This window comes from Cellulophaga sp. 3_MG-2023, assembly GCF_030546975.1.
Taxonomy (GTDB): domain Bacteria; phylum Bacteroidota; class Bacteroidia; order Flavobacteriales; family Flavobacteriaceae; genus Cellulophaga.
The window spans coordinates 1-57,671 of record NZ_JAUOPS010000007.1 but is presented as its reverse complement, the minus strand read 5'-3'; the positions used below and the strand labels follow the sequence as shown (position 1 = coordinate 57,671).

The window sequence follows — 57,671 nt, the reverse complement described above, 5'->3', positions numbered from 1 at the left end:
AATCTAAATCAGATCGTTTTCCTAACGGATTAGGAAATGATTCTGACCAGGTAGGAAGAAACGTTATGGATCATCATTTAGGAACAGGAGCAAGTGGAACTATAGATGGTTTTGACGATAAATATTATAAAGGAAGACGTCCTGGTGGTATTTACATTCCTAGATTTAAAAATTTAGGAGGTACATCTAACAGTAAAGATTTTATAAGAGGTTACGGTTACCAAGGAAGTGCCAGTCGTAAAAACTGGAAAGATGCCGTGGCAGAACTTACAATGGGAGCACCATTAAAGGATGCTATTTTAAAGCCAGGAGGTTGGACAATGGGTGTTGGTGGTTTTGGAGAAATACTACCATACCAAGACAACCGTATGTTTTTAGATTATGATAAATTGGACCAATGGGGATTACCAACAGTAAATTTTGATGCAGAAATTAGAGATAACGAGCATAAAATGAGAGAAGATATGGTAAACCAAGCTACAGAAATGCTGAAAAAAGCAGGTTTTAAAGATATTAAAGCTAGAAATGGTAAATATAATATGGGACACGGTATACATGAAATGGGTACAGCTCGTATGGGTAAAGATCCAAAAACATCTGTAGTAAATGCACATAACCAAATACACGAAGTACCAAATGTATATATTACAGACGGGGCTTTTATGGCATCTGCAAGTTGTGTAAATCCGTCTTTAACATATATGGCTTTTACAGCAAGAGCAGCAAACCACGCAGCACAAGAACTTAAAAAAGGAAACTTATAATGGACAGAAGAAAAGCATTAATGCAAATAGGAATGTCTTTAGGCTATGTGGTAGCCGTGCCAACTTTTGTAAGCATATTACAGGGGTGCGCAGACAAAAAAGAAGAAGCTTGGAAACCAACGTTTTTTACAGCTGAGCAAGGTAGTACTTTGGTTCATGTGGTAGATTCTATTTTACCCAAAACCGATACTCCTTCTGCATCAGAGGCAAACGTGCATATATTTTTAGATGGCTTTGCTGGCAACGTTATGGATGCAAAGCAACAAGGCGATTTTAAAAATACCTTAGATGCAATGGCACAGAGTGCGCTAGCTAAGTCCAATAAAAAAGAAGTAGCAGAATTAACGCAGCAAGATGTGGAACCCGTTGTAAGACAGTTTTTAGAAGCAAAAGGAAAGGAAAATGCTTTTGCAAAAAAAATTAGAGAATTAACAATTTGGGGCTACAAATGCAATGAGTATGTAGGAGAAACAGTATTGGCCTATTTACCTGTTCCAGGAGAATATATAGCTTGTGAAAGTGTAGAAAAATTAACTAAAGGCAAGGCTTGGTCTATTTAACTAATGCTAATTAAACTTATATGAAAAGAAGAAACTTTATACAAAAGTCTGCCTTATCTGCTAGTGCACTAACATTAGGAGGTTCTGTAGCTTATGCCGCAAATAAACAGCAGAAGATTATAAAATCTACTTTTAATTTAAAATATGCCCCGCACTTAGGTATGTTTGAAAATAGTGCTGGTAAAGATCCAATAGACCAATTAAATTTTATGGCAGACCAAGGATTTACTGCTTTTGAAGATAATACAATGCGTAAAAGAGATGTTGCCTTGCAAGAGAAAATGGCAAGTACAATGCAGAAAAGAGGTTTAGAAATGGGTGTTTTTGTAGCTGTTTTTTTAAAAGAAGGAAATGTAGCTTCTGGAGATAAAAATGCACAAGAAGCTTTTTTAAAACATTGTAAAGAGTCTGTAGAAGTAGCAAAAAGAGTAAATGCCAAGTGGATGACAGTGGTTCCTGGTAACATTGCAAAAAAAATAAGAGGTGATTACCAAACGGCAAATGTGGTAGAGACCTTAAAACGTGCGTCTGCTATTTTTGAACCTCATAATTTAACAATGGTTTTAGAGCCATTAAATTTTTATAATCACCCAGGAGCGTTTTTAACAGATTCTCCGCAGGCATATAATATTTGTAAAGCTGTAGACTCACCGTCTTGTAAAATTTTGTTTGACATATATCATCAACAAATACAAGAAGGTAATTTAATACCTAATATGGAAGCCTGTTGGGATGAGATTGCATACATACAAATAGGAGATAATCCTGGGCGTAATGAGCCCACTACAGGAGAAATAAATTACACTAATGTGCTTAAGTTTATAAACGATAAAAAGTACAATGGCATTCTAGGTATGGAACACCGTAATTCTAAACCAGGAAAAGAAGGTGAAAAAGCGGTAATAGAAGCTTATAAAAAAGTAGATAGCTTTAAGTAAAAACAGAATAAAATGAAGAGAAGAAACTTTTTACAGAAATCTGCACAAACAGGAGCTTTGCTTACCTTGGGTAGTTTATTGCCTAATACTATGTTAGGAATGCCTTTTAACAAAACAGAATCTGACTTATTTTTTAAATTGTCTTTGGCAGAATGGTCTTTTCACCGAGCTATAAAATCTGGAGAAATGGATCATTTAGATTTTGCTGCTAAAGCGCAAAGTTTTGGTTGTACAGGTGTAGAGTACGTATCTAACTTATTTAAAACTAAAGCAAAAGATAAAGAGTACTTAAAGCAAATGAATTCTAGAGCAGCAGATGCTGGTGTAGAAAATGTTTTAATAATGATAGGTGGCGAAGGTGGTTTGGCTCATTTAGATACAAAAGAGCGATTAAAATCTATAGAAAAGCATTACAAATGGATTGATGCGGCTCATTTTTTAGGTTGTAAAACCGTACGAGTAGACTTAAGGGGCGGAACAGATAAAAGTGATGCTGCAAAAGCATCGGCAGCTTCATTAGCAACATTAGCAGGTTTTGCCAAAGGTTCTAATATAAATGTGGTTGTAGAAAATCACGGAGGTTTTTCATCAGACGGTGTATGGCTTTCTAATGTAATAAAGCAAGTAGGTTTGGCTAACTGCGGAACGTTACCAGATTTTGGTAATTTCTGTATAGAAAAAGATAAAGATAAAAATTGTTTATCGTCTTATGATATGTATAAAGGGATGAAAGAGTTATTGCCCTTTGCAAAAGGTGTAAGTGCTAAAAGTAGAAATTTTTCTGCTGATGGTGCAGAGGCTGATATAGATTTTTATAAAATAATGAAACTTGTTAAAGAGTCAGGATATACTGGTTTTGTTGGTATAGAATATGAGGGAACTTTACTATCTGAAGAAGAAGGTGTGCAAAAAACAAAAGATTTGCTGCTAAAAGTAGCAAAACAATTATAAGATTATTGTTTGTTTTAAGTTTAAAATGAAGGCTAGATACTTGTTATTTAGTCTTCTTTTTTGTTCCTTTTAATTTATGAGTAAAACTTAAAATAACATAACGACCTAGACTTTCAGATTCTGTTTCTTCAAAATAATTTATGGTACTTCTTCTTGCTATATTTATATTTTTATCTAATAAATCTATCAAAACCAATTTTAATAAATTACTTCTGTTTTTATTTAGTGCATAAGAAACTGTGGCATTCCATAACGGTAGTTTTTGGTTAGACTCAAATTTATCATCAACAAAAACAAGATAATCTAACTGTGTATTAAAGCTTAGTTTTTTAGTAAAGTCCTTATCAAACATTACAAAATATTGTTGTTTAGTATATTTACGGTCTAAGTTGTTTTCTATAGAAAAAGTGGTGTTGTTTGTACTGTATGTTGCACCTGCTTTAACGTCTAAAGTACTTTTATTACTATTTTCTAAAAGTAAGCTAAGCATAATATCTGTAGACTTTACTTTGTTGGTTTGTAAGTTAACAATAGAATTTACACTGGTGTAGGTGTTTTTGTTTTTAAAAGTATACCTAAGTCCAATATCTTTTAGTTTTTGACCAAAGCTTAAACTATTACTAAAACGTTCTTTTTTTCCACTATTTTGGTAACTAATAGTTTTTACATAATCATCATCTATAGTAACGCTTCTAATAATTGCATCTGTTGTATTTTGATAATCAAACCTGGTATTAAAACTTAAGTCAGATTTAAAGTTATGCACTACAGTATTTATGGTAAATGCATTTGTTTTTTCTGCATTTAAATCTGGGTTTCCTTTTCTAATATTATATGGGTTTATATCATTAATAACCGTAGAGCTTTGAAAACTATTAGGGTTGCGCACAAATTTTTTGTAATTAAGTCTATATTTTTGACCTCTAACAGGCTTGTAAACAATATTTGCCATAGGATTAACATACAGTTTGTTAGAGACAATGTTTGTTTCTGTTAATACGCCAAATGTTCTGCCAAGTTCTTGTAATTCTATAGCAGCATAGGTATTTAGTTTACCAGGACTGTAGCTATGTACAAGTCTTGTTTGTGCACTATTTTCTATATGCTTGTATTTGTAAGCAAGTAACTCATCTTTAGTGGTTGTACCTATTGTAGTTTTAGCCTGATGAACATCTTCATTGTTTGTTCTGTTTCTTAAATAAGTCTCTAGTTTTGCATAGTGGTTGTTGCCTAAGGGCTCTGTATATTTAAAGTTGAGGTTTACCGTAGTGGTTAAAAACTCTTCATCTCTAATTGCATTAATAGTACTAGAGGTAGGGTTATCTGTGTTTTGTCTTCTTGTAATTAGTGTTGTTTGGTTATTTAACCTGTTAGAGTTGTTTGCTGTTGTTTTTAAACCAACATTAAAACTACGTCCTAGTTTTGCTAAACGTTGGTAAAAATTAATAGTCACGTCTCCAATGCTTTTATCTCTTTTATTATTAGATGCTGCTATATTAGAGGTAGCCAATTCATTTAGCTCATTAAAATAAAAACCATCTCTATTGGTTATGTAATCAACATTATCCTTGGTAAACTTTCCTTTAATTAATAAGCTATTGTTTTTGTTAGACTTGTTTTTATAATCAAAATTTAGATTGTAATTATTAGAGCTGTTATTAAAAGTGTTCTCTGTTCTAAAATCAAAATTAGAGTTGTTAGAAAAATTTATTCGTTTAGTTTTAGAGACACCTTCATTGTCAGACAAATTGTAAAAAAAATCTATATTTAAAGATTCTTTATCTTTAAACTCGTGACCAATATTTATACCTGCAACACCTGTTTTTAAGTATCCGCTTAAGCTTTTGTTTTTTTGATTGGTTTGGTCATCATCATCAGAGTCGTCTGCAATACCATTTGCATTTTTTAAAAAGCCTTGTATATTAGAACCAGTAATGTTTATGTTGTTTAATTTTCCAATTACAGAAAACTGAGTTTTAGATGTAAACTTATTGTAGTTAAGGTTGCTAAAATACTTACTATCTAACCCCATACCTGCAGATACTTTGCCAAAACCATTATTCTTTTTTGTTTTTTTAAGAGTAAAGTTTATTACCATTTGTTTGTTGCCATCATCTACACCTGTAAGTTCAGACTCATCACTTTTTTTATCTATAATTTCTATATTGGCTATTGCATCTGCAGATAAATTTTTTAAAACAATAGATGGGTCACCACCAAAAAATTCTTTACCATCTACCATTATTTTAGCAACCTCATTACCTTGAGCGTTAATATTTCCGTCAGCATCAATTTCTAATCCAGGTAGTTTGGTTAGTAATTCTTCTAAATTATCATCAGGATTTGTTTTAAACGAGTTTGCGTTGTAAGCTATGGTGTCTTGCTTTATTTGTATTGGTACAACAGCAGTTAATGTTATTCCGTCTAAAGCAAATGAATCTTCCTTAAGTACAATTGTGTTAAGGTCTAACAAGTTAGTTTCAAAATTAATGTTTTTAGAAAAAGACTCAAACCCCATAAATGAAATTTGTAAAATGTAGTTTCCTTCCTTTGCTTTATCTAAATTAAAATAACCAGTACTATTTGTAATAGTATAATCTACATAAGTAGAATCTGTTGGGTTTAGTAGCGTAACTGTTGCAGCTTCTATAGGCTGGTTGTTTTCTTCTGTAACTTTACCTGTAATACCACTTTTAGATTGCGAAAAAGCAGTTGTAAAAGAATAAAAAAGAATAAAAATATAACTAATTGTGGTAAAAAATCCTCTTTTAGGCATAGACTGTTTGGTTGTAGTATCAATTAAAAAAATAGTATTGGTTATGTACTATGAGGTCAAATATAATAAGTTAATACTGCCTGTATGTAGCTAAAAATAAATTAGTTTTTTTATTGATAAGGACATGGACAAGGGTCTTTTTTGTTGATTTACTGGTAAATACATTTTATTTATTTGTAAGTACAATCTTACTAAATATTACAAATAGATTTGTAGTACAAATAAATAACAACTTTAATTTTTTTACTATGATGAAAAACAATTTAAACAGTTGGGTATACTACCAAGCTCCTAAATTTAATAATTTAAGGGTTAAAAGTATTTTTTTAGGGCTATTAGCAGCAGGTTTTATTTCTTGTTCAAATGATGATTTACAAGACCCTGTATCATTAGATAATTCTAGTGCTCTTTTAGATGAGGGCACTAGTGTAAAAGTTTTATTGCTTAAAGAAAAAGATTTTTACACACCACCAACTAGTTATGGAGTAACAAAAGATTTAGTTACAGATTACGGAGTAGACAAAATTTTTAGTACAGATGATAGTCAAAAATTTCAAAAAGCAATTGATGATGTTTCAGCTAAAGGAGGTGGCAAACTACTAATACCAAAAGGTAATTATTCTGTATCTAATGTAAAACTAAAATCTAATGTACATATTATTGTAAGTGACGAAGCTGTAATTAGACCATCTATTAGGCCTAATACAGATAAAAACTACGCAATGTTTACCTTTGGTAAAGAATCTGATGTAATTAAAAACGTTAGTTTTAGTAGTACATCTTCAAATAAATTTATTGTAGATTTAACCAAGGCTAACAATCCAAATGTTGCTGTGTTTAACTTTAATAATGTAGATAATTTTTCAATATCAGACTTTAAAATATTAGATAAGTTAACCAAGTTCTCCTCTGTTACTATGGGAATTACAAAGTTTAATGACAAATATTTTTGGCCTAGAAATGGTGTTGTTAAAAATGCCAATACATTAAACTCTGACTACGGTTATGGTCTAGTGCAAGTACAAGCAGCAAAAAATGTTTTATACAAAAAGCTTAAAGGTACTGGTGGTGTAACATTAAGGTTAGAAACTGGCTGGACATTTATGAACGACCTACAAAAAGGAGGAGTAGAAGATATGTTTGGAGAAAATATTTCTTGTACCAATGGTAATGCAGCAGTTATGGTTTCTCCGCATGCTATGCATAACGGTAAAGTATATGTAAATGGTATAACAGCTAATAGTTGTGGCTTTGCTGTACGTTTAGAGGGTGGCTTTGTTTCTAAAAAATACTCAACTCCAGGGTTAACAAAAGGTACTTTTAGCAACGTAACAATTAGTAATGTTAAGGCTGCTTACGGTAACAAAGAAGCTCAGTTAAAGCCTAAACATTATAAGTATATGCCATGTAATTTAAGAAGTTTAATAAATGAGAATCCTATTGTTGCCGAAGGAGAATCTTATAACGGACCATCTATAAGTGCAATAGTAAACACGCCAAATTATACAGTTAATTTAGATGAAAATAGTGTAGAAGGTATTGGCTTTGTAGAAGATTATGTAATAGTAACAGATAAACAAGCTAAAACAAGCGAACAATGTAATTAAGAATATGTTTTTAATAATGGCTCTTAAATGAGTATTTAGTTTTAATTAATTAAACCAGAACATTTATATGTTCTGGTTTTTTGTGTAAAAAGTATGTAGCTTTAACTAGTAATGTGCGTTTAATTTACTTATAAATACATATTGTAAACTACTAGACACATTTGCTCTAATGATATTAGAGATATTTACGCTAAACATTTTTATATTTTGAAAAGAGCAAACATTTACAAAAACACCTTACTACTTGCTACTGTCACCATCACGGGGTTAGTTTTTACATCTTGTAAAAATAAACCATCACAAACAGTAGAGGTAACAGTAAAAGAAGAAGTAATAAAAACTGAAAAGCCAAACATTGTACTATTATTTGTAGACGATTATGGTTGGTCTGACATTGGGTATAGAAACCAAACCTTTACTACACCTAACTTAGATAAATTTAAAAAAGAAAGTTTAGATTTTACTAGAGCATATATACCAACACCTACTTGTAGCCCAAGTAGGTTGTCTTTACTAACAGGTAAAGAAGCAATTAGATTAGGTATGCCAAGACATATTTCTTTAGATAAAGATAATCCTGACGCAGAGTATAATTTATGGCCCACAGACCCTGTGCAAATGCCTTCTAGAAACTACTTGCCTTTAAAAGAGGTAACTTATGCAGAGCGTTTACAAGAATTTGGGTATTATAATATGTTTATTGGTAAATGGCATTTGGGTCATCCAGGACGTTACCCAAAAGATCAAGGTTTTGATGCAGAATATGGTACAACAAACTCCGGACATCCAAAAAGTTACTATTATCCATTTTTTAAACCACAAGATGATCCAAGAGGTTTTTTAAAGTCGGGAGTTAAAAAAGGAGATTATTTAACAGATGTACTTACAGATGGAGCTGTTAATTTTATAAAAGATTATGATAATAAAAAACCATTTATGCTTTCGTTTTGGTATTACTCTGTTCATGGCCCGTCTATTGGTCGTAAAGATTTACTAAAAAAATACCAAGATGCAGGCTTAGAGGGTAAATATGCACACCACGCTGCTATGGTAGAAGCTATGGACGAGTCTGTTGGTCGTGTACGCAAAGCATTAGAAGAAAAAGGAATTGCAGATAACACAGTAATCATTGTACTATCAGACCAAGGTGGCGCGTATACAAATGCACCTTTAAGTGGTGGTAAAAAAGGAGGTAATACGTTAGGAGAAGGTGGTGCTCGTGTGCCATTACTTATAAATTATCCAGGAGTAACTAAAGCTAATACAGAGACCAATGTACCTGTGCAGTCTATAGATATTTATCCTACTTTAATTGAAATTGCCTCTGGTAAAAAATGTGAAGACAACCAGATTAACGGTGTTAGTTTACTACCAGTTTTAAAAGGTGAAACACTAGAAAAAAGAAATTTATACTTTTTTAGAAGTTATGAAGATCAGTATGCAGCTGTAATGGCAGGAGACTTTAAACTTATAAAATACCACAGTGGTACGTACCATTTATTTAATGTTGCTAAAGATATAAGCGAGCAAGATGATTTAATAGGTAAAGGTCTTCAAATAGAAGAAGAGCTTAAAAATGACCTTGCAAATTGGGAAAAGGAAGCTGTTCCTGTTTATACAAAATAGAAGATTAAATTTATGAAAAACCTTATTTTATCAATCTTTATACTTGCAATATGTATTTCATGCGGTTCTAAAGATAAAAAATACATTGCTTTAACAGATAAAGAACCTAAAGAAACCCCGCAGACTAAAAAACCAAACATTATATTTTTGTTGGCAGACGATATGGGCTATGGTGAGCTAGGTTCTTACGGACAAAAAGTAATTAAAACCCCGTTTTTAGATAGTTTAGCATCAGAAGGTATGCGTTTTACAGACTTTTATTCTGGTACATCTGTATGTTCACCATCTAGAGCTGTATTAATGACAGGCTTACACACAGGCCACGTTAGTATTCGTGGTAATAAAGGCGAATATCCTAATAAATACGATAGAGTACCTTTAAAAAAATCTGAAAAAACAATAGGAGAAATGTTACAGCAATCTGGCTACCAAACAGCTATGATTGGTAAATGGCATTTAGGAGTACCAGAAGATGTATCTACCTGGGCAAAAGGCAGAGGATTTAACTATGCAGTACAAGAACAGTGGGGAGAAGATGCTAAAGGCAATGAGATTGATGAACGTGTACACTGGGTAAACAACAACCAAGATTCTATTTTTTACAATTACAATAACTACAGTTGTTTAGATGAGTTTAGGACTAATTTTGCACTAGAATATTTAGATAAAAAGGAAGCTAGTAAGCCATTTTTCTTATATATGTCTTACAGAACGCCACACGCACACGAGTTCTTTTTAAGTAAAAATGATTTGTACAGTGATAAAATACAAGAGTGGCCAGAGATAGAGCGTAGACACGCAGCACGTATTACAATGTTAGATACACAAATAAAACGTTTGTTTACTAAACTAAAAGAAAGTGGCGAGTTAGAAAATACGTTAATTGTATTTTCTAGCGATAACGGACCAACCAATGAAAATCATCATGATTATACTTTTTTTAATAGTTCGGGAAACCTTAATGGCTATAAAAGAGATGTATACGAAGGTGGTGTAAGAGTACCAATGATTGCTTATTGGAAAGGAAAAATAAAAGGAGGAACAACAAGTAATCATCCTAGTACTTTTTATGATGTTATGCCAACTTTAGCAGAAGTAGCAAAGGCAAAAGTGCCAAATAAAACAGACGGAATTTCTTTTTTACCAGAACTTTTAGGTAAAGAACAAGAAAAACATAGTTTTTTATACTGGGAAATACACGAAGGTAGGTCTGTAAAAGGCTACAGACAAGCTACTAGGTTTGGTAATTGGAAAGCAGTACGTTATAAAGATAATTATCACACAGAATTATATAATTTAGAAACAGATTTGTTTGAGAAAGAAGATGTATCTGCTAAATACCCAGAAATAGTAGCCAAAGCAAACAAAATATTAAAAGAACAAAGTGTGCCAATAGCGCATTATCCATTTTCTGGAGGCGTATTTAAAAATTAAAAACTATGATTAAAGTAAAAGAAATTTTATGGTGTATAGCCTTAGCTTTATTGTTAATGGCTTGTGGTGGTAAAACCGATAAAAAAGTAGCAGCTGTAGAAGCACCTGTAGAAGCTAAAAAGCCAAATATTATTTGGATAATGGCAGAAGATATGAGCACAGATTTAGCGTGTTATGGTATGCCAGATGTTAAAACTCCGTTTTTAGATAAAATGGCAAAAGAAGGTGTACTTTTTACCAATGCCTTTGTTACAAACCCTATATGTTCTCCCAGTAGATCTGCTATGATGGTGGGTACACATCAACTAAAAACAAATACGCATAATCACCGTAGCAACAGGGAGGTTCCTTTAGATGCTCAGTTTACACCTTTTACTAAGTTACTAAGAGATGCTGGGTATACAACCATTTTAGGTAACCACGCTGTTTTAAATAAAGGTAGAAAAATAGATGTAAATTTTAAGCATGAAGCTATTGGTGAGTGGGACGGAAAAACTCAATTTGGTTTGTTTGATAAATATGATACTATAGAAAAATCTGATCAGCCATTTTTTGCTCAAATACAATTACAAGTTACGCACAGAGGAGATTGGTGGGACCAGATTAGAGAAGAATCTAAACACCCAGTAAACCCAGAAACACTTACACTGCCTCCTTATATGGCAGATCATCCTGCAGTAAGACTAGATTGGGCTAAATATCTAGACCAAATAGAATATATGGATAATGAAGTGGGAATGTTGTTTAAAGAATTAGAAGATAAAGGATTAGCAGATAATACTATTGTAATTTTTATAGGTGATAACGGTCGTTGCAATATTCGTGGTAAAGGGTATTTACAAGATCCTGGTTTACGTATTCCTTTACTAATACATTACCCAGCAAAGTTTAAAGGAAATAAGGTAAGAGAAGATGTAGTTAGTGCAACAGATATAACTGCAAGTATTGTAGATTTTGCAGGTATAAAAGTGCCAAGTTATATGACGGGTACACCTATTTTTAGTGAGGATTTTAATAGAGAATATAATTATGCGGCTAGGGATTTATGGGATGAAATAATGGAAAAATCTAGATCTGTAACCACAACAGAATGGTCTTACATACGTAATGATATGCCAGAGGTGCCTTATGATGCACACCAAGCATATTTAGAGTTTTATAGACCAGCTGTACACGTAATGCGTACGCTTTATAAAGAAGGAAAGTTAAACGAGAACCAAGCTCCATTTTTTGCGCCTACAAAGCCAAAAGAAGAACTATACCATTTAACAGAAGATCCTAATGAGTTGGTAAACTTAGCAGAAGATCCAAAATACAAAGATGTTTTAGATAAGCTTAGAGCACAAACAATTCTTTTTGATGAGCAAATGAAACCTGTTAGTGATATTTATAACCCTGTAATAACAAACGGACCAGAGTTAATTGCTTGGGTTAAAAAAGAGAGACCAGATGAGTATAAAAAAATGCTTGCTGGCGAAGAAATAGGGCATAAAAAAATGAATAAAGAGTATAAAGCTGCCTTAAAAAAGGCTGATAAAAAATAAGAATAATTAAAAATGAATCACCTAAAAATTAAAACTGCTTATACTTTTTTTATTTTATTATTAAGTTTAGCACTGCACTCTTGTGCCCAAGATGAGCCTACAACAATTAACCTTAATAAGGATTGGAAATTTAAAATAGTAGACGAGTCTAAAATATCTGATAAAGAATTGTTTACAGCAGATTTTAACGACAAGGATTGGCAAGACGTACAATTACCGCATACTGCAAATCTAGAACCATTAGTTGTTAACAACCAATGGCAAGGCATTTGTTGGTACAGAAGAACAATTACAATTGCTAAGGAAGATGCTAATAAAAAGGTGTTTTTTGAATTAGAAGCTGCAATGAATTTTTCAAAAATTTGGGTAAACGAAAAATTAGTTTCAGAACATCATGGCGGTTATTTACCAGTAATTTTAGATTTATCAAACTACATAAAAGCAGGAAAAAATTCTATTGCTATTAGGCTAGATAATACAGATAATGACATTACAGGTCCAAAGCCTTTAAAACGGTTAGACTTTAATATGTATGGTGGTCTGTATAGAAACGCAAAGTTATCTGTTAAAGAAAATATACATATTTCTAATGCTGTATTGGCTAACAAAGTTGCTGGTGGTGGTATTTTTATAACCTACCCTAAAGTTAGTAGATCTTCTTCTGTAGTAAAAATTAAAACAAATGTTGCTAATGATAGTAAACAGGAACAAAGTATTACTGTAGTACAAAATATACTTAAAAAAGGAAAAGTTGTAAAGGAATACACATCAAAAGAAATAGTAATTGCAGCTAATAAAAACACAGATCATATTGCAGATTTACATTTAGATAATCCTGATTTGTGGTCGCCAGACAGCCCTAATTTGTACGTATTAGAAACCAAAATACAAATAGATGGCAAAACAGTAGATTTACAAAAAACGAAGTTTGGTATTCGTGTTTTTGAATTTAAAGAAAACCGATTGTATGTTAATGGTGAAAAAACATTTTTACGAGGAGTAAATAGACACCAAGAATATCCCTTTATTGGTTATGCCCTGTCTGATAATGCACAGTACCGCGATGCTAAAAAAATAAAGGAAGCTGGTTTTAACTACATAAGATTATCACATTATCCGCAATCTCCAGCTTTTTTAGATGCTTGTGATGAGTTAGGTTTAGTAGTTATAGATGCTATTATGGGTTGGCAATATTATAATGATACAGATGAGTTTAGGGCATATTGTTACCGTTCTGCAACCCAATTAATACGTAGAGACAGGAACAGGCCATCTGTTTTAGCTTGGGAAGTATCTTTAAACGAAACTAAAATGCCTATCTTTTTTATGGAAAAGTTAAATGAAATTGTACATGCAGAATACCCTGGAGACAATGTATATTCTTGTGGTTGGATGGATGATGTGTATGATATTTATTTGCAAGCGCGCCAACACAGAATTTTACATCCGCATGAACTAAAAGATAAACCGTACTCTGTGTCTGAATACGGAGATTGGGAGTATTACTCTAACAACGCAGGCTTAAATCAGCATAAATTACCAAAAGATATTAGGTTAGAAAAGAGTAGTAGACAGTTAAGAGCAGATGGCGAAATTAGGCTGTTGCAACAAGCTTATAACGTACAAGAATCTCATAATGATAATTTAAATACTCCTGCATACTCAGATAGTTATTGGGTAATGTATGACTATAACCGTGGGTATCATAATGATATTGAAGCTTCAGGTATTATGGATATCTTTAGATTGCCAAAGTTTGCATATTACTTTTATCAAAGTCAACAAAACTTTAATCAGAAAAAGGTATTAAAAATAGCTACATACTGGAATAAAAGTTCGCTTACAGATGTAAAAATATTTTCTAATGTAGATGAAGTGAAGTTGTTTTTAAATGATGAGTTAATAGCTACTCAAAAACCAGAAGAAGATGCTATTTCAACAAAATTGACACATCCGCCATTTACTTTTAAATTAGGATCTTTTACAGCAGGCACTTTAGTAGCTAAAGGTTTTATTAACGGTAAACAAGTGGCAGAAGATAAAGTATCAACTCCGGAAAAAGCTACAAAATTAAAAATTTGGGTAGATGAAAGTGGCAAGCCTGCTACAGCAAATGTAAACGATGTTTTGTTTGTTTACATAGCAGCAGTAGATGCTAATGGTACTGTAATACCAGATTTTAATGATACAATAAATATTACACTTGGTAATGGATTAGAAGTTTTAAATGATGAAGCAATTAAGGCAGAAGCAGGTATTGCTACAGCAGTAGTTAAGGTTGGTAATGTATCTGGACCTGTGCCAGTTAAAGCTACTTCTGCAAATTTAAAAGGTACTTATGATTTTATGATAAAGTAGATTGTTGGGGGAAAACATTCTGTTGATTAAAGGCAGTTTCTATAGGTTTAAATAACCAAATAGAAGCTGCTTTTTTTTATTATATACTATGATCAAAACAACTCTTTTTGATACTGTTTTTTACAGTAGCTAAACATTTAGGGTATTTTCACAACTTTTTAGGTTTAAAACAGGAATACAGCAGTAGTTTTATTGGTGTTTATGCCTGTTTTTGAAGTTTTTAAATGAAAAGATAAAAGATTTTTTATGTAATTAAGGTGTTGATTAATAGGTGTTTATGTTCTGTTTTACTGAAAGCTACATTTGATTTACGGGTATAGACAAAGTTATTGTGTAAAATCTGCAACTTTATAAAATAATTAACATATTATAAGTAAATAATGAACAATAATCTCAGAAATAATACGAATCTAAAATTAGCACTATTTATTGTACTAGTTTCATTTATATCAAGTACTGGTTATGGGCAAAACAAAGCACCAGAAAAAGTACTATTTACATTAGATATAGCAGAAGATGCAACTGCTAGTGTATTAGCAAGAGTAATGCAGGCAGAGGTAGCACCAATTTCAGAAATTAAATTTGAAAAAGGTACTTATCATTTTTATCCAGATTTGGGATTAGAAAAGTTTGTACATATATCTAACCATAATGATGTTATTGTAAAAACAGCTTTTCCTTTAAACGGTTTTAAAAACCTAACAATAGACGGTCAGGGTTCTAGTTTTATTTTTCACGGAAGAATGATTCCTTTTTTAATAGACAATGCTACTAATATTACAATAAAAAATGTGTCTGTAGATTGGGCGCAATCATTTCATAGTGAGGCTACAGTTGTGGCTAATAATAATGAAGAACACACTTTTGATATTCAAATATCTAATGAGTACCCTTACGAGATTAGAAATGAACAACTAATATTTGTGAAAGAATATTATGAGCATGATTTTGGTCAGGCAATTTTATATGATCCAATACGTAAAGCAATTTCATTTGATACAGAGGCTTATACATCTTTGGCATTATATAAAAAGGTAAATGTTAGTCGTAACATAGATAATATAAAATACAAGTATCCTACAGACAGGCAAGATCCAGATAAAAGAATTATTGGTAGAGAATATAATATGGTTTTTAAGGAAATTAAGCCAGGTTTAGTCCGTATTTACAATCATAAAAAAAAGTTGCCAGAAGTTGGTAAAATCATAGTTAGCAAAGGAGAACAACAACACAATAGGTTGGCACCTGCTTTTAGAGTATCTAACACTATTGGTTTTAATGCTACTAATGTAAATGTGCACCATGCAGGTGGTATGGGATTAATTGCAGAAAATAGCGAGAATCTTATTTTAGACGCTTTTAATGTAACACCATCTAAAGGGCGTATGGTATCTACAAGTGCAGATGCTACACATTTTGTAGGCTGTAGAGGTAAGGTTGTGTTAAAAAACTGCATTTTAACCAATCAGTTAGATGATGCAACAAATGTACACGGTACGTACCAAATTATTCAAGATATAAAAGACGAGTATACTTTAGGTATTAGAATGGGGCATTTTCAGCAACAAGGATTTGTAATAGGAAGAACTAACGATAAAATTGGTTTTTTACGTTTAAGTAATTCATTTTTTCCTTTTGCAAACAATTCTATAAAAAGTATAAAAAATATAAACAGTAGATATCAAATTATAACTTTTAATGAAAAATTACCAGCAGATCTTAAAGTTGGCGATTTAATAGAGAATCTAGATGCTTACCCAGAATTAACAGTAGAAAATTGTACCATTAAAAACAATAGAGCCCGAGGTTTGTTAATTTCTACACCTAGAAAAACGGTAATTAAAAACAACTTTTTTAGTACAGAAATGGAAGCTATTTTAATACCAGTAGAAAGCGGACATTGGTATGAGTCTGGTAGTGCAAGTGATTTGTTAATTACAGGAAATACTTTTCAAGATTGTCAGCATAGCGGTTTTAATAGAGGTGTTATTAGGTTTGATACAGATGATGATAATGAAAACATTGCATTTAAAAACATCACAATAGAGAACAATACTTTTAACCAGTTTGATAATTTAATTCTTCAGGTAAAAAATACAGACGGTTTATTATTTAAAGAAAACACAATAACAAACTCAGGTACTTTTCCGCAGTTACATACAAGTAATCCGGCTATAAAAATAGAGCATTCAAAAAATGTTCAGTTTAAAAAGAATAAATACAAAGGTAAAGCAACTAAAATTTTAGAAGCAGATGATTCTGTGGGTAAACTAAAATTTAAATAAGTAATAATTAAAATCAATATATAAATGAAGTAGATAGCGATAAAAAGGAAACTAACTAAAACTAAAAAACTAAAACTTAAGAAAATGAAAAACAAAACAAAAACTCTAAAACCAAAGGCAATTGGTTCTAAAGTACTACTAACTTTTGTGTTGTTGTTCTTCACTTTTAGTGCAATAGCACAAGAACTAGAAGTAAAAGGAACAGTAACAAGCTCTGATGATGGTTTACCCATTGCAGGAGTGTCTGTAGTAGAAAAAGGAACAACAAATGGTGTAGCAGCAGATTTTGATGGTAATTATGCTATAAAAACTAAAGTAGGAGCTATCCTAGAATTTAGTTTTATAGGAATGGAACCTAAATCTATAAAAGTAACTGGCAGCAAACTTAATGTTGTTTTAGATACAGATTTAGAAACTCTAGACGAGGTAGTTGTTATAGGGTACGGTACAGTTAAGAAAAAGGAACTTACCGGAGCCGTAGCACAAATAAAATCAGAGGCAGTAGAACAATTTATTACACCAGATTTAGCTTCTGCTTTACAAGGGCAAGTAGCGGGTGTAAATATTACCGCAAATTCTGGAGAACCAGGAGAACAGTCTAGCATACAAATTAGAGGTATAACCTCTTTGTCTGGTACTAATACACCATTGTTTGTTGTAGATGGTATACCACAGCAAGGAGATCCTAGGTTAAGTGCAAACGAAATAGAAACTATAGATGTACTTAAAGATGCCGCTTCTGCAGCTGTATATGGTACTCGTGGTGCAGCAGGTGTAATATTAATTACAACAAAAAGAGGTAAAGAAGGAGCAATGCGTGTAGAGTTTAATCACTCTTACGGTATACAGGATTTAGGTAAAAATATACCACTTTTAAACACGAAGGAGCAGCTTTATTTTGAAACACAAATGAAGAAGTACTACCCACAAGCTTTTGATCCAGGTCCAAATAGAGCAGAGTGGTTAAGTAATGATAACGATTTAAGAGACATTGTTTTAATAAATAATACAGAAAGCAAAACCTATAATTTAAACATTTCTGGAGGTACAGAAAAATTTACTTACAACGTGGTAGGTGGTTATTTTGATGCAGATGGTGTACTTATTGGCTCTTCTTTTAGAAGGTATAATGGTAGAGCAAATACAACCTACAACACAGAAAACTGGAAAATTAATACAAGTATTGGGTATACATTAGAAGATAGAAACAGGGCAACAAATAGTTTGCTTACTAATGCTATACGCTACAAACCTTATTATCCTATAATTGATAGAGATTCCGATGTCTTTTTTACAGAGTCTGGTCAAGGTGGTGTAGAAACTCCTTTAAATACTTTAGCACAAAATTTAAAAAGAAGCGATAACCAAAAGACAGACAAAATTAATGTTAGTTTAAGTATTAACCGTAAAATTACAGACGATCTTAATTTTACAACTAGAATAGGTGCTAACATAAACAATAGTATTAGAAACATATTTAGACCAAGATTTGAGCTTTTTGATGTGACAACAGAAACATCTGAAGTAGATCCGTTAAAAAGTGGTGTATCTGCAGAATCTTCTAGATTAAGTGTTTTTAGCTGGGATGGTAGCTTTAACTATAAAAAATCTTTTGGAGACCATACGGTTACTGCTTTAGCAAGTACATCTTTTGATGAAAGAAATTTTCAGTCTTTTATAGCTTCTAGAAACGGAGTTATTTCTAACGAGGTAGAAGTTTTAAACAACGCAGGACAAGATCCTTTAGCAGAGTCAGGAATTAACTATGTTAGAAAAAATATAGGTTTAATAGGTAGGTTACAATACAACTACAAGGGTAAATATTTATTATCTGGTTTAATTAGAAGAGATGGTTCTAGTAAATTTGGAGAAAACTACCGTTGGGGTAACTTTCCTTCTATATCAGGAGCGTGGAATGTATCTAGTGAAGAGTTTTGGTCTTCTTTAAAAGGAACAGTAAATAACTTTAAAATTAGAGCCAGTCACGGTACTGTTGGTAATGATAGTTTTAACGATTATCAGTTTGCATCTGTAATCTCTGGAGAAAGAGATTATATTTTTGATCCTAATGATGCAGTTGTAAACTTAGGTTCTGCAATAGTAGCTTATTCTAATCCACAAGTAAAATGGGAAACATCAATATCTGATAATATTGGTATAGATTTAGGTTTCTTTAAAAATAAATTTACACTTACAGCAGATTACTACGTAACTAAAAAGGAAGATATGTTATTTCCTGTTAGGTTACCGGGATCTACAGGTGTTGTTTCTGGTCAGCCACAAAATGTAATTTTAAACATTGGTAATATGGTTAACAAGGGGTTAGAAATAGGCGCACAGTACAATGAAAAAATAGGAAAAAGCAAAATTACTATTGGTGCTACGTTTACTAAAAACTCTAATGAGATTACAAGTATTGTAGATGGTGTAGATATTATTTACAACTCTAATTCTCAAGTGCTTGGTTCTCCTGTTACAGTTTTTAAAGTTGGTAGAGAAGCAGCTTCATTTTGGTTACACCAAACACAAGGAACTATAAAAACAGAAGAACAACTGCTAGCTTACCAAGAATTAGATTCTAATGCAAGACTAGGTGATTTAATTTATACAGATCAAAAAACTGTCGATACAGATAATGATGGTATTGCAGATGCTGGCGATGGTAAAATTACAGATGATGACAGAGTATATTCTGGTAGCGGTTTACCAGATTTTGAGGCTGGTTTAAACTTTACTTGGGCTTATAAGAATTTCGATTTTTCTATGAACTGGTACGCATCTGTAGGAGCAGAAATTATAAACGGTACAAAAGCAGATGCTTTTACTAGAGGTCGTCACAGAGATCTATATAATATGTGGACACCAGAGAACCCAACATCTAATGTACCTTTTTATATAGACCGTAATGGTAGACACCCAAATTATGATGGCGATACAGATATGTGGGTAGAGAGCGGAGATTACCTAAGACTTAAACAAGTTTCTTTAGGGTATAGCTTAGATAAAGATATGTTAATGAGAAACGGAATTTCTAAATTAAGAATCTATTTTTCTGCACAAAATCCGTTAACAATTACTGGTTATGATGGTTATGACCCCGAAGTAGGTGGGGGCAATGTAGCACAAAGAGGACTAGATTTATCTAGATTTCCATTAACATCTTTGTATTCACTAGGTATTAATATAAGCTTCTAAACACAACATTATGAAAAAGTATATAATTATAATCGTATTAATTGCGACAGGAGTTTTTCAATCCTGTTCAGATTATCTAGAAGAAACCAATCCAAATTTTTTATCTTCAGATACATATTGGAGAACTCTAGAGGAATCAGAGTCTAATCTTACATCTTTATACGGCGGTATGTTAGACCATAACATACTAGGTTTAGAAGAGGAATTTTATCGTACAGATTTGGCACATCCAGGACCTAGAAATAATCCAACTGGTGCTTATTTACCTTGGTACCAACATCGTTTAACTTTTGATAATCCTATTGTTCAAAAAAGATGGGATTCTAAATACAGAGTAATTTGGAGAGCTAACCAAGTTATAGAGGGTTTAAACTCTATGACAGATGATCTTAAATCTAAAAAAAGATGGACAGAACAAATGGCACAAGCACGTTTTTTTAGAGGTTTAATGCATTTTTACTTACATTCAACTTTTAATGAAGGAAAAATTATTATTAGAGAGTCTGCACCAAAATCAAATGCAGAGTACTCTAAAGCATTATCTACATCAGAAGAAGTAATAGCTTTTTTTACTGAAGATTTAGAGTATGCTTATAATAACTTACCATTGCAAATGGAACCTAAATCTAGAGTAGATGCTGGTGCAGCTGCAACTATATTGGGAACTAGTTATTTGTATAGGGGAGAGTATGATAAAGCAAGTACTTATTTTAACGACATTATTAACAATGTAAGAGGTGATTATGGGTATGAGTTAGAGCAAGATATTTCTAAAATGTTTACCACTGCTGGTGAGTTTAACTCAGAATCTATTTTTGAAATTAACTATGCAAATGATCAACAATTAGAAGATGGCTTTTTTAATGAAGAATCTTTTAATAACAGATTGGCACGTAGAACAGCACCAACAGCTAGGCACGCAGAAGAAAAATTAGCTATAGGCGGACAAGCACAGTTGTTGCCTTCTGCCTGGTTAACATATGCGTATTCTACAGAACCTATGGACACACAAGATCCTAGAAATTACATAGATGGCGATATTACTGGTACGCTTAAAACTATACCTTTAAGAGCGTCACAGACCATTGCTGTGGTTAATGATGAACTATCAGAATACTACGGTTATGTAGCACCACAAACTACAACTTTTGGTAACACAAGATTTTCTAATTATAAAAAATATACCAATCATATAGGGCATATAACCGAGTTTGAAACCTCTACTTCTCCTTGGAAATCTGGCAGAAACATAGTTATTAACCGTTTGTCTGGAGTGTATTTAATGCAAGCAGAATGTATGCTAAATGCAGGTAACGTAAGCGGAGCATTAAATTTAGTTAATCAAATACGTCAACGTTGGGGATTACAATTGTTGGGTATGCCAGATGGCAGTGCGCACGATTTTGATGGTGTTACGTATTCATCATCATCTTTAATGGAGCATTTAATGTATAAAGAATATCCTTTAGAGTTGTCTTTAGAAGGTTTTTCTACAAGGACTATAGATTTACGTCGTTGGGGAGTTACGTTAGAAAGATTTCAGGATTTAAGTACACAAGTATTTTCTGTAGCAGATTACACATATATTAGAACTAATGGTAAGGAAGCTGTTCGTAAACAAAGTTTATTGCAAACAGGTAATGGCCCTAAAAAATTCTCAGAGTATATAGATGCTGCATCGGCTTGGTCTGCTGGTCAAACAGGTTATTTTGATATTCCTCAAGGCGAAACACTTAACAATAATAAGCTTAACAACTAAAATATAAACCTATGAAAACAATACATAATAAAATAAAATGTGCTGTAGCATTAACGGTGTTATGCTTTACTGTTAGTTGTTCAGAAGAAGATGATTATGAGCCACCATACGGAGACTTTTCTAGTATTACCATTTGGACCTCTTTTGATCTTGATGAAAACGAAGAAGAAAAAAGAGTTGTAGCAGTAAACAAGTATGTTGCTTTTAACGATTTGTCTAGAGGCTTAATAAGTCACCAGTGGCAAATTGAAGATGGTATGCGGTATATGAATGGTAATTTTACCGCAGCAGATACTCTAAACTATGCACGTTTTGTAAAATCTGGCGTAGGAAAAAATTCTTCAGATGAATTAATTTATGTGCTTTTTGATGAGGTAGGAGAAAAAAATGTAAGACTCATAAATACCTACAAGGACTCTGTAGCAGAATCTGTAAAAGTAGATGATGTTTGGAAAGTAGATAAAACAATAACAGTTAATGTATTAGAAGAATAAAGTTTAAAGGTTCCGTTTCAATTTAATATTGAAATGGAATCTTTTTTTTAGATAGAAATAAGCATTATTAAAATAAAAATGAATACCCTATGAAAAAAGCTCTTAACCTAATAGCTCTTTCTTTTGCATTGGTTGCATTTAGTTGTAAAGAAAAACCCAAAGAGGAGAAAAATGTTGTTGTAGAAGAAAACAAAGAAGTAAAGCCTAATGTTGTTGTTATTTATTTAGATGATTTAGGATATGGTGACATTAGCTCATACGGAGCAACAGAATTAAGCACGCCAAATATAGATGCTTTAGCCTCTGGAGGCATAAAGTTTACTAACGGTTACGCTTCTTCTGCAACTTGTACACCTAGTAGGTATGCTTTATTAACAGGTATGTATCCTTGGCGTAATAAAGATGCAAAAATATTACCTGGTACAGCACCATTGTTAATTAGCACAGAACAACAAACACTACCTAAAATGCTTAAAAACCAAGGATATCAAACGGCAATAGTTGGTAAGTGGCATTTAGGTTTGGGTACAGGAAATGTAAATTGGAATGAGCGTGTTTCTCCAGGACCTAATGAAGTTGGTTTTGATGATGCTTACATATTAGCAGCAACACAAGACCGTGTGCCAACGGTTTATATAAATAATGGTAATGTTGTTGGTTTAGATCCTAAAGACCCAATAGAGGTTAATTACAAAACTAATTTTGAGGGGGAACCAACTGCTATAGATAATCCAGAAATGGTAGATATGAAATGGCACCACGGCCACAATAATAGTATTGTAAATGGTATTGGTAGAATTGGATTTATGAAAGGTGGCGAGGCTGCAAAATGGAGTGATGTGGATATGGCAGATCACTTTTTAGCTAAAGCACAAGATTATGTAAAAACACATAAAAACTCTCCGTTCTTTTTATACTATGCAATGCAGCAACCACACGTACCGCGTACACCACATCCTCGTTTTGCAGGTACATCTGGTTTAGGTCCAAGAGGAGATGTTATTTTAGAAGCAGATTGGTGTATTGGCGAGTTTGTAAAAACATTAAAAGAAGAAGGGCTTTTAGAGAATACTTTAATTGTTTTTTCTAGTGATAATGGTCCTGTTTTAAATGATGGGTATTATGATGATGCTGTAGAAAAAATAGGTAAACACGACCCAAAAGGAGGTTTAAGAGGAGGTAAGTATAGTTTATTTGAGGCAGGTACACGTGTTCCTTTTATTACCTATTGGAAAGGCCATATAAAACCTGGAGTATCTGACGCTATTGTTTGTCAAATGGATTTATTAGCTTCTTTAGCAACATTAACTGGTACAAAAGAAGCAACAACAGATAGTAAAGACTTAATGCAAACGTTTTTAGGAGAAACAGATAAGGGTAGAAATAATTTAGTGATAGAGGCAACCTCTAGAACTGCATTACGCAGTGGAAATTGGTTAATGATACCTCCTTACAAAGGCAAAACTTACCAAGAAAAAGTTGATATAGAAACAGGTAGTGGTCCAGATTTTCAGTTGTACAATTTAAAAGAAGACAAGGCGCAACAAAACAATTTAGCAAAAGCTAATCCAGAAAAGTTACAAGAAATGATTACTGAGTTTGAAGCTATTCGTGGTAAAGAATACAAAAATATACAACAACTTAAACTTAGGTAAATAGTGTGTTTTTTTTAATAATTTAGAATGAAATTAATGAGATTTATAAAGAGTAGCCTGTATGTTGTTTCTGCCTCATTGCTTTTTTTAGCTTGTAAAGAAACAAAAAAGCAACCTGAAGCAACAGTTGTAAAAGAAGAAGCCGTACAACCAAAACCTAATATTATTTACATTTTGGCAGATGATTTAGGGTATGGTGATTTAAGTAGTTATGGTCAGGTAAATTTTAAAACACCAAACATAGATAAGCTAGCAGAAAGGGGTATAAAGTTTACACAACACTATACCGGTTCTGCGGTATGTGCACCGTCTAGATCTTCTTTAATGACAGGTCTGCACACTGGGCACACGCCTATTAGAGGTAACAGAGAATTAAAGGGGCAAGAAGGGCAGGAGCCTATACCAGCTTCTAGCGTTACCATAGCTGAGGTTTTAAAAGAAGCAGGCTATACTAATGGTGCTTTTGGTAAATGGGGATTGGGTTATATAGGTTCTACAGGAGATCCAATAAAGCAGGGTTTTGATGCCTTTTATGGGTACAATTGTCAGCGTATGGCACACCGTTACTATCCGCCTCATTTATGGAAAAATGAAGAAAAAGTGCTTTTAGAGGGTAATGATTATACCAATATGGTAACCTATGCACCGGACCTTATACAAGAAGAAACTTTAAAGTTTTTAGAAGACAATAAAGACAAACCATTTTTTGCTTATGTACCTTTAGTTTTGCCACACGCAGAGTTAATGGCTCCTAAAGATTCTATTTTTAAAAAGTACGATGGTAAGTTTAAAGAAGTACCACATACCACTAAAGAAAGTTACACATCAGATTATGGTGCAGATATAAACCCAACAGAATATAGCTCACAAGACAAGCCATATGCAATGTATGCATCTATGGTAGATAGGTTAGATGTGTATGTAGGGCAAATTGTAGCTAAGGTAGAAGAACTAGGTATTGCAGACAATACAATTATTATGTTTGCTAGTGACAATGGTCCACACAAAGAAGGTGGTGCAAATCCGGTTTATTTTAATAGTGGAGGCGGATTAAAAGGTGAAAAAAGAGATTTGTATGAAGGTGGTATACGTACTCCTTTTATAGCAGTTTGGCCTAACAAAATTAAAGCAGGTACAACCACAACTATGGTTTCTGCTTTTTGGGATATTTTACCAACAGTAGCAGATATCACAGAAACTACAATTCCGGTAGAGGTAGATGGTATTTCTTTAGTACCAACGTTACTAGACCAAGGCGAGCAAAAACAACATAAGTATTTGTATTGGGAATTTAATATTCAAAAAGGTAGAAAAGCAGTAAGAAAAGGCGATTGGAAAGGTGTTTGGTATAAAATGAATGCAGCAAAACAAGGTAAGTTTGAGCTGTATAATTTAGCTACAGACCCTAAAGAAGAACACAATGTTGCTTCTGCAAACTTAAATTTAGTTGCAGAGTTGAAACAAATAATGAAAGATTCTCATACCGAGTCGGAGTTGTTTCCGTTTAAGTAAACTTGAGATTTTACATATATAAAAGTCGTGCTTGTTAGCACGACTTTTTGCTTTAACAAGACTAATGTTTTAAGATGATTCTCTAACAATAAGCTTAGCCTCTAATATCTTTTTATTTAATTGCTGTGTAGCTGTTTTTTTGTCTGCATATTCTAAAAAGGTTTGTGCAGCAATTTTACCAATTTCTGCACTATGCTGGTCTACAGTTGTAATAGTTGGTGTAACCATTGTGGTAAAGGGTTCGTTACCAAAACCAACAAGCGCAATAGTTTTGGGTACTGCAATATCTTCTTCTTTCAAAACTTGCAAAGCACCAAGAGCAGCATAATCACTAGCAGCATATACAGCATCTGGTTGGTTTTTAAGTGCTAGTAACTTTTTCATTTGTACTCTGCCATCTTCAATAGTAAGGTTACTTTCACTCACATAATCATCAAACAAAGTAAGTTTGTGTTTTTGCAACGCATCAACATAACCTCTAATTCTGTTGTTAAAAATACGTGTGTGTTTAAATCCGCCTATATGAGCAATATTTTTACGGCCTTGTTGTACCAAATGGTCAACAATCATATGGCTACTATCATAATCGTTAATACCAATATAATCTACATTTAAATCGTTTTCACCTCTATCAAACAAAATAAGTGGTATGCCTTTAGTTTTTATCTTTTCAAAAAAATCTAAGTTTACCGTTTCATTTGCCATAGATGCAATAATGCCATCTACTTGTGTAAAAAGTAGGGTGTCTATATTGTTACATTCTTTTGTGTAAGACTCGTTAGACTGTGTTACAATTACATTATAGCCTTTACTATTTAAAACCTCTTCTATATTTTGTAAAACCGATGAAAAGTAAGAGCTATTTGTGCTTGGTACCATAACACCCACCAAATTACTTTTACCACTACGCAGGGCACTAGCAAGGTTATTTGGTTGGTAATCTAAATCTTTTGCTATTTTTTTTACAGCCTCTTTTGTCTTTTTACTAATACGAGAATCATTACGTAAAGCCTTACTAACAGCAGCGGTAGATATGTTTAGCTTACCAGCAATATCTTTAAGGGTGGTTTTTTTGTTTGACAATTTTTAATATATTTGCTTAATCGATTAACCAAAAGTATTGAAAATACAATTACAATCAAAGCTATAGTTGTTTACAACGCAGTTTTGATTTTATTTTACCCCAATGCTTAATCGATTAAGCAATTGCCAATTTTTTTAAAAAATATAAAAATGAGTAAAGTAGTCACCTTTGGAGAAATTATGTTGCGTTTGTCTACGCAAAGACATTTGCGCTTTTCGCAAGCAAATAATTTTACAGCTACGTATGGCGGTGGCGAGTTTAATGTTGCTGTATCTGTAGCTAACTATGGTTTAGAGGCAGAGTTTGTTACACGCTTACCAGAGAACGATTTAGGTAACACAGCACTAATGGAAATTAAAAAACGAAATGTACAAACCAATAACATAGTTTTTGGTGGTGAGCGTTTGGGTGTTTATTTTTTAGAAACAGGTGCGGGTACTAGAGGTAGTAAGGTGGTGTATGACAGGGCAGATAGTGCAATGGCAACTATTACACCAGGGACTATAAACTGGGAAGAGGTTTTTAAAGACGCTACCGTTTTTCATTGGAGTGGTGTAACGCCAGCAGTATCGCAAACGGCAGCAGATGTGTGTTTAGAGGCTGTAAAAGCTGCTAGTAAAATGGGAGTTTTTATAACATCAGACCTTAATTACAGAGCAAAATTGTGGCAATATGGTAAAGAGCCAAAAGATATTATGCCAGAGCTGTTATCTTACAGTAATGTTATATTGGGAGATTTAGACACCGCATTTTTTATGTCGGGCTTAGCACAAGAAAATCCAGATTACAATAACAAAGAGTCCTTACCTAGCTTGTATAATAAATTGTTTAAATTGTATCCTAATTTAGAAAAAGTAGCCACAACATTACGCTACTCTATAAGTGCATCTCACCAGCAAATTGGTGGTATTTTGTATGATAATGGAGCGCTTTATAGCGCTGCAATTAAAGATGTTACACCAGTTGTAGATAGGGTAGGTAGCGGAGATGCTTTTATGGGAGGTTTAATTTATGGCCTACTAAATAAAGAGTATAACGCACAACAAGCAGTAGATTTTGCAGTAGCAGCCTGTTGTTTAAAGCATACCATTGCCGGAGACATTAATTTGGTAACAGTAAATGAGGTAGAAAAACTAATGAGTGGCGATGCCTCTGGTAAAGTAGCACGCTAACACTTTAAAATAATAAAAACACAGCATACAATTATGGCACAATATAGCAGAATAGAAGTTTTTAATATAATGAATGAAACCGGTTTGGTACCTTTATTTTACCATTCTGATGTAGATTTAGCAAAAAATATTTTAAAGGCCTGTTACAATGGAGGTGCGCGTTTAATGGAATTTACCGCACGTGGAGATTTTGCTTTTGAAGTATTTTCTGAGTTAAACAAATACGCTATAAAAGAATTACCAGGTATGGTACTAGGTGTAGGCTCTGTAACAGATGCAGCAGCAGCCTCTTTGTATATGCAAATGGGAGCCAATTTTATAGTAACACCATCTTTTAGAGAAGACATTGCCATAGCCTGTAACAGGCGTAAAGTAATGTGGTCTCCTGGATGTGGTTCTTTAAAAGAAATAAACACTGCAGAAGAATTAGGCTGTGAGGTAGTAAAACTATTTCCTGGTGCAACCTACGGAGCAGATTTTGTAAAAGCCATAAAAGGCCCACAACCGTGGACAAACGTTATGCCAACAGGTGGTGTAACCACAGAAGAAGATAATTTAGCAGCTTGGTTTAATGCAGGTGTTACTTGCGTTGGTATAGGCTCTAAATTAATAAGTAAAGACATTATAGCTAATAAAGATTATAAAGGTTTAGAAGCTACCGTAAAACAAACTATAGCAGTAATTAAAAAGCTGAAGAAAAAATAATTTATCCCATTTTAGGGTTATACTAAACACAAACCATAAAACCATACTTGTAGTAGAGTGTGGTTTTTTTATGCCTAAAAGTTAAAGGTATTTTACATTTTAAGTTACAATAGCTACCATTTATAATTAATTCTGATACAATTACACATATCCGTAATTGTATAAAAAAAAATGTTTTTATATTGTAAGAAAATTAAGCGCTAAAAATAAAAATGTGCGTTTATTACACCAATATGGGGAATAAACGCAATGAATTGCGTTTATATATAGTTGTAATGCATTAAAACAAAATGTTCAAGAAAGACCAAAAAATATATGGATATGTCTTAGAAGATGAAAAATGGATTTCATTTGATTCTTGGTATTTAATGGATTTAGATGATGTTGATTATCGAGTTTGGAAGTCAAAATACGAGAAGCAGATTCACGTAAATAGAAATAAACTTAGCCCATTAGTTTATTTTAATAGAGGTCACAGAACTTATAGCTATTATTCAAAAAATGAGGGAGAAAAAAATAGTAACAACAGCCCTATTACATTATCACATTTATTACGTGAGAAAGTAATCTCAGAAAAAAAAGAAGCCCTGTTCAGTTTTTCAAACGAAAAAATGAATAAAAATGATAAAGTAAAATATCCATTTCAATTTAAGTTTAAGCAAATACAAATTGTTCCCGAAATTGAACATAATGGCGAAAAAAGAAGACCTGACATTGTAATCGAATTTGATGAACCAGCAGATTTAGCACTAAAATGGAATCATAAATTATACATAGAGGTAGTCGAAAAAAATGAAGTTCACGGAGACAAAATTGAATTCTATAGAAGTTTTACAGATGGAATCGGTGTAATAGAAATTCCATACAGTAAAGATTTTGATATTTTTAAAGGAAGGAGTTTTAAAAGTATTAGTAAAGTAGAAGCTCAATCTCTTGAAAGAAAAATAACAAACTATTTCAACAAATCAATTTGGGCAGATGTGATAGTTGACATTGCTTCTTCTAAATATATTAATTTCCAAAATGAGAATCAAGTATTATTAGAAAAGAAGAAACTAGAAACAGAAAACTTAGAATTAAAAGCCAAAATAAAGTCTTTAACTAAACGAACAGGAATCTTAAAATCTGAATTCGATAGAGTTAAAAATGAAAAAATATTGTTAACTAATAAAATAGAACATTTAGATAGACTTATGATAGATTCTAATAAAACAACTAATCAACTAAAATCAAAAATAAAAGGTTGGAATAATTCTTCTGTTTTTAACAAAATAGTAACCGGATTAAAGATAAAATAACGCATTACAAGACTGTATAAAAAACATAGAGCGTTTGTGCTAAACCGAAAGATCTGTGAATATTAACAAAGTCCGCTAAATATAAAATATGGCGTTTTATAGTAAAAAAGATAAAAGCAAAATATTTATATTTAGCTAAGTAATAAACCGGAACGAAAGTGCTTATCAACCGCACTACGTTTCTTATACTGAACGTTATGGACAATTTAAAAAAAACTTAATAAAATAAAAAATATGAAAAAAATAATTTTTGCAGTATTCTTGATATTGACATCATTTCAAATACTTTCAGCTCAAAAAAAAAGTGACTTTGACCTAATTACATCTGGAAAATGGCATCTTGAATATGTTGAAATGGCTGGACAAAAAATGAAATTACCTGTAGAAATGCAGAAAAATAGCTGGGTAATTTTTCACTCTGATGGAAAACAAGAAGGAATGGAAGAAGGTCGAAAATATATTGGGAAATGGAAATTTGACAAACTGAAAAAAATAATACGTACCGACGATTTAGATGGAAAAGTTGACCAGAAACTAATTTCAGTAACAGAAAATAAATTAGTTGTTTCTGTGAAAGAGCAAGGAGCCGATATGATAATGGGAATGACAAAATAACGCTACCCAACAATAGCTATAATTAATACGGGTTTTAATGCTTAACCCAAAGTTAAGAGCTAATAACCAAGTCCGCCAAATTTTTAATTTGGCTTTTAAATGAGAAAAAATTAAAAACAAAATATAAAAATTTGGCTCTGTGTTAATCCGAAAAGTTAGTGTCTTTTTACACGCTACGTTTCATACACAAGTCCGTTGTACGCAATTAGTGAAAACCAATAAAAATGGAATCTTATCTTTCAAAATATCAATTTAAGTCGATTGGCGATAATTTGCTTAAACATATTGTAACAACTGAATTTCATATTAGAATTGATATTGAGAATTTAGTCCTTCGCATTTATAGAGATAAAAACCTTTTAGGGTATGATGAAATATTAGACAAATACTCTGTTACTGAATCACCAGTTGCAATTAATTTCATTAAACTTTTAATATTATCTGATTATTCATTAAAAGCGTTTAAGGCTAGGAAAAGAATAAATACTCAGTTTGCTTGGCGATTAGCATTTGATTGTTTGACATTTTTCAAGAAAGACGATTCAACTGCTGGCATTGGCTCACAAGGCTTTTTATCAATCGAATTATACAGATTTGAATCTGAAAGAAATCGAAAGATATTAAGACTTCATATTTGGGATGAATCATTTGCTCATAATTTTCAAAACAATGATTTTGGAAAGTATAAGGTTCATTCACACCTATTCAGTGCTCAAAGTCACGTATTAGCTGGTAGTATTTTAAATGAAAGGTATGAAGTTTTAAATTCAGACAAGCCCTCAGACCATAGCCTATATCGAATAGATTGGAAATCAATCAAAGATAATAACGGTTTTTCAAAAAGAAAATCAGAATTAAATGTAGACACAAGTGATGTCAGACTGAGAAAAACTTCAAGTGAAACAATTACTATGGGACAAGAGTATTCTGTTTCAATAAATGAATATCATAGCTCTCAATCTATCACACCGCTCACAGCTACATTATTTTTATTTAACTCTGATGAGGGGTTAAATGACTTATCAAAGGTTGTAGGTCCAAAAAACGACCCAGAAACAGGCTTTAAATATGAACAAATAAATATTATCCCTAGCCTCTATGATATTGATAGAGAAATCAAAAAATATTATAATAAACAGAAACTTCTTGCATTACATTGGATGAGAAAAATTCATACTCTTGAACATGCTCATAGAATCGAATCGAGACATTTGAATACTTTTTCAGAAATTCTTTCTTGGTCAATAGTTGGAATACCAGCCATTATTGCTGGACTAACATTTTATTTGAAGCAAATGCCTAACGATAAAGAAAACTTTATTGTGTGGGTTGCTATTTTAGCTGGTATTAGCACTTTACTTGGTACAATTAATAAAGTTATTAAGCCCAGTAATTTAAGTGAAAAACATAGGTTAAACTCAGAGAAATTTGAACATCTTAGACACAAGTTAGAAAAATATATTGTGTTCAATAATGATGAAAGATTAGAGCTAGTTTTGGATGAAATACAAAGAGATTGGAAAGATTTGACCCTTCATAATGTCAAAGAATATAATTTCAAACGTGCATCAAAAATGATACAAAATATGAAGGCATATCCTAAAAACTTAGCTTTCTTAAAGGAATAAAATAAAAGCGTACAACAAAGTACTGTGGTAAAAACCAAGTAAAAATTCACTAATTTTTAGCTAAAGTACTTATGTAAGTATCATCATATATTAATCTATATTTGATTATAAATAGCTATTTATGAGGAGTTTATAAGTGTAAAAGTGTGGAGGTTAGTAGATTTTCTGTCCAGTTTTTATTTGCTAAATAAGGTTTATACACGCAAGGTACCATATACAAAACAGTCATACACAATTATGAAGAAACTTTTTTCAATCATTTTATTACTTTTTTCTTATCCAATATTGGCTCAAGAAATAGATACTGCACAGGTTAAATTGATACGTTACGAATGGAGAATTGATAAAAAATCAAAAGACAGCACATTAGCCGGAACATTAAAAGAATATAAAAGCGGACTATTCAAAATCGAACGTGAACGCCTATCGGACGAAAAATCACCATTTGGAAGCTATTATATATCGGGTCCAGGTTATGAAACAAAAAAAGAGAGTCCAGAATTTAAGTATATAGTAATTACAGTTGGTAATACTTATAGGAGAAACTACTTTGATGAATATGGATATTTAGACAGCATCTACCAAGAATCCTACATAGATGGACAAAAGAAAAAGTGGAATATTAAAATAGAAAAAAAATACAAACGGAAAGGAAAATTGGAATACTTAATTGATGCAGACGGAAATAGAAATATTTACTCTTACAATGCATTTGGGAAATTAAAACGAATCGAACAATTTAAAGATTCTGTTCTAAATAAAATTAGCTTCTTTAAAAATAATGATTTGACAAGTGAAAAATTCCCAACGAGAAGAAAATACAAAAAGGACAACTTTTATGAATATGATAAAAAACATAGAATAGTAAAAAGGGATGATGACGATTACGATTGTTACAGATATTTCTATAACTCTTTTGGGATTGAAAGAATTGAAAGAATATACAAAAAGCGCAACGCGATTATGGAATACCGAACATTCAAATATAATGCCCAAGGACAACTAATAAAACAATACTTTTTTGGGCATAAAAATAAATTACAGTCTGAATACCACTATACGTATAAATAACTACAGGAACAATAGAATAATTACAATTAACACAACCTAAACGTAATGCGGACTTTAGGGCAAAACCGAAAGGTCTGTGTATATTTATGAGGTCGCTAAATCTTATGGATTTGGCTTTGGACAAGAAAAAATAAAACTAAACAATAAGCTTTAGCTACGTGCGCAAACGGAAACGAAAAAGTTTCCTTGCCCCCGCACTACGCTTAGCCAAACCGTTACCAAACATTTGAAATGAAAAAACACCAAGTCATATATTCTAAGATTAAAGAACTTTTGAAAAACCATTTTGGGAGTGACTTAAAAGAATATGAAGAGGGCGACCACATAACAATTGGTGATACGGGAGTATGGATTTCTTGTAACGAGAGAGAGCTGACGGTTGGATATGTATTAGTATGCCAACATTTTGACCCAGACTATGATGATATTCAAAATGCAATTGACAGGTTTTTCAATTTGCTGACTAAAAGAAGGCGAATTACTAAATATTATAAGGGCAGTTTTTCATATAAAAACAAGATTGAACTTATTCTAAACGATTCAGAATTTGAAAATTTAGGAACCGCAATGACTTGGTTGTTTCCCTATTGGAAAAGGACCAAGAAAGAAGTGCAATATGAAGAAAATTTAATTGATTCTTCAGCAATAGTTGTAGAAATAGAGGAAATAAAAAACTATGCGCAACACGGTATACAGTAAATAGTTTGTTTTGTAGTTTATGTAAGATGAGTGCTATTAACGAACAACGCCAAATCTTTTGATTTGACTTTTAAAATGAAAAAATTAAAACAAAATAAATCCCGAAGCGTCGGAATTGCTAAGTGCTTCATCTGAAATTAATTTTCTAATTTACACTATACGAGACATATACAAGAACGTTATGCAGAATAACCAAAATGAGCAAAAAAAAGAAAAAATAAGCAAATTAATCAGCTATTGGTTAAGACATAAACCTGAAGATGGAAATATTGAGCTTGACCGATATGGTTGGGCTAATATAAAAGATGTTATAAATGCTCTAAATTCAAATAATTTCAATTTTACTTCGAATCAATTAATAGAACTTAACAGTAGTTTTGACAAAGTTCGTTGGAAAATTGATTTGAGTACTCAAAAAATTAAAGCAACACACGGACATTCAATTTTTATTGAACAAGAGTTAAATTCTAAAATTCCAAATGAAATACTATTTCACGGAACTGCTTCAAAAAACTTAATCGGAATTATAAAAAATGGACTAATTTCTAGAAAAAGACAATATGTTCATCTATCCGAGAATATTGAAATGGCTCGTGAAGTAGGAAAAAGACACGGAAAACCAATTATTATAGAAATAGATACTATAGAACTAATTGAAAATGGTTGGGAGTTTTTTAAAACCGAAGAAAGTGTTTGGTTAACTTCAAACATTCCAATTGAATATTTATATTTTGAACCTTGGATTTTTATAGAAAGACCAAATGTAGCTGAATCTATAATGAATGAATTAAAAAAAGAATTTCGATGGACTCAAAAAATTTATTGGAGATTAAAAAAATTGAAATTAATTGCATCTCATATGCCATCAGATGATTACCTATTTATAGACAGTGACAGTAAAATAGTATATGTAATACACCCTACTTGGAGTGGAAAGAAAGAAATAAGACATTATCCTACAATAGAAAAATATCGAAACTTAGAAGAATGGATAGAAAAAAGATTAATACCAGACCAAAAAGATTGGTACTTACATAATACTAGGCACTAAAATGGCTATAACAAATAGGGCAAAAAGTACTATATTTAATGGCTTTGGTATATTAACAAAGTCCATTAAATTTTTATCTTGACGCATCGAGAGGCATTTTTGAGAAAAAAGGAACTTAGTTCAATTAATTGATGAAATTGAAATAACTATAAAGTAAGATTCTACTTTAAAAAATAATACAAAATATTTACATTTAACTAATTGTTAACCCTTAAAATATAAGTGTCGTTTATACATATATGTTTTATATAATAGTCATTATCTATAATTTTGAAAATACTTAGGTTAAAAAAAATAACACTTATAACCATAATACTGTTTGTTAGTATTAGTTTTATAAGAGAGCAAATTAGTTTAAAAAAACTGGAGAATTTTAAAATATTAACTAGTTCTATAGAGCGTGTACGCTCAAAAAATTATGAAATTACACCAATAAAAGGTACTCTTCCAATTTTGTACGACACTATAAAAAATCAATTTTATTTAAAAAATGAGAAAGGTTTAACTAAATTAGATAACCAAGGAAATGTAATGTTTTCTGATGATCTATCAAATGAAAAATCATACATAAGTACTTTAGATTATAACAATTTTGTTCCCTTTGTATTTACATCTAAAGGAGTTTATGACTTTTCTGGTAAAGAGCTTATTTTTATGCCTTTTGAGGAAAAATTTAATATCAAAAGTGAATTAAGTAATAGCAACTTCAAATCTATTTTTGAAGAAAATTATAATAGTGCTGACTTAGTTATTTATGGTAATGAAATAGAAGATGAAACAGCCCAGTTTAGAATCTATTTTAGAGTTGATAAAAAATGGATTTTATTACTATCCCAAAAAGGAGATTACAATCAATTTAGATATCCTGAAACGTTTAAAAAAAATGCTAACACTACAGCACAAATTGATTACAGTAAATTTTCTTCAAAGTTTTCAAATAAAAAATTAATTGCTTTAAAAGATAATCAAAGAGGTTTATACTCAGCAAAAGAAAGAGATCGTAATTTAAATAACTATTCTACTGTAGTTTTAAAGGAATCAAAACTAGATTATAAAACAACAAATGAATTAAAAATGGTTGCTATTAAAAATAAAAGTTATTACGGTTTACCTGCTTGGATGAATCATACATTTTTTAAGCTAGCTTACTTTGAGTTAAATTATGAAAATGAACAGCTATTTTTTAAGGGGAATACATTTAAATATAATTTAGTATCAAATGAAATTACTAATAAAGACTTTTACTTGTTTGAATTGCCAAAGAATATGAGAGATAAAACGAAAGTGGCTTTTTTAGATATCAAAAAATATACAGGGGTTGAAGTAGATCCAAGAACGAATTATTTAGAGCCTCAAATTGAAAACACTGGAATATTTATAATTAAACCAATAAACAAAAACTAAAGATAACTTTTAATGAAATTAATTGCTAGTGACTTATTGGTATTTTAGTTTTAAGAAGAGAACTAGGCATATACAAACCTTTTTAGTGTAAACAAATAAAGTATTTACAAGGAAAACAAATATGAAAAAAGTAAGAGTATTTATTTATTCAGTACTATTAATTTTAATAAGCAGTTGTACAACTAGCAAAGCAGTAAAATACTTTAAAGAAGGTAAAACAGAACAAGAAAACTTTAAAGTTACGTTACCTTTTAAAATTAAAAACGGTTTTATAATTGTTCCAGTAGAAATAAATAATAAAAATTATAATTTTCTTTTTGATACAGGAACGCCAACTCTTGTATCTAAAGAACTTGCTAAAAGTTTAAAATTAAAAGCTATTGATTCTGTAAAAGCAGCTGATGTTTATAACAATAAACAACAAAATAAATATACAAGGCTAAAAAAAGTTAGAATTGGAACTATAGATTTTGTTGAAACTGTAGCAATAATTAATAATTTTAATTCAATACCAACGTGGTCTGCTCTTAATATTGACGGATTTATTGGAGCAAGTTTAATGCAACACGCCGTTTGGGATATTGATTTTGATAAGCAACAAATTACTATAACTGATGATGAATTAAAATTAAACTTACCTAAAAATGTAATTGAAAATAAGTTATTTGTTGGTTATGGAGGGTTACTTTCTATTGCTTGTAAGCTAAATGGAAATAAAGTTTGGAATTTTACTGTAGATCTTGGCTATAATGGAGGTGTAGTAATACCCTTTTCTGAATTTGAAAAGCAAAAGGAAAATAGTCGAATTTTAGATTTTAAAGAATCTAAAACAAATGGGGCCATTGGAATTTATGGAAAGCAAGATAATACAAGAATATCATACACAGGAGTTGTTAATGAATTAGAATTTGGAAATACTATTTTAAAAAACCAAAAAGTATATTCAGAGCAATATTTGGGACGTAGGTTTGGTTCAGATTTTTTTAAAAATTATAGAGTTATTCTAAATTGGAATAGTAAAAAAATAAAATTAATTAAAAATGAATAAACACTAACTCTTAATAAAATTAGTGCGTAGCGGCATAAAAAAAATAATAGCTAGCTTTATATTATATGTTAACCTATAACCTGTTTGCAATAGTTTCTAATTGTCTTAATCCTATTTGCTTTTCTATCTGCTAATTTTTAACACGCAACAAACTATTTTAAAATCTGTTCTGTATAGTATAAAAAATAAATATGAAATATACAGATTTTAAGGAGCTTAAAGAAAAACCAGTAGGTCTTGCTTGTGATATTCTACAAGGTTATCCACTAGAGTTTGGAGATTTAACCTATAGATTAGACGATTATGATTTATACGATTGGTTAGAAGATAATGAAATGGAAGATTTTGACTCAGAATTATTAGAGCGTTATCCAAATTATGAGTCACTGGGAGCTTTAGATTTAGAGTATGCATTAGAGATAGATCCAGATTTTCATTTTGATTCTTACGCAGAGTTTGTTTTGTTTGTTGATACAACAAAAAAAGACTTCCCTGTTGTTATTTTTGATGGTCAAGATATTTTTGCAACCCTTTATGACACTTTTGAACTGTTTTATGCGTCTTTATATAAAGTAACCTAATTAAAATACTATTTAGTAGGCAATACAATTCGCCAAATTTATTTTAGTACCTATGAGAGAATTTGAAATAGATGTATAAATAAAAAGACTTTCAATTTTTAGTCACCTAACAATTCTACAGCGAATATAAACTGTATACTTACAAATATAAACCTCCTATACTTTTATAAACTAAATGTACCTATTATTGCTTGGGATTGTATTAATCACAAGACAATAAGGTTATTAAAGAACCTTGTTTCTATATAATTATTTATAAGATAGGGTATGAGAGAATCTGATGTAGATATTTTAAAGAAATCACTTAACATTATAATAGGTTTTGAAGAGCGTGTAGATTTAGTTAATTCTGCTTCTGAATTTTTAGAAATACATAACAGAAATATACAAATGCTCAAAGACCTGGGTGTAGAGAGACAATCTGTTTTTATCAAAAAAAATATTAGTGATTATCCTAAGTTTAGAGTTTCAGAAATTGAGTTATTTATATTTAAAAAGAGAAAAGAAAAAAGTTTTATGTGGTTTGTTGGCGGCCGTAGAGTAGGCTTTGTCTATGATTTAATTAAAACAAGAGGCATCCTTTTTTCTCAAATAAAAAAGAAAGTAGCTAAAATTAAAGACATCAACCAAAGGATGTATAAGGTTGTAGAAAATCCTATTTTTGAAGAGGTGTACGAGAAAACAGGGTATTAAATATATAAATTACTAGTCATATTATTGCTTAATTGTAGGTACTATTGATAAGGCATTAGATAAAAATTAAAATGAAAAAAATTATATTAATTCCTCTTGTGTTATTTTTTATAGGGTGTACAGCTCCTATTGATAAAAAATATGATAAGACTAGTGAAACTAAAGATTTACTAGCAATTAGAAAAGAGATAACAGTTTATGATTATAAGGTACTTAAATGGCAGCTTTCTTTTTTAAAGTTAAATAAAAAAGATTTGTCTGCTAAAAGATACCAAGAGATGCTGGCTAACGGTAAAGAAAGGTGGAATGATACTTTAGCGAAACGAAAAAGTAATCTTGAAAAGCAGAAACAAAAGGAAAAAGAGGCTCTTAAAAAACAAAAAATAAAGCTTTTTTGTAATATTAAATGGGGAATGTATTATTACAAACCAGATTATTTAGAGGTTAATCCAGATGCTGTAGAATCTAACCCAGAATTAGCATCTAAAGCCTTTAAGTTAGACCCAAACAATAGTTGGATTATTTTTTATGAAGACGGAACGTGCAAAGTTAAATTTAATGATCCAGATAAAACAGCTATTCAAAATTGGTCTTTTGTTGATGATGAAATTGTTTTTTCTTATGGATGGAAAGATGAAAAAGGTGTTATGTCAAGAAATAAAACTACGTTTAAAATTCTAGATTTAGATGATAAATTTTTTAATGTAAGTGAGGTTGAAGAATCAATTAATCTGGTTTTAAAGAGTGAATTAAGAATGAAAAAAATGGGTTAAAAATGTTAAAAAAATATAGCTTTTATTTTTTTTGTGGGGTTCTAGTTTTGTTACTTTCTTGTAATGAGGATTATACGGTAATTAGCACTGATCAGTTTAATAAATTTGTAGTTTTAGATACCTTGCGTAGTACAACAGAATCATCTGTTTACTTAGTGGGAACTTCTGCTACAGACAAATCTCCAAGGATTTTAGTAAAGAATAGTAAAATGTATCTTTTTGGCTATGATTCTTCTTTTGAGCAAGATTCTATTGTATACAATTACGACTTAGCTTTTGTTATAGACTCTAATGGTTCTTTCAGAAAAAACGGAATCTGGGTTTACTCAGATTTTTACACAGAAGGTACTTTTCCTTTTCAAACAAAAGGTATAAAATTTAATGTAGACTCTATTCCTCCTAATTGGAGGTCTAAAGTGCCAACCACAGAAGGCATTTATTTTTACGAGAATAATGTTTTAAATAGGATATCTAAAGAGCAATCTAACGAACAATTTAATGAGATTAAGAAAGATGGGTTTTACTTTTTTCCTAAATCAGGTAGGCTATACACTAAAATCAATAGTAATAAGCTAGAGTAGATTTCTCTTATAATAATATAAATTACTTATGTAACTGTAATAAAATCATTGAAAATGAAAAAACTAACTTCACTGCTTGTTTTGTTTGTTGTTGCTACAGGTTTCTGTCAAGCACCAAATTTTGATTTAAATCAATTTCCGCTTTCAACTTACTTAGAAGCAGAAAATAACTTTCCTGGAGGTAAAATATTAAATTCTGACTACTATACAGTTTCTGATGATTTAGGATTACTTTCATATATAAGAAAAGATAATGACATTGCAGATATAGACATAGTTACTAGGTATATTTATTATAAAAAAGATAGTCTTATTCTAGAATTAATTAATGAGTGGGATGTAGCCAACCACAACAAAAAAATCAATAATAAAAAAGACTTAGAGTTTAGAAAAAATATGCTCAGTTTTTATTTAAGAGGAGAAAAAGCAATGATAGCTTCTATGGGAGAAGGTACTGTAGAAGGAAATATTCCTTTAGAAATTAATGATAGCACTGCTTATTATAAAAGTACAGTTTGGAATTTAGAAAACACATTAGTAAAATTAAGCATTACAATGTCTAACAACTATAATAAACAAACAGAAGAGTTTCCTGCGCATAAGGTTGTTGTGATTATGAGAGCAACAAATATAACAGATAGACCTACATATAAAGCTAAGCAGTTGATAAAGAGAGATAGAAAAGAAATCCCAAATATAGAGCACCCTATAATAGGTAATAAAGACCCCATTTACCCTGGTTGCGAAAATAGTGTAGACAAAAGAGTTTGTTTGCGTAATAGCGTTAGAAAAAGAATACTTAAAGAGTTAGAAGTAGAAAATGTAGTAATTGAAAATGCTATTTTAAAAGTAGGATTTAGGGTAGAAATAGATGGCAGTATAACTCCTTTTGAAAGAGATATAAAATCAAAAAACAAGCAACTACAGACAATAGCATTGCAAACTATTATTGGTTTACCTAAAATGATACCTTCTTACTCTAAAAAAATGGACCAAAATGTTACTGCTGGTAATATTTTTTATCTGATAATCAAAGACGGTAAAATAGCTAATTTAGAGTAGTTGGTTAATCGTATATCTACAGCTTATTATCAACAATAACTGCAACTTACCTTAAGTCATTATAAATTAGTACAAATGAAAACAGAAGAAAACATATCGGAAGAACTAGTAGCGCAATTAAAGGAGTGGCACAACACAGGCAACCATCTAAAAGTAGTGTTAAAGCTAAGGTCTTTACCAGAAACCAGTAAATCTTATGTATTAACTAGCCTTTTAGCAAGGGCATTAAACAATCTTAATCTATATGAAGAAGCACTTGGTTTATTGCAAGGTGTTAGCGAACAAGGCAAAGAAGATAGAGACTGGTATTTTCGTGTAGGCTACTCGTTATTTTATTTAGATGGTAGAGAAGTAGAAGCCATACCTTATTTTGAAAAAGCTATTGAGCTAGGTGATGACTATCCTTCAACTTATGAATTGCTATTAGAAGCAAAATCTTTTTTAGAGGAAGAAGTGGAGAATGATAAAGTAACTGAAGAAGAATTTGTTTTTGAGCCTAAAGCCCACGCACAATTATCTTTAAATATGAAACTTCAACCGCAACATCGTGGTCATATAGAAGATTCTTTGGATTATATGTTGCGTATAAAAAAGTGGGGATGTGTTAGTGGTGGAGGCACATTAATTAGTAAAAATGGAGAACCAGAATCTTGTGATATAGAGCTTGATTTAATATCCTATTCTGAAGAAATGAAGGATAATATAATTATGGTCGCAAATAATATAGAGGTAGCAAAGGGTTCTAAGCTAAAATATTATGCTAAAGACAAAAATGCTAATTCAAAATTTGATGTAGAATACCCAATTGGTAAATTGGTTGGCTTAGGATTATATATAGAAAAAAAGTTTTTACAAGAAAAAAACATAGAATTTGATGTGGTTACAGAATTGTATAACTCCCTTATAAAAATTCTTGGTAATAATGGTGCTTTAATACCAAGTTACAGTGAAAACGAAAATCAAATTGGTTTGTATTTTTATGGAGAAAGAGGTTATAACTATTTAGCAAGTAAAATTTCTCCATTTCTTAAGGATAATATAGTGGGTAAAGAATGTGTTATAGAGCAAATAGCTTAAATCTATACTTTATTTTTAATAGTTTAGTGTTTTATAACAAGTAAAGTGATAAAAAGAAAAAAGCTTGCTAAATCTTAGATTTAGCAAGCTTTTAGTGACCTCGACAGGATTCAAACCTGTAACCTCTTGAGCCGTAATCAAGTGCGCTATTCAGTTGCGCCACGAGGCCGTTTTTGTTTAAATTCCTTTAAACGAGGGTGCAAATATATTTCTTTTTACTTTTACCACAAAATAACTAAAGAAAAATATATGAATTTTAAAGAATATATTAGAGACATTCAAGATTTTCCTAAGCAAGGTATTGTTTTTAAGGATATTACACCTTTGTTAAATAATGCAGAAATTTTAGAAAAAACTGCAGATGCGCTCTTAAATTTAGTAAAAGAGCAAAAAATAGACAAAGTTGTGGGTATGGAAAGCCGTGGTTTCTTCTTTGCAACCCTTTTAGCAACCAAATTAAAAGCTGGTTTTGTACCTGTGCGTAAAAAAGGGAAATTACCTTTTAATGTGCTTTCTAAGCCTTATTCTTTAGAATATGGTGAAGATGCATTAGAAATACATACAGATGCCATTAAAAAAGGGGATAAGGTGTTAATACATGATGATGTGCTTGCTACTGGTGGTACCGCTAAAGCTGTTTGTGAATTAATTGAAGAATTAGGAGGAGAGGTAGTACAGTGTAACTTTTTGATAGAACTAGACTTTTTAAACGGTAAAGATAAAATAGCCAACTATAGCGTTGCATCTTTACTACATTATTAGTCTATAGCATTTGTGGTTACATAATAACGCCAACCAATTACTGCTAACTGTAATTTACTAGCCTTAGATAAATCTAGCTGTTTTTTACTGTAAGATGGTAGTAGTATGCGATTAATTTTGGCAAGAAATTTAAAAAGAGCTTTTTTCATAAAAGTATATTTCTGCAAATATATGGTAATACTAAAAATAATAAAGGTTGCTTTTATAGCAACCTTTATTGGTATATAGGCCTATATGATTTTTCTTAGAATAGTATTACAATAATAGTTATGGTATAACTAAATAAAATTTCAGATAGAATAATCATAATGTGTGGTTTAAAAAGGTTAATAATTAGTTGTAAATAATCGATTATTCAATTAAGATATATATAAATTATACTCACTTGCAAATAAGTTAACTACTATTATTATAAGTGAATACACTATTTATAACTATATAATGATAATTGTTTTAATATTTAAACTTTAAGCTTGTATATTGTTTGTATATGTAATGTTAAATTGCATTTTTTATTTTAAAATGTAGCTTTTGTAGGGGCGTTTTTGTGGTTTAATAATTCTACAAGGGGATTTTCATTCTAGATTAGCGCTTTTTTTGATGTTTCATTCTTTCAAGTAGTTGTTTTTGCTAGTGTTAGATACTTTTTTTATCAATTTTAAAATATAACTTTTTTAAAAAATATGTAGCGTTCTAATTGCTATATTTGCTCAAAAAAAAGTGATAGATGCTTAATATTGTATACATAATTATTGGTTTGGTTTTTTTAATAATGGGAGGTAACTGGTTGCTAAAATCATCAGTAGCACTTTCTTTAAGATTACAAATTCCAAAAATTGTTGTGGGGATGACGGTAGTCTCTTTTGCAACATCTGCACCAGAATTAATTGTAAGTATCAAAGCTGCATTAGATGGCTCACCAGATTTATCTTTAGGTAATGTTGTGGGTTCTAATATTGCTAACTTAGGTTTGGTCTTAGGGTTTATAATTTTATTGGGTAGTATAAATGTTCGCAAAAGTTTTTATACTACAGATTGGCCTATTTTAATGTTTGCCTCTTTATTATTCTTTGGCTTTATCTATTTTGATGGTGTTATTGTTTTTTATGAGGGCTTAGTGATGGTTGCTCTTTTAATAATATATATAGTATATCTTATTAAGTTTCAGAAAACAGCAGTAGAAGATGAGGCTCCAGAGGATGATATGCCTTTACCTACCTTTAAAATGATACTGTTTTTAGTGTTAGGTGGTCTAGGACTTTGGGGAGGATCAGAGCTACTGGTAAGTGGTGCAACTGGTTTAGCTAGGTTTTATAATGTAAGTGAACGTGTAATAGGTGTAACAGTAGTATCTATAGGAACAAGTATACCAGAACTTGCGGCATCTATTATTGCAGTAATAAAAAAGGAGAAGGCTATTTCTTTAGGAAACTTAATTGGCTCTAATATTTTTAACATTTTTGCAGTACTTGGTATTACAGCAATGATAACACCTTTAAAAGTTGTAGACCAAACACTACTTAGTAATGATATTTTGTGGATGCTTGGTTTTGCATTAGTATTGTTACCATTGGTTTTTATACCTAAAGGATTACGTTTGGGGTGGAGAGACGGAATTGTGCTCTTGGCTGGTTATGCTACTTTTATATATTTTACTATATAATACTACAGCTATTATAAAGTAACATTGTTAACCCTGTTAGATATGAAAAAAACGCCTAAGAAAAATTCTTAGGCGTTTTTAAAAACAATTAATTTAATTTTATACTTAAATCTTTGCAGATTTTACAGTTTTAATAATTCTTCCAGCAATTTTGTAAGGATCTCCGTTAGATGCAGGTCTTCTGTCTTCTAACCAGCCTTTCCAGCCTTTTTCTACTGTAATAATAGGAATTCTAATAGAAGCTCCTCTATCAGAAATACCATAACTAAAATCGTTAATAGAAGCAGTCTCATGCTCACCAGTTAAACGCTGATCGTTAAATTCACCGTAAACAGCAATGTGCTCTTTAACAACTGGTCTAAATGCTTCACATATTTTCTCATAAGTTTCTTGAGAACCACAAGTTCTTAAAGTTGTATTAGAAAAGTTTGCGTGCATACCAGAACCGTTCCAGTCCATATCCTTACCTAATGGTTTAGGGTGGTATTCTATATAGTAACCATATTGCTCAGTTAATCTATCTAATAAGTAACGAGATACCCATATTTCATCACCAGCTTTTTTAGCTCCTTTAGCAAATAATTGGTATTCCCATTGTCCACTTGCAACTTCTTGGTTAATACCTTCAAAGTTTAAACCAGCTTCAATACAAAGATCAGCGTGCTCTTCTACTAATTCTCTACCGTGAGTGTGCTTACCACCAACAGAGCAATAGTACATACCTTGTGGAGCAGGGTAACCACCAATAGGGAAACCTAAAGGTAATTGTGTTTGCGTATCCATAATAAAGTATTCTTGCTCAAAACCGAACCAAAAATCATTGTCGTTATCATCGATTGTAGCTCTTCCGTTAGATTCGTGAGGAGTACCATCTGCATTTAAAACTTCAGTCATTACTAAATAACCATCCTTACGTGCAGGGTCTGGATATATAGCAACAGGTTTTAATAAACAGTCAGAAGCTCCACCAGAAGCTTGTCTTGTTGATGAACCATCAAAAGACCAGATTTCGCAATCTTCTAGTTTTCCACTAAAGTCTTCTACTACTTTAGTTTTACTTCTCATGTTTTGAGTTGGCTTGTAACCATCAAGCCAGATATACTCTAATTTAGATTTGCTCATAATGTTGATTGTTGTAATTTCATTAAAGATGAGGCAAAAGTAATTTTTTTCATTGTATCTCCATAATTTTTATAGGGGTAATTGCTAAATTATTAGATGAAATTCTTGATACCCTTATTTTTTTAGGGGTTAATTAAAAATATTATATTTTTTATCAGTTTAATTACTAATTTTGCAATTCATACCACTTTTAAAACTATAAATATGTCTTTAGTAAGGTTCAATGCTGTTAAAGAAAGTTTGTCTAGGCAAAATTTTGTGATAAATGAAAAAGGAACTCGTTCTAAAAAATTTGGAAACCATGTTTTTAACGAGGAAAGAATGTTGCAATTCTTAACCAAAGATGCGCTGGCAACTGTAAAAGAAGCTATTTTTTCTGGAGCTAAAATAGATCGTAAAATAGCAGATCAAGTAGCAGAAGGTATAAAGTCTTGGGCAATAACAATGGGTGCTACGCATTACACACATTGGTTTCAGCCATTAACCGGAACAACAGCAGAAAAACATGATGCTTTTTTTGATGTTTTAAATGATGGGCGAGCTTTAGAAAAATTTGGAGGCGGACAATTGGTACAGCAAGAGCCAGATGCTTCTAGTTTTCCTAGTGGAGGAATTAGAAATACGTTTGAAGCAAGAGGGTATACCGCATGGGACCCTACTTCTGCAGCTTTTATATATGATAAAACTTTATGTATACCTACAATATTTGTTTCTTATACAGGTGAAGCTTTAGATAACAAGGCACCTCTTTTACGTGCATTATCTGCTGTAGATGAGGCAGCAACTGCTGTAGCTAAATATTTTGATAAAAATGTAACTAAAGTAAATGCTACTTTAGGTTGGGAGCAAGAGTATTTTGTTATAGATAAGGCTTTGGCATACTCTAGACCAGATATTATACTTACAGGTAGAACTTTGGTTGGTCATCATGCAGCAAAAGGACAACAATTAGATGATCATTATTTTGGTGTTATTCCTAGTAGGGTGCTTAACTTTATGAAAGAGTTAGAGGTAGAGTGTATTAAACTAGGTATACCTGTTAAAACCAGACATAATGAGGTTGCTCCTAATCAGTTTGAGCTTGCTCCGGTTTTTGAAGAAGCAAACCTTGCAGTAGACCATAACCTATTATTAATGGATGTTATGGATAAAATTGCAGACAAACATAATTTAAAAGTCTTGTTTCATGAAAAGCCATTTGCACATATAAATGGTTCTGGTAAGCATAACAATTGGTCGTTAGCAACAGATACAGGTACTAACTTGTTAAGTCCTGGTTCTACGCCAATGAAAAATCTTCAGTTTTTAACGTTCTTTATCAATACAATAAAAGCAGTAGATACGTATGAGGAGTTACTAAGATCTTCAATAGCATCTGCAAGTAACGATCATAGGTTGGGAGCTAATGAAGCGCCACCAGCAATTTTTTCAATCTTTATAGGCACGCAATTAAGTAGGGTTTTAGATGAGTTAGAAGGTGTTTCTAAAGGAAAATTATCACCAGAAGAAAAAACAGAACTTAAGTTAAATGTAGTTGGTAAAATACCAGAAATACTTTTAGACAATACAGATAGAAACAGAACGTCACCTTTTGCTTTTACAGGTAATAAGTTTGAGATGCGTGGTGTTGGCTCTAAAACAAACTGCTCTAAACCAATGACGGTTTTAAATACTATTGTAGCAAAACAGTTAATAGAATTTAAAACCGAAGTAGATGAACTTATAGATAATAAGAGTCTTAAGAAAGATGAAGCTGTTTTTAACGTTTTAAGAGAGTATATAAAAACATCTAAAAGAATTAGGTTTGATGGTGATGGTTACAGTAAAGAATGGGAAAAAGAAGCTAAAAAAAGAAAATTAAGTAATAACAAAAATACACCTCAAGCTTTAAAAGTTTTAACTTCTAAAGAGAGTTTAGATCTTTTTAAGTCTATGAAGGTAATGAGTGATGTAGAGATTACTGCTAGACAAGAAATTGAACTAGAATCATACATCATGCATGTACAAATAGAAGGTCGTGTTTTTAATGAGTTAGTCTATAGTCATATTGTGCCAGCAGCATTGGCTTATCAAAATAAATTAATACAAACTATAGTAGGTTTAAAAAGCATTTATGGCGATTCTTATAAAACAATGGCAGCTTCACAAACTACTATTTTAGAAGAAATTCTAGAGCATATAAATGGTATTAAAGAAAAGACAGATGCTATGACCCAAGCACGTAGAGATGCAAATAACTTAAAAGATTTAAGTAAAAAAGCATTTGCTTATTGTGATAATGTAAAACCGTTTTTTGAAGAAATTAGACACCATAGTGATAAGTTAGAGCAGTTGATAGAGAATGAGTTATGGCCTTTAACAAAATATAGAGAGCTGTTATTTACAAAATAAAGGCAAAGATTTTAATAGTTGCTTTTTAGATATTTTTAGTATTTTTTTAGATGTCTAATGGGTGAGTTACATTAATATCATATATTTGTTTCTTGATATAAATCAAACCTATTTGAAAATATGGAATATTTAGACTTTGAACTCCCTATCAAAGAGCTAGAAGAGCAGCTAGATAAGTGTCAGATAATTGGCAAGGAGAGTGATGTTGATGTATCTGAAACTTGTAAGCAGATAGAGAAAAAATTAACAGAGACTAGAAAAGATATATATAAAAATCTTACACCTTGGCAAAGGGTGCAATTATCTAGACACCCAAACAGACCTTATACATTAGACTACATAAACGCAATCTGCGGAGATACTTTTTTAGAGCTTCACGGAGACCGTAATGTAAAAGATGATAAAGCAATGATTGGTGGTCTTGGTAAAATTGGTGACCAAAGCTTTATGTTTATTGGTCAGCAAAAAGGATACAATACTAAAACCAGACAGTATCGTAATTTTGGTATGGCTAACCCAGAGGGCTACCGTAAAGCATTACGTTTAATGAAATCTGCTGAAAAGTTTGATGTTCCTGTTGTTTGTTTTATAGATACTCCAGGTGCTTACCCGGGTATTGAAGCAGAAGAACGTGGACAAGGTGAGGCTATTGCACGTAATATATTAGAAATGACACGCCTTAAAGTGCCAATTATTGTTGTAATAATAGGAGAAGGTGCTTCTGGTGGTGCATTAGGTATTGGTGTTGGTGATAAAGTACTAATGTTAGAAAATACGTGGTACTCTGTAATCTCTCCAGAATCTTGTTCTTCAATTTTATGGAGAAGCTGGGAGTATAAAGAGCAAGCTGCTGAAGCATTAAAACTTACAGCAACAGATATGAAGAAATTAAAACTTATTGATGAAATTGTACGTGAACCAGCAGGTGGAGCTCATGCAAACAGAGATAAGAATTTTACAATTGTAAAAAACAAAATTATTTCTCATTTTGATGATCTTAAAAAGTTATCACCAAAAGAATTGGTAGAAAACAGAATGGGTAAATATGAAAGTATGGGAGTCTTTAATGGCTAACAGGCATTTTTATTCAAAATAATAAAAATCCAAAGTTTAATCTTTGGATTTTTTTTGGTTATGAACACAAATTCGTAACTTATCAACAGGTCAATTGTTAATCAATAGTGAATATCACTACACCCATTTTATAAGTTAACTAAACGTTAATTGCATACTTTAGCAAATATGGATAAGCCAAGCCCAGTAGTAGGACATAAGATAGATAAATCTACAATTATAAATTTAGAGAGAGGAAAAATACCACCACAAGCTGTTGATTTAGAGGAGGTTGTGATTGGTGCAATGATGATTGATAAAAAAGGTGTAGATGAAGTTATAGATATTTTACATCCAGATGTTTTTTATAAAGAAGCACACAAAAATATATATGAAGCAATTTTTAAGTTGTTTGAATCTTCTGAACCGATAGATTTATTAACTGTTTCTACCCAATTAAAGCAAGATGGGAAGTTAGATGTTTCAGGAGGAGATTTTTACCTTATTAAATTAACCCAAAAAGTTACATCTTCTGCTCATATAGAGTTTCACGCCAGAATTATTCTTCAGAAATTTATTCAAAGAAGTTTAATAAAAATTTCTAATGAAATTATACAGGAAGCATATGAAGATGCTACAGATGTATTTGATTTATTAGATGCAGCAGAATCTAAATTGTATGATGTTACACAGGGTAACTTAAAACGTTCTGCAGAAACAGCGCAAAACTTAGTAATACAGGCTAAGAAAAGAATTGAAGAAATATCTGGTAAAGAAGGTTTAAGTGGTGTACCATCTGGTTTTCATAAGTTAGATGAGTTAACATCTGGTTGGCAGCCCAGTGATTTAATTATTGTAGCAGCACGTCCTGGTATGGGTAAAACAGCATTTACCTTATCTATGGCGCGTAATATGGCAGTACAATCTCAAATGCCAGTTGCCTTTTTCTCATTAGAGATGTCTTCTGTACAGTTAATAACAAGACTTATTTCTTCAGAAACAGGTTTGTCATCAGAAAAACTACGTACAGGTAAATTAGAAAAACACGAATGGGAGCAGTTAAATGTTAAAGTAAAAACATTAGAGTCTGCACCGTTGTTTATAGATGATACTCCGTCTCTTTCTATTTTTGATTTAAGAGCAAAATGTAGAAGACTAGCATCACAACACGGTATAAAAATGATCATGATTGATTATTTGCAGCTTATGACCGCAGGTGGAACGCAAAAAGGAGGAAACAGGGAACAAGAAATTTCTACAATTTCTAGAAACTTAAAAGCACTAGCAAAAGAACTTAATGTGCCAGTAATTGCACTTTCACAGTTGTCAAGGGCGGTAGAAACGCGTGGTGGAAGTAAAAGACCAATTCTATCAGATTTACGTGAATCTGGAGCAATTGAACAAGATGCCGATATTGTATCGTTTATTTACAGACCAGAATACTATAAAATTGATGAATGGGATGATGATGAACACTCTCCAACACAAGGTCAGGGTGAATTTATTGTAGCAAAACACAGGAATGGTGGTTTAGAAAACATTAGACTTAAATTTATTGGTAGTCAAGGTAAGTTTGATAACCTAGATGATTTTGATTCTCCTGTAGAATTCCAATCTAAAATGAATGAAAACGAAGAAAATCCATTTTTAACACAAGGGTTACCAAGTGCAAATGAGGCTTTTGGTAGTTCTATGAATGATGGATTACCTCCCGAGGACGATAATGACGTTCCTTTTTAATTAAATATTTAAAAATTGTTCTATGCTTTTTATGTGTAGAACATTTTTTTTTCTTTTTAAGATTTGCTTAAGTAATATAAAATGAGATTTACTTACCTTTAAAAGGCAAAAAAATATCATTTAGAATGCGCAAATACCTTTTACTTTTTTCTTTTCTTTTGTGTACGCTATGTACAATGGCTTCTAACATTCTAATTCCTATGGATGCAGAAAGTCAAAAAAATCATTTAAAAGCATATGGTATAACCTATTGGGTATTAGCTAAACAGCAAAAAGTACATTGGTTGTTAAATTACAGAGGTGGTTCTTTTCTTCTACCAGATGGTGATGCTATTCGTAAAGAATGTCAAATAAGAGGAGTTTCTTTTGAGGTTTTATCTACAGCTCAATCAGAACAAATTTTAGAAGAAATTAGCAGCCCGTCTAAAAATCAAGATGCAGTTATTTTAGAAAAAGCACCTAAAATTGCAGTGTACTCACCCAAGGGCAATCAGCCATGGGATGATGCTGTTACTATGGTGTTAACGTATGCAGAAATTCCTTATGTTACCATTTATGACGAGGAAGTTTTAAGTGATAAACTGGCTTTATATGATTGGCTACATTTACACCATGAAGATTTTACGGGTCAGTATGGTAAGTTTTATGGTAGTTACAAAGCTGCTCCGTGGTATATAGAAAATAAAAAGAAATCTGAAGAATTGGCTAGCAAACTAGGGTATTCTAAAGTTTCTGAGGAAAAAGCAGCAGTTGCTACAAAAATTAGGAACTACGTAATAGGAGGTGGTTTTATGTTTGCTATGTGTTCCGCTACAGATAGTTTTGATATTGCTTTATCTGCAGAAGGTGTAGATATTTGTGAGCCAATGTTTGATGGTGATGCATCTGATCCTAGTTACCAAACTCAAATAGATTATAAAAAAACATTTGCGTTTAAAGATTTTACACTAGAGCGTAACCCAATGGTTTATGAATTTTCTAATATAGATATGACTCAAAAAAGACAAATATCTAAAGAAACTGATTATTTTTCGTTAATGGATTTTTCAGCAAAGTGGGATCCAGTACCAACAATGCTTTGTCAAAACCATACATCCTTGGTAAAAGGGTTTATGGGGCAAACAACATCTTTTAATAGATTATTAATAAAATCAAATGTTTTGGTTTTAGGAGAAAATAAAATAAATAATGAGGCTAGGTATATTCACGGTATAAAAGGAAAAGGTTTTTTTACTTTTTACGGTGGTCATGATCCAGAAGACTATCAGCACAGGGTAGGGGATCCAAAAACCGAGTTAGAGTTGCATCCTACATCCCCTGGTTATAGGCTAATATTAAATAATGTATTGTTTCCTGCTGCTCGTAAAAAAAAGAAAAAGACTTAATTTTTAGTTTCTAAAAGTAGATCTAAAATAGTTTCAACGCCATATTCATCATTACTTTTAGTGCTGTAGTTAGCGGCTTTTGTAACATTTGGGTGTGCATTTTTCATTGCAAAACTAAAATCTGCAAGGGCAAGCATCTCTAAATCATTATTAAAATCTCCAAACACCATAGTTTCTGCAGAAGAAATATTAAACATATCTTGTAGTTTTTTTAAAGCGTGTCCCTTGTGTGCATCATTATGAGATAAGTCTAGCCAATTTTCTCCAGATATTTTCACCTTTAAATTAGATTCTAAGTGTTTTACCTTTGGATAGATAAAGGTTTCAGAGCTTTCAAAATGATAAATTGCTATTTTTAAAATATCATCATCATAACTTTTTAGATTCTCTAAAAGTGCATATTCAGCATAGTACTCTTTAAATTTCATAATAAATTCTTCAGAGTTAGATGAGATATAGGCTTTCTTTTTGCCGCAGAGTACAGGATAAACATTGTCTATAGTAGAAATTAAGTCTAGCAGTTCTAATATAGTATTTTTATCTAAGCCAGTTTGCAGCAACTCCTTGTCTTTGTCTTTTGCAATGGCACCATTTTCAGCAATAACTAAAATATCGTTTTTTATAGGGTGTAATTTATCTACTATACTATGGTATTGTCTACCGCTGGCAGCAACAAATAAAATGTTGTTTTCTTTTAATTTTTTAAATTGATTAAGGAACTTTTCACTAACCTCATGTTTAGAGTTTAGTAAGGTGCCGTCCATATCTGTAACAACCATTTTTACTTTAGATAAATCCATATGTTTTGCTAAATTATAAGTAGCAAAGATATTCTTTATCTTAAAAGATTAGTATAAATAATACTTAATCATTTTGTAAATTATAGAGGTTTGTTCATTAAAGAAACTTAATACTCATTGGATATTTGTATAGTCTTTTTTCAGAAGCTGCCATACCACCCATTATTGGAGTTATTATCATTAATAAAGCTAGTGCAATACCAACAAAAAATAGTATAAACAAAAACAAAAAGCCTACAATGAATAACGATAAAACCATAGATACTAACAGTAGTACAGAAAATACAACAGAGTAAATTAGTACACTAATTTGAAAATTAATTACAGCTCTACCATGCTCATCCATATCTTTTATATCCTTTTTTTTTGAGGACCATATTATAATTGGTACAATAATGCCAAAAGGGCCTAAAAAATTTAGGAGCTGAGAATAATGCATTAAGGATATAGAGCTGTAATCTTCTTGTAATTCGTTATTGTGCATTAACTGTTTTTATGATGTTTTTTTCGTAGTTCAAAGAACGTTAAAAAAGCAGTAATTAGTATGCATAACGTAATAAAAAAGTATGGGTTTTTCTCGGTAAGGTTAATTAAGAAGTCAGTCATCTCTGCAAATTCTCCTGTCATAATCGTTTCTGTATTTATAATGTTTATTGTTTTAGGTAGATGTAAAACTGCCTAAAGGTTGCTTTTTATTTTAAATAAAATATTAGCTATAGTATAAAACATTTCATAAGTGTAAATATTGTGTTACTAAAGCTTAAAGTTTTGTCAAAAAAAAACCTGCTCATAAAAGAGCAGGTTTTATTCACCTAAGCGAGATGAATTATTTTTTTACTTTACCTTGTTTACAATAGCTTTAAAAGCTTCTGGGTGGTTCATAGCTAAATCAGCTAAAACCTTACGGTTTAACTCAATGTTGTTAGCTTTGACTTTACCCATAAACTGAGAGTAAGACATTCCATGTAATCTAGCACCCGCATTAATACGAGTAATCCATAAAGCACGGAAATTTCTTTTCTTAACTCTACGGTCTCTGTAAGCATATTGCATTGCTTTTTCAACCGCATTTTTAGCTACTGTCCAAACGTTTTTACGTCTTCCAAAGTAACCTTTGGCTTGCTTCATAACCTTTTTTCTTCTGGCTCTAGAAGCAACTGAATTTACTGATCTTGGCATAAATTTTAATTTTTTTTGTAGTAGGCGGTCTTAATTAAGACACTTTGTTTTTAAGCCTAACTCCATGGTTAATAATAATTACCGTAAAGAATCTAATTACTTTAAACGTAACTGCTCTTTAATACTTTTTACATCAGACTCATGTACTAATCCACTATGAGTTAATGCAAGCTTACGCTTCTTAGATTTTTTTGTCAAAATGTGACTCTTAAAAGCGTGCTTTCTTTTTATTTTACCTGTACCTGTAAGCTTAAAACGCTTTTTAGCACTGGATTTAGTTTTCATTTTAGGCATTTTTCTCCTATTTAATAAATTAAATACCGAAAAAACTCCGGTATTTCTCGCTTAGTATTCCAAACTATTACATTTGGTTTATTTTAAAATACTTAACTAAAAGTATTTTTATTTTTTCGTTTTAGGAGCTAAAAACATTGTCATTCTTTTACCTTCTAACTTTGGCATTTGCTCTACTTTACCTAGTTCTTCTAGTTCTTGAGCAAGACGTAACAACAATATCTCTCCTTGATCTTTATAGACAATAGATCTACCTTTAAAGAACACATATGCTTTTAATTTAGCACCATCCTTTAAAAATTTCTCTGCGTGTTTTTTCTTAAACTCATAATCATGATCATCAGTTTGTGGTCCAAAACGTATTTCTTTAACAACAACTTTAGACGCTTTGGCTTTCATAACCTTTTCACGCTTCTTTTGTTCGTATAAGAACTTCTTGTAATCTATAATTTTACACACAGGAGGATCTGCTTTTGGTGAGATTTCTACCAAATCTAATTCTAACTCCTCTGCTTTTGCTAACGCCACTTTAGTCGTGTAAACACCAACCTCTACATTATCACCAACCAAACGTACATTAGGTACTTTTATATCGCTGTTAATATTGTGCGGGTTTTTATTCTCTCTCCTCGGCTGTGGCCTAAATCTCTTTCTAATTGCTATAACTAATAATTTTTAGATTAAACTTCTATTTTTTTAAAACGACTTTAAGGTACTATTTATTTCGCTAGTTACCAAGTCACTAAAATCTTTTATTGAGATAGAGCCTAAATCTTCACCTCCGTGTTTACGCACAGATATTGTGTTTGTAGCCTCTTCATTCTCGCCAATGATAATCATAAAAGGGATTTTATTCATCTCTGCTTCCCTAATTTTCTTACCAACCGTTTCGTTTCTGTTGTCTAGCAGGGCGCGAATTTCGTCATTTTCTAATGAATTTAAAACTTTTTTCGCATATTTCTCATATTTCTCGCTAACAGGCAGTATTATTACTTGTTCTGGTGTTAGCCATAATGGGAAATTACCTCCTGTGTGCTCAAGTAATATGGCAATAAAACGTTCCATACTTCCAAAAGGTGCACGGTGTATCATTACAGGTCTGTGGTCTTCATTGTCACTACCTTTATATGTAAGCTCAAAACGTTCTGGTAAGTTGTAATCTACTTGTATTGTTCCTAACTGCCAGTTTCTGCCTAACGCATCTTTTACCATAAAGTCTAACTTAGGACCATAAAATGCAGCTTCACCACTTTCTATAACAAAATCAAGACCTTTTTCTTTGGCTGCATTTATAATTGCATTTTCTGCTTTTTCCCAGTTTTCAACATTACCTATATATTTGTCGGGATTATTTAAATCTCTTACAGATACTTGTGCTTTAAAGTTTTCAAAACCTAAAGATCCAAATACATAAAGTACTAAATCAATCACATCTTTAAACTCTTCATCTAATTGTTCTGGAGTACAAAAAATATGAGCATCATCCTGAGTAAAACCTCTAACACGTGTTAATCCGTGTAGTTCTCCACTTTGTTCGTATCTATAAACAGTACCAAATTCTGCATAACGCTTTGGTAAATCTTTGTAAGAATGTGGTTTAAAATTAAAAACCTCACAGTGGTGTGGACAGTTCATCGGTTTTAATAAAAACTCTTCATCCATTTTAGGAGTTTTTATTGGCTGAAAACTATCTTCACCGTATTTGGCATAATGCCCAGATGTTACGTATAGTTCTTTTTGTCCTATATGTGGTGTTACAACCATTTCGTAACCAGCCTTCTTTTGTGCTTTCTTTAAAAAATTTTCTAATCTTTCTCTTAAAGCAGCGCCTTTTGGTAGCCATAAAGGTAAACCTGCACCAACTTTCTGTGAAAAAGTAAAAAGCTCAAGTTCCTTTCCTAATTTTCTATGGTCTCTTTGTTTTGCTTGCTCTAGCAGCTCTAAGTACTCAGTAAGTTCTTTCTGTTTAGGAAAAGAGATGCCATATATACGTGTAAGTTGTGTTTTGTTTTCGTCACCCCTCCAGTATGCACCAGCAACACTTAATATTTTTATAGCTTTTACAATACCCGTATTAGGTATGTGGCCACCTCTACATAAATCAGTAAAGGTATCGTGGTCACAAAAAGTAATAGTGCCGTCTTCTAAATTTTCAATTAATTCGGTCTTGTATTCATTACCTTGTTCTTTATATAAAGTTAAAGCTCCTGCTTTGGTAACGGAGCGCATTTTAAAATCGTGTTTCCCTCTTGCAATTTCAATTGCTTTCTTTTCTATTTTAGGAAAATCTTTATCAGATATAGATCTGTCGTCACCCAAATCAACATCATAATAAAATCCGTTTTCAATAGACGGGCCAATGGTTAATTTAACACCAGGGTATAGTTCTTCTATAGCCTGCGCAACAATGTGTGAAGACGAGTGCCAAAAAGCTTGCTTTCCTTCGGTGTCATTCCAAGTATATAAAACCAAAGAACCATCTTCGGTTAAAGGGGTAACGGTTTCTACCGTGGTATCATTAAATTTTGCAGAAATAACATTTCTAGCAAATCCTTCGCTAATGCTTTTAGCAACGTCCATAGGAGTGCTTCCCTCGGAAAATTCTTTTAAAGTACCGTCTGGTAAAGTAATTTTAATCATACCTATTATTAATATATAGCCTACAAAGATAATATCTTGTTTTCACCCTAACAATAATAAATTAGATATTTTACACTATAACAACATTAATACTTGTTGTTTTTGTAACAGAGGTAGCATACCTATATATAATGGTAGTAATTGTCTAGTGTTAATTCAAATAATTCTATAGGTTGATAATCGCCATTCAATAGTTAAAGTAATAGGGTTTAAGGGTAGTTAAAACTCGCAGACAGATATTTTTAAAAAAAGCATCAAAAAAGAATGGGTTTTAAACGTCTGAAAAATAGCGCAGTAAAGCTTGTTTTAAAAATACTTTTAAAAAAGATGTAAAAAAGACTTGTGGTGTTAGAAAAGCTGCCTATATTTGCACCCGCTAACGGAAAAACAAACGTTATTAAAGTTAGCAAAGTTCATTGAGAAAAGCGTAAAATTAGTTTAAAAATAAGGTTAAGAAATAAGTTAAAAAAAGCTTGTTTAGTAACAATTAAAAGAACTACTTTTGCAGTCCGAATTTGACAAGGTTGTTAAGCGGAAATAAACAGTAAAATAATTTAATTTTTTATTTTGTCAGTTTAAAAAAACGTTTTACATTTGCAACCGCTTTCAGAGAGGGCAAAACGATAAGAAATTTTGGAATGA

General features: G+C 31.6%; 47 protein-coding genes and 1 tRNA gene (1 of these 48 running past the window's edge). 37 read left to right on the top strand and 11 right to left on the bottom strand.

Going from position 1 to position 57,671, the window contains the following annotated elements; all coding sequences use genetic code 11:
* The 4 genes in view from Q4487_RS14900 to Q4487_RS14885 are tightly spaced (at most 20 nt apart) and all read left to right on the top strand, a layout consistent with a single transcriptional unit that may run on beyond the window.
* Positions 1-764: the 3' portion of a GMC oxidoreductase gene (locus Q4487_RS14900; protein WP_303544182.1), read on the top strand. 949 nt of this gene lie to the left of the window's left edge; only the last 764 of its 1,713 coding nucleotides appear in the window; its start codon lies off the left edge, out of view; its stop codon occupies positions 762-764.
* Positions 764-1,324, top strand: coding sequence for a gluconate 2-dehydrogenase subunit 3 family protein (locus Q4487_RS14895; protein WP_303544185.1), 561 nt, complete (start codon positions 764-766; stop codon positions 1,322-1,324). Before Q4487_RS14900 ends, Q4487_RS14895 begins: the two co-directional genes overlap by 1 nt.
* 20 nt (positions 1,325-1,344) lie before the next feature.
* Positions 1,345-2,262 (top strand): hydroxypyruvate isomerase family protein, encoded by a 918-nt coding sequence (locus Q4487_RS14890; protein ID WP_303544188.1) that lies wholly within the window; start codon positions 1,345-1,347, stop codon positions 2,260-2,262.
* Positions 2,263-2,274: 12 nt separating this feature from the next.
* On the top strand, positions 2,275-3,213 hold the full coding sequence (locus tag Q4487_RS14885) for a sugar phosphate isomerase/epimerase (protein ID WP_303544190.1): 939 nt from the start codon (positions 2,275-2,277) through the stop codon (positions 3,211-3,213).
* Positions 3,214-3,256: 43 nt separating this feature from the next.
* Here Q4487_RS14885 and Q4487_RS14880 read toward each other — a convergent pair whose 3' ends face one another.
* The gene (locus tag Q4487_RS14880; RefSeq protein WP_303544194.1) at positions 3,257-5,989 is read right to left on the bottom strand and encodes a TonB-dependent receptor; all 2,733 of its coding nucleotides are present in this window, start codon (positions 5,987-5,989) and stop codon (positions 3,257-3,259) included.
* 248 nt (positions 5,990-6,237) lie between these two features.
* Between Q4487_RS14880 and Q4487_RS14875 the strand changes: the two genes are divergently transcribed.
* From Q4487_RS14875 to Q4487_RS14825, 11 genes are all read left to right on the top strand, one after another.
* The gene (locus tag Q4487_RS14875) at positions 6,238-7,596 is read left to right on the top strand and encodes a hypothetical protein (protein WP_303544196.1); all 1,359 of its coding nucleotides are present in this window, start codon (positions 6,238-6,240) and stop codon (positions 7,594-7,596) included.
* 207 nt (positions 7,597-7,803) lie between these two features.
* On the top strand, positions 7,804-9,222 hold the full coding sequence (locus Q4487_RS14870; protein ID WP_303544200.1) for a sulfatase: 1,419 nt from the start codon (positions 7,804-7,806) through the stop codon (positions 9,220-9,222).
* A 12-nt stretch (positions 9,223-9,234) separates the two neighbouring features.
* The gene (locus Q4487_RS14865) at positions 9,235-10,656 is read left to right on the top strand and encodes an arylsulfatase (RefSeq protein ID WP_303544203.1); all 1,422 of its coding nucleotides are present in this window, start codon (positions 9,235-9,237) and stop codon (positions 10,654-10,656) included.
* Between the two features lie 5 nt (positions 10,657-10,661).
* The gene (locus Q4487_RS14860; RefSeq protein WP_303544206.1) at positions 10,662-12,200 is read left to right on the top strand and encodes a sulfatase; all 1,539 of its coding nucleotides are present in this window, start codon (positions 10,662-10,664) and stop codon (positions 12,198-12,200) included.
* Positions 12,201-12,212: 12 nt separating this feature from the next.
* Positions 12,213-14,558 (top strand): glycoside hydrolase family 2 TIM barrel-domain containing protein, encoded by a 2,346-nt coding sequence (locus Q4487_RS14855; protein WP_303544209.1) that lies wholly within the window; start codon positions 12,213-12,215, stop codon positions 14,556-14,558.
* Between the two features lie 380 nt (positions 14,559-14,938).
* On the top strand, positions 14,939-16,843 hold the full coding sequence (locus Q4487_RS14850) for a right-handed parallel beta-helix repeat-containing protein (RefSeq protein ID WP_303544212.1): 1,905 nt from the start codon (positions 14,939-14,941) through the stop codon (positions 16,841-16,843).
* An 84-nt stretch (positions 16,844-16,927) separates the two neighbouring features.
* Positions 16,928-20,038, top strand: coding sequence for a TonB-dependent receptor (locus Q4487_RS14845; RefSeq protein WP_100896482.1), 3,111 nt, complete (start codon positions 16,928-16,930; stop codon positions 20,036-20,038).
* A 10-nt stretch (positions 20,039-20,048) separates the two neighbouring features.
* Positions 20,049-21,797 (top strand): RagB/SusD family nutrient uptake outer membrane protein, encoded by a 1,749-nt coding sequence (locus tag Q4487_RS14840; protein WP_303544215.1) that lies wholly within the window; start codon positions 20,049-20,051, stop codon positions 21,795-21,797.
* Positions 21,798-21,808: 11 nt separating this feature from the next.
* Positions 21,809-22,291 (top strand): hypothetical protein, encoded by a 483-nt coding sequence (locus tag Q4487_RS14835; RefSeq protein WP_303544218.1) that lies wholly within the window; start codon positions 21,809-21,811, stop codon positions 22,289-22,291.
* Positions 22,292-22,380: 89 nt separating this feature from the next.
* Complete coding sequence (locus tag Q4487_RS14830) at positions 22,381-23,946, top strand: arylsulfatase (protein WP_303544221.1); 1,566 nt, start codon at positions 22,381-22,383, stop codon at positions 23,944-23,946.
* A 27-nt stretch (positions 23,947-23,973) separates the two neighbouring features.
* Positions 23,974-25,458 carry an arylsulfatase gene (locus Q4487_RS14825; RefSeq protein ID WP_303544224.1) on the top strand — a complete coding sequence of 495 codons (1,485 nt, stop codon included), beginning with the start codon at positions 23,974-23,976 and terminating at the stop codon, positions 25,456-25,458.
* Positions 25,459-25,527: 69 nt separating this feature from the next.
* Here Q4487_RS14825 and Q4487_RS14820 read toward each other — a convergent pair whose 3' ends face one another.
* The gene (locus Q4487_RS14820) at positions 25,528-26,541 is read right to left on the bottom strand and encodes a LacI family DNA-binding transcriptional regulator (RefSeq protein WP_303544227.1); all 1,014 of its coding nucleotides are present in this window, start codon (positions 26,539-26,541) and stop codon (positions 25,528-25,530) included.
* Between the two features lie 150 nt (positions 26,542-26,691).
* On the opposite strand from Q4487_RS14820, the gene Q4487_RS14815 reads away from it, so the two are divergent.
* The 16 genes from Q4487_RS14815 (at position 26,692) to Q4487_RS14740 (ending at position 42,000) form a co-directional block, all read left to right on the top strand.
* On the top strand, positions 26,692-27,714 hold the full coding sequence (locus tag Q4487_RS14815; protein WP_303544230.1) for a sugar kinase: 1,023 nt from the start codon (positions 26,692-26,694) through the stop codon (positions 27,712-27,714).
* Between the two features lie 33 nt (positions 27,715-27,747).
* Positions 27,748-28,419: a bifunctional 4-hydroxy-2-oxoglutarate aldolase/2-dehydro-3-deoxy-phosphogluconate aldolase gene (locus Q4487_RS14810; RefSeq protein ID WP_100896476.1), complete on the top strand. Its 672-nt coding sequence runs from the start codon at positions 27,748-27,750 to the stop codon at positions 28,417-28,419.
* Between the two features lie 290 nt (positions 28,420-28,709).
* Entirely contained in the window at positions 28,710-29,717 is a 1,008-nt protein-coding gene (locus tag Q4487_RS14805; protein WP_303544233.1) for a hypothetical protein, read from the top strand.
* 234 nt (positions 29,718-29,951) lie between these two features.
* Positions 29,952-30,332, top strand: a complete 381-nt coding sequence (locus Q4487_RS14800) for a hypothetical protein (protein ID WP_303544236.1) — start codon at positions 29,952-29,954, stop codon at positions 30,330-30,332.
* Between the two features lie 224 nt (positions 30,333-30,556).
* Complete coding sequence (locus Q4487_RS14795; RefSeq protein ID WP_303544238.1) at positions 30,557-31,960, top strand: hypothetical protein; 1,404 nt, start codon at positions 30,557-30,559, stop codon at positions 31,958-31,960.
* Between the two features lie 237 nt (positions 31,961-32,197).
* Positions 32,198-33,031: a hypothetical protein gene (locus tag Q4487_RS14790; protein ID WP_303544241.1), complete on the top strand. Its 834-nt coding sequence runs from the start codon at positions 32,198-32,200 to the stop codon at positions 33,029-33,031.
* Between the two features lie 231 nt (positions 33,032-33,262).
* Positions 33,263-33,730 (top strand): hypothetical protein, encoded by a 468-nt coding sequence (locus tag Q4487_RS14785; protein ID WP_100896472.1) that lies wholly within the window; start codon positions 33,263-33,265, stop codon positions 33,728-33,730.
* A gap of 181 nt (positions 33,731-33,911) precedes the next feature.
* Positions 33,912-34,781, top strand: coding sequence for an RNA 2'-phosphotransferase (locus Q4487_RS14780; protein ID WP_303544245.1), 870 nt, complete (start codon positions 33,912-33,914; stop codon positions 34,779-34,781).
* Between the two features lie 270 nt (positions 34,782-35,051).
* On the top strand, positions 35,052-36,185 hold the full coding sequence (locus Q4487_RS14775) for a hypothetical protein (RefSeq protein ID WP_303544249.1): 1,134 nt from the start codon (positions 35,052-35,054) through the stop codon (positions 36,183-36,185).
* Between the two features lie 121 nt (positions 36,186-36,306).
* Positions 36,307-37,233, top strand: coding sequence for a retropepsin-like aspartic protease (locus Q4487_RS14770; protein ID WP_303544252.1), 927 nt, complete (start codon positions 36,307-36,309; stop codon positions 37,231-37,233).
* 191 nt (positions 37,234-37,424) lie between these two features.
* Positions 37,425-37,814: a hypothetical protein gene (locus Q4487_RS14765; RefSeq protein WP_100896468.1), complete on the top strand. Its 390-nt coding sequence runs from the start codon at positions 37,425-37,427 to the stop codon at positions 37,812-37,814.
* A 267-nt stretch (positions 37,815-38,081) separates the two neighbouring features.
* Positions 38,082-38,507 carry a hypothetical protein gene (locus Q4487_RS14760; protein WP_303544256.1) on the top strand — a complete coding sequence of 142 codons (426 nt, stop codon included), beginning with the start codon at positions 38,082-38,084 and terminating at the stop codon, positions 38,505-38,507.
* Between the two features lie 71 nt (positions 38,508-38,578).
* Positions 38,579-39,280 (top strand): hypothetical protein, encoded by a 702-nt coding sequence (locus tag Q4487_RS14755; protein ID WP_100896463.1) that lies wholly within the window; start codon positions 38,579-38,581, stop codon positions 39,278-39,280.
* 2 nt (positions 39,281-39,282) lie between these two features.
* Positions 39,283-39,861: a hypothetical protein gene (locus tag Q4487_RS14750; protein ID WP_303544260.1), complete on the top strand. Its 579-nt coding sequence runs from the start codon at positions 39,283-39,285 to the stop codon at positions 39,859-39,861.
* A gap of 54 nt (positions 39,862-39,915) precedes the next feature.
* The gene (locus Q4487_RS14745; RefSeq protein ID WP_303544263.1) at positions 39,916-40,923 is read left to right on the top strand and encodes a hypothetical protein; all 1,008 of its coding nucleotides are present in this window, start codon (positions 39,916-39,918) and stop codon (positions 40,921-40,923) included.
* A gap of 75 nt (positions 40,924-40,998) precedes the next feature.
* Positions 40,999-42,000, top strand: coding sequence for a hypothetical protein (locus Q4487_RS14740; protein ID WP_303544266.1), 1,002 nt, complete (start codon positions 40,999-41,001; stop codon positions 41,998-42,000).
* A gap of 95 nt (positions 42,001-42,095) precedes the next feature.
* Here Q4487_RS14740 and Q4487_RS14735 read toward each other — a convergent pair.
* A tRNA-Arg gene (locus Q4487_RS14735) sits at positions 42,096-42,169 on the bottom strand.
* A gap of 80 nt (positions 42,170-42,249) precedes the next feature.
* Between Q4487_RS14735 and Q4487_RS14730 the strand changes: the two genes are divergently transcribed.
* Entirely contained in the window at positions 42,250-42,762 is a 513-nt protein-coding gene (locus tag Q4487_RS14730) for an adenine phosphoribosyltransferase (RefSeq protein ID WP_303544268.1), read from the top strand.
* On the opposite strand, the gene Q4487_RS14725 is transcribed toward Q4487_RS14730, so the two are convergent.
* Positions 42,759-42,911 carry an SsrA-binding protein gene (locus Q4487_RS14725; RefSeq protein WP_100896458.1) on the bottom strand — a complete coding sequence of 51 codons (153 nt, stop codon included), beginning with the start codon at positions 42,909-42,911 and terminating at the stop codon, positions 42,759-42,761. The two genes, Q4487_RS14730 and Q4487_RS14725, sit on opposite strands and share 4 nt — an antisense overlap.
* A gap of 578 nt (positions 42,912-43,489) precedes the next feature.
* Here Q4487_RS14725 and Q4487_RS14720 point away from each other — a divergent pair.
* Positions 43,490-44,425 (top strand): calcium/sodium antiporter, encoded by a 936-nt coding sequence (locus Q4487_RS14720; RefSeq protein WP_303544271.1) that lies wholly within the window; start codon positions 43,490-43,492, stop codon positions 44,423-44,425.
* 105 nt (positions 44,426-44,530) lie between these two features.
* Here the strand turns inward: Q4487_RS14720 and Q4487_RS14715 are convergent, their stop codons facing one another.
* Positions 44,531-45,547 (bottom strand): glutamine synthetase beta-grasp domain-containing protein, encoded by a 1,017-nt coding sequence (locus Q4487_RS14715; RefSeq protein ID WP_100896456.1) that lies wholly within the window; start codon positions 45,545-45,547, stop codon positions 44,531-44,533.
* Between the two features lie 204 nt (positions 45,548-45,751).
* Between Q4487_RS14715 and Q4487_RS14710 the strand changes: the two genes are divergently transcribed.
* From Q4487_RS14710 to Q4487_RS14695, 4 genes are all read left to right on the top strand, one after another.
* On the top strand, positions 45,752-47,938 hold the full coding sequence (locus tag Q4487_RS14710; protein WP_100896455.1) for a glutamine synthetase III: 2,187 nt from the start codon (positions 45,752-45,754) through the stop codon (positions 47,936-47,938).
* A 120-nt stretch (positions 47,939-48,058) separates the two neighbouring features.
* Complete coding sequence (locus Q4487_RS14705; protein WP_100896454.1) at positions 48,059-49,012, top strand: acetyl-CoA carboxylase carboxyltransferase subunit alpha; 954 nt, start codon at positions 48,059-48,061, stop codon at positions 49,010-49,012.
* A 168-nt stretch (positions 49,013-49,180) separates the two neighbouring features.
* Positions 49,181-50,731 carry a replicative DNA helicase gene (gene dnaB / locus Q4487_RS14700; protein ID WP_100896453.1) on the top strand — a complete coding sequence of 517 codons (1,551 nt, stop codon included), beginning with the start codon at positions 49,181-49,183 and terminating at the stop codon, positions 50,729-50,731.
* A gap of 125 nt (positions 50,732-50,856) precedes the next feature.
* The gene (locus Q4487_RS14695; protein WP_303544276.1) at positions 50,857-52,116 is read left to right on the top strand and encodes an asparagine synthetase B; all 1,260 of its coding nucleotides are present in this window, start codon (positions 50,857-50,859) and stop codon (positions 52,114-52,116) included.
* Here Q4487_RS14695 and Q4487_RS14690 read toward each other — a convergent pair.
* The 6 genes from Q4487_RS14690 to thrS form a co-directional block, all read right to left on the bottom strand.
* Positions 52,113-52,916, bottom strand: a complete 804-nt coding sequence (locus Q4487_RS14690; protein ID WP_303544279.1) for an HAD family hydrolase — start codon at positions 52,914-52,916, stop codon at positions 52,113-52,115. The two genes, Q4487_RS14695 and Q4487_RS14690, sit on opposite strands and share 4 nt — an antisense overlap.
* Before the next feature lie 97 nt (positions 52,917-53,013).
* Entirely contained in the window at positions 53,014-53,400 is a 387-nt protein-coding gene (locus tag Q4487_RS14685) for a DUF4870 domain-containing protein (RefSeq protein WP_303544282.1), read from the bottom strand.
* A 350-nt stretch (positions 53,401-53,750) separates the two neighbouring features.
* On the bottom strand, positions 53,751-54,095 hold the full coding sequence (gene rplT / locus Q4487_RS14680; RefSeq protein WP_013621964.1) for a 50S ribosomal protein L20: 345 nt from the start codon (positions 54,093-54,095) through the stop codon (positions 53,751-53,753).
* A 96-nt stretch (positions 54,096-54,191) separates the two neighbouring features.
* Positions 54,192-54,389: a 50S ribosomal protein L35 gene (gene rpmI, locus Q4487_RS14675; RefSeq protein WP_034647033.1), complete on the bottom strand. Its 198-nt coding sequence runs from the start codon at positions 54,387-54,389 to the stop codon at positions 54,192-54,194.
* Between the two features lie 108 nt (positions 54,390-54,497).
* Positions 54,498-55,046, bottom strand: a complete 549-nt coding sequence (gene infC / locus Q4487_RS14670; protein WP_100896450.1) for a translation initiation factor IF-3 — start codon at positions 55,044-55,046, stop codon at positions 54,498-54,500.
* A gap of 39 nt (positions 55,047-55,085) precedes the next feature.
* Positions 55,086-57,029, bottom strand: a complete 1,944-nt coding sequence (gene thrS / locus Q4487_RS14665; protein WP_303544285.1) for a threonine--tRNA ligase — start codon at positions 57,027-57,029, stop codon at positions 55,086-55,088.
* Positions 57,030-57,671 lie beyond the last annotated feature (642 nt).

Coding starts and splice junctions, on each gene's coding strand:
- Q4487_RS14780 (WP_303544245.1), top strand. CDS start 33,912: ATGCAGAATAACCAAAATGAGCAAAAAAAAGAAAAAATAAGCAAATTA.
- Q4487_RS14750 (WP_303544260.1), top strand. CDS start 39,283: ATGTTAAAAAAATATAGCTTTTATTTTTTTTGTGGGGTTCTAGTTTTG.
- Q4487_RS14835 (WP_303544218.1), top strand. CDS start 21,809: ATGAAAACAATACATAATAAAATAAAATGTGCTGTAGCATTAACGGTG.
- Q4487_RS14730 (WP_303544268.1), top strand. CDS start 42,250: ATGAATTTTAAAGAATATATTAGAGACATTCAAGATTTTCCTAAGCAA.
- dnaB (WP_100896453.1), top strand. CDS start 49,181: ATGGATAAGCCAAGCCCAGTAGTAGGACATAAGATAGATAAATCTACA.
- Q4487_RS14740 (WP_303544266.1), top strand. CDS start 40,999: ATGAAAACAGAAGAAAACATATCGGAAGAACTAGTAGCGCAATTAAAG.
- Q4487_RS14810 (WP_100896476.1), top strand. CDS start 27,748: ATGGCACAATATAGCAGAATAGAAGTTTTTAATATAATGAATGAAACC.
- Q4487_RS14875 (WP_303544196.1), top strand. CDS start 6,238: ATGATGAAAAACAATTTAAACAGTTGGGTATACTACCAAGCTCCTAAA.
- Q4487_RS14760 (WP_303544256.1), top strand. CDS start 38,082: ATGAGAGAATCTGATGTAGATATTTTAAAGAAATCACTTAACATTATA.
- Q4487_RS14770 (WP_303544252.1), top strand. CDS start 36,307: ATGAAAAAAGTAAGAGTATTTATTTATTCAGTACTATTAATTTTAATA.
- Q4487_RS14800 (WP_303544236.1), top strand. CDS start 29,952: ATGAAAAAAATAATTTTTGCAGTATTCTTGATATTGACATCATTTCAA.
- Q4487_RS14745 (WP_303544263.1), top strand. CDS start 39,916: ATGAAAAAACTAACTTCACTGCTTGTTTTGTTTGTTGTTGCTACAGGT.
- Q4487_RS14695 (WP_303544276.1), top strand. CDS start 50,857: ATGCGCAAATACCTTTTACTTTTTTCTTTTCTTTTGTGTACGCTATGT.
- Q4487_RS14830 (WP_303544221.1), top strand. CDS start 22,381: ATGAAAAAAGCTCTTAACCTAATAGCTCTTTCTTTTGCATTGGTTGCA.
- Q4487_RS14765 (WP_100896468.1), top strand. CDS start 37,425: ATGAAATATACAGATTTTAAGGAGCTTAAAGAAAAACCAGTAGGTCTT.
- Q4487_RS14880 (WP_303544194.1), bottom strand. CDS start 5,989: ATGCCTAAAAGAGGATTTTTTACCACAATTAGTTATATTTTTATTCTT.
- Q4487_RS14845 (WP_100896482.1), top strand. CDS start 16,928: ATGAAAAACAAAACAAAAACTCTAAAACCAAAGGCAATTGGTTCTAAA.
- Q4487_RS14850 (WP_303544212.1), top strand. CDS start 14,939: ATGAACAATAATCTCAGAAATAATACGAATCTAAAATTAGCACTATTT.
- Q4487_RS14795 (WP_303544238.1), top strand. CDS start 30,557: ATGGAATCTTATCTTTCAAAATATCAATTTAAGTCGATTGGCGATAAT.
- Q4487_RS14715 (WP_100896456.1), bottom strand. CDS start 45,547: ATGAGCAAATCTAAATTAGAGTATATCTGGCTTGATGGTTACAAGCCA.
- Q4487_RS14755 (WP_100896463.1), top strand. CDS start 38,579: ATGAAAAAAATTATATTAATTCCTCTTGTGTTATTTTTTATAGGGTGT.
- Q4487_RS14785 (WP_100896472.1), top strand. CDS start 33,263: ATGAAAAAACACCAAGTCATATATTCTAAGATTAAAGAACTTTTGAAA.
- Q4487_RS14840 (WP_303544215.1), top strand. CDS start 20,049: ATGAAAAAGTATATAATTATAATCGTATTAATTGCGACAGGAGTTTTT.
- thrS (WP_303544285.1), bottom strand. CDS start 57,029: ATGATTAAAATTACTTTACCAGACGGTACTTTAAAAGAATTTTCCGAG.
- Q4487_RS14860 (WP_303544206.1), top strand. CDS start 10,662: ATGATTAAAGTAAAAGAAATTTTATGGTGTATAGCCTTAGCTTTATTG.
- Q4487_RS14685 (WP_303544282.1), bottom strand. CDS start 53,400: ATGCACAATAACGAATTACAAGAAGATTACAGCTCTATATCCTTAATG.
- Q4487_RS14825 (WP_303544224.1), top strand. CDS start 23,974: ATGAAATTAATGAGATTTATAAAGAGTAGCCTGTATGTTGTTTCTGCC.
- Q4487_RS14710 (WP_100896455.1), top strand. CDS start 45,752: ATGTCTTTAGTAAGGTTCAATGCTGTTAAAGAAAGTTTGTCTAGGCAA.
- Q4487_RS14885 (WP_303544190.1), top strand. CDS start 2,275: ATGAAGAGAAGAAACTTTTTACAGAAATCTGCACAAACAGGAGCTTTG.
- Q4487_RS14725 (WP_100896458.1), bottom strand. CDS start 42,911: ATGAAAAAAGCTCTTTTTAAATTTCTTGCCAAAATTAATCGCATACTA.
- Q4487_RS14690 (WP_303544279.1), bottom strand. CDS start 52,916: ATGGATTTATCTAAAGTAAAAATGGTTGTTACAGATATGGACGGCACC.
- Q4487_RS14815 (WP_303544230.1), top strand. CDS start 26,692: ATGAGTAAAGTAGTCACCTTTGGAGAAATTATGTTGCGTTTGTCTACG.
- Q4487_RS14720 (WP_303544271.1), top strand. CDS start 43,490: ATGCTTAATATTGTATACATAATTATTGGTTTGGTTTTTTTAATAATG.
- Q4487_RS14790 (WP_303544241.1), top strand. CDS start 32,198: ATGAAGAAACTTTTTTCAATCATTTTATTACTTTTTTCTTATCCAATA.
- Q4487_RS14805 (WP_303544233.1), top strand. CDS start 28,710: ATGTTCAAGAAAGACCAAAAAATATATGGATATGTCTTAGAAGATGAA.
- Q4487_RS14895 (WP_303544185.1), top strand. CDS start 764: ATGGACAGAAGAAAAGCATTAATGCAAATAGGAATGTCTTTAGGCTAT.
- Q4487_RS14855 (WP_303544209.1), top strand. CDS start 12,213: ATGAATCACCTAAAAATTAAAACTGCTTATACTTTTTTTATTTTATTA.
- Q4487_RS14890 (WP_303544188.1), top strand. CDS start 1,345: ATGAAAAGAAGAAACTTTATACAAAAGTCTGCCTTATCTGCTAGTGCA.
- Q4487_RS14705 (WP_100896454.1), top strand. CDS start 48,059: ATGGAATATTTAGACTTTGAACTCCCTATCAAAGAGCTAGAAGAGCAG.
- rpmI (WP_034647033.1), bottom strand. CDS start 54,389: ATGCCTAAAATGAAAACTAAATCCAGTGCTAAAAAGCGTTTTAAGCTT.
- rplT (WP_013621964.1), bottom strand. CDS start 54,095: ATGCCAAGATCAGTAAATTCAGTTGCTTCTAGAGCCAGAAGAAAAAAG.
- Q4487_RS14865 (WP_303544203.1), top strand. CDS start 9,235: ATGAAAAACCTTATTTTATCAATCTTTATACTTGCAATATGTATTTCA.